Genomic DNA, 57671 nt, shown 5'->3' on the forward strand with positions numbered 1-57671 from the left:
TCATTCCGAACCCGGAAGCTAAGCCCTCCAGCGCCGATGGTACTGCACTCGGGAGGGTGTGGGAGAGTAGGACACCGCCGGACTCAACGTGACAGGCGAGGGCCTCCCCGACAGGGGACGGCCCTCGTCTGCTTTTGTATGTCTGCTCCGCTAGTAACTTTGTGTGTCGAGGCAAGGCCCCGCTAAGCGAGGGACCGCCGTACCGGAAGGATTGACCCGTGACTACAGGACCGCAGGACGGCGGCTCCCGCGACCGCGACGACGACAACCGGGCCGGTGGTCGAGACTCGCGCGCTGGCGGCGAGCGCTCCTCGGGCGATCGGGACCGGGGCGGCTACCGAGGCGGCGACCGCGACCGGGGTGGCTCCGGCGACCGTGGCGCCAATCGCGGCGGCTCCGGTGACCGGGGTGGCTTCCGGGGTGGTGACCGCGGCGGATACGCCGACCGCGGCGGCTCCCGGGGCGGCGACCGCCCGCAGGGCGGGTTCCGGGGCGGCGACCGCGACCGCGGCAGCTCCCAGGGCGGCGGCGACCGGGGTGGTTTCCGGGGCGGTGACCGTCCGTCGGGCGGTGGCTTCCGTGGTGGTGACCGCGACCGTGGTGGTTACCAGGGAGGCGGCGACCGTCCGCAGGGTGGCTTCCGCGGTGGTGACCGTGACCGTGGGGGCTCGGGCGACCGCGATCGGGGCGGATACGCCGGCGGCGACCGGGGCGGTTTCCGTGGTGGTGACCGTCCGCAGGGTGGCGGTTTCCGTGGCGGTGACCGTGACCGTGGCAGCTCCCAGGGCGGCGGCGACCGGGGTGGTTTCCGCGGCGGTGACCGTCCGTCGGGCGGTGGCTTCCGTGGTGGTGACCGTGACCGTGGTGGTTACCAGGGCGGTGGGGACCGCGGTGGCTCGGGTGATCGCGACCGGGGTGGATACGCCGGCGGCGACCGGGGCGGTTTCCGCGGCGGTGACCGTCCGCAGAGCGGTGGCTTCCGTGGCGGTGACCGTCCGCAGAGCGGCGGGTTCCGTGGTGGTGACCGTGACCGTGGTGGTTACCAGGGTGGCGGCGACCGGGGTGGTTTCCGGGGCGGCGATCGTCCGCAGGGCGGTGGCTTCCGGGGCGGTGACCGTGACCGTGGCGATTCACGGGGTGGTGACCGTCCGCAGGGCGGTGGCTTCCGCGAGGGTGGCGACCGGGGCGGGTTCCGTAGCGATCGTCCGCAGGGTGGCGGCTACCGGGGTGACCGCGAGGGCGGCGACCGGGGCGGCTTCCGCGGCGGTGACCGCGGAGATCGTCCACAGAGTGGTGGCTTCCGTGGTGGTGATCGTCCGCAGGGTGGCGGTTTCCGTGGTGGTGATCGTCCGCAGGGTGGCGGTTTCCGTGGTGGCGACCGCCCGCAGGGTGGTGGCTTCCGAGGCGGTGACCGGCCCCAGGGTGGGGGCTTCCGCGAGGGCGGCGACCGGGGCGGGTTCCGTAGCGATCGTCCGCAGAGCGGCGGCTACCGCGGTGACCGCGAGGGCGGCGACCGGGGTGGCTTCCGTGGCGGCGACCGGCCCCAGGGTGACCGGCCCCAGGGCGGCGGCTTCCGCGGCGACCGTCCGCAGAGTGGTGGCTTCCGTGGTGGTGACCGTCCGCAGGGTGGTGGTTTCCGCGGTGACCGCGAGGGCGGCGACCGGGGTGGTTTCCGCGGCGGTGACCGCGGTGACCGTCCGCAGGGTGGCTTCCGCGGTGGTGACCGCGAGTCCGGCGGTGCGCGGGGCAGCTTCCAGGGTGGTTCCGGTGGGTTCCGCGGGGACCGTGACCGTGGTGGCTCCGGCGACCGGGGTGGCTTCCGCGGTGGCGACCGGGACCGCGGTGCTGACCGTGACCGTGGCGGGTTCGGCTCCGACCGGCCCGGCAACCGGTCCGGCGGCGGCTTCCGGGGTGACCGCGAGCGGCCGTACGGTGACCGGCCGCAGGGTGACCGGCCCCAGAGTGACCGGCCCCAGAGTGACCGTCCGCAGAGCGGTGGGTTCCGGGGCGACCGCGAGCAGAGTGGCGGGTACCGGGGCGACCGCGACCGGGGTGGCTACGGGCGGGACGACCGCGACCGTGGCGGCTACCGTGACGAGGCCGGCACCGAGGAGAACGCGTACCGGGCGCCGGAGATCCCCGACGACATCGCCGCGGCCGACCTCGACCCGGAGGTGCGTGCGGAGCTGATCTCGTTGGCCCGCGACACTGCCGACCAGGTCTCGCGGCACCTCGTGGCGGCCGGCCAGATCATCGACGACGACTCTGAGCTTGCTCTCCAGCACGCGATCGCCGCGCGGCGGCTCGCGTCGCGGATTGCTGTGGTGCGCGAGGCGGTCGGTCTGGCGGCCTACGCGGCCGGGGACTGGACGACCGCGATCGCCGAACTGCGCACCTACCACCGGATGACCGGCAAGCAGACGCACCTGGCCGAACTGGCCGACTGCGAGCGGGCGCTGGGCCGGCCGGAGCGGGCGATCGACCTGTACCGGGGTGCCGACATCGAGGCGCTCGACAAGGGCGGCGCGATCGAGTTGCTGATCGTGGCGGCCGGTGCCCGGGGCGACCTCGGGCAGCACGACGCCGCGGTGGCGATGCTCCAGGTGCGCGAGCTGACCTCGGACGACAACGCCGAGTGGGCGGCGCGGCTGCGTTACGCGTACGCCGATGCGCTCCTCGCCGCCGACCGGCGCGAGGAGGCGCGGGAGTGGTTCGCCCGGGCCGCGGCCGTCGACGACGACCAGCTGACGAACGCCGCCGAGCGGCTGCTCGAGCTGGACGGCGTCACGATCGAGGGCGACGAGGAAGAGGACGAGGACGACGCCGATGCCGGACTCGATCGCGAGGTCGATGACCAGGCGGACGGCGACGGGGACCGCGACGGCGATGACGTCGCTGACGACTACGACGACGAGTACGACGAGGACGAGGACGAAGAGGACGACGACCGCGCCGACGTGGCCGGCACCGACCTCAACACCGACGGGCTCGACGACGGCGACGACGAGGACCGCGAGGACGACGACGAGCGGGCCTACGACGACGCGGACGGCAACGCGGACGACGACGAGGACGACGACGACTTCGACGAGGTCGAGGACGACGAGGACGGCGACGAGGACGAGGTCGAGCAGGACGACGACCTGGCCGAGGGCCCGGACGGTGGCGTCAGCACCGACCAGCACGGGGAGTTCGACGACGCGCCGGCGACCGGACGGGCGGACGGCGACGTGAGCACCCAGCAGCACGGCGAGTTCGACGACGCCCCGGCGGCGGACAAGGTGGTCGAGGGGCCGGGCGGCGGTGTGAGCACCGATCAGCACGGGCAGTTCGACGACCGCGTCGCGGGGCCGGGCGGCGGTGTGAGCACCGACCAGCACGGGCAGTTCGACGACGGGGTCAAGGGCGACCGGGTCCGGGACGAGGACGCGAAGGCGGCCGACGACACGTTCGTGGGCGAGGCCGACCCGAAGCGCCCGCAGGAGTGAGCGGGATGCTGGCCGACGAGCACGACCTTGTCATCTTCGACCTCGACGGCGTGATCTATCTGATCGACAAGCCGATCGACGGTGCGTCGGCGGCGGTCGAGAAGCTACGTGCGGCCGGCACCCCGGTGGCGTACGCGACGAACAACGCGTCCCGTCGCGCCGCCGACGTGGCTGCGTTGTTGACCGGCATGGGCGTACCGGCAGCGCCGGACGAGGTTCTCACCTCGGCCGGCGCCGCCGCCGCGGTTCTCGCCCAGCGTCTCCCGAGCGGCTCTCCCGTGCTGGTTGTCGGGGCCGAGGCCCTCCGGGCCGAGGTCCGCGACGCCGGCCTGCAGGTGGTCGACGGCGCCGACGACAAGCCGGCCGCGGTCGTGCAGGGCTACGGCCCCGACGTCGGCTGGCGCGTGCTCGCCGAGGCCGCCCTGTCGATCCGGGCCGGCGCGACCTGGGTCGCCACCAACACCGACCGCACCCTGCCCAGTCCGCGCGGTCCGCTGCCGGGCAACGGCTCGCTGGTCGCCGTCATCCGCACCGCGCTCGACCGCGAACCCGACCTGATCGTCGGCAAGCCCGAGCCGGCCCTTTTCACCACGGCCGCCTCACTGTCGAAATCGGAGAAGCCGTTGGCGGTCGGCGACCGCCTCGACACCGACATCCAGGGCGCGGTGGGCGCCGGCATGCCGTCGCTGCTCGTGCTGACCGGCGTGAGTGGCCCGGCCGACCTGCTGGCCGCGCCGCCCGAGCAGCGTCCGACCTACGTCGCGGCCGACCTCTCCGGCCTGTTCCGCCCGGCGGCCGAGTCGGCCCTGCCGGCCGAGGGCGACGACGTCGACGGCTGGCACCTCGACCGCCACGACGGCTCGGCCATCCTCACAGGCAGCGGCGACCCGGTCGCGGCTCTGCGCCTGCTGTGCGGTGCGACCTGGAACGGCGTACGCGTGCAGGCTGCCTCCCCGGAAGCGGAAGCTTTGTTCGAGACCTGGGGTTGGAAAGCGGCCTGAACGAGATGTCCGAAAGCCGCCAGCCTGGGGGAGGCGGGGCGGCGAGCATGGAGTCATGCACATCGTTCCGGGGCTCAAGGTCCTCTACTTCGGTACGCCCGTCGTCCTGATCAGCACCGTCAACCCGGACGGGAGCGCGAACCTGGCGCCGATGTCGTCGGCCTGGTGGCTCGGTGAGTCGGCGATGCTCGGGATGGGCAACAGCAGCCAGACCGCGGCCAACCTGCAGCGGCACGGCGAGTGCGTGCTCAACCTCGCGTCGTCGGATATGGCCGACGCGGTCGACCGGATCGCCATGACCACCGGGAACCCGGAGATCAAGCCGTACCGCCGGACGCAGGGGTACGTGCACGTCAAAGACAAGTTTGCGCTCGGTGGATTCACGCGGCAGCAGTCCGATCTGGTGGAACCTCCACGGGTGAAGGAGTGCCCGATCCAGCTCGAGTGCCGGGTGGTCGAGGGGCGCGCGTTCGATGAGAGCGCGACCGGCTTCCAGGTGCGGGTGCTGCGGGCGCACATCGAGGACGAACTGGTGGTGCCGGGGACGCACTACGTCGACGCGCGGCGGTGGGACCCGTTGATCATGAAGTTCTGCGAGTTCTTCGGCGGCGGCGTGAACGTCCGGCCGTCGCGTCTGGCCGAAGGCTGGCAAATGCCGGTGCTGCAACCGCAATGAGCCGCGGGCTTGGCGGCGTCGCGGGCGGTAGATCGCATTCGAGTTTGGCGGCCGGCCCCCGCCGCGGCCTCGCCCGCCGCGGCCTCGCCCGATGCGCATCGTCCGCTGCGCATCGTCCGCAACGCCGCCGGCATCGCCGCCGTTGCAGGGGGCGAAGACGTTCAGCAGCAGGCGGCAGCCGATTTCTACACGGTGACGTCGAACCGGCTGTTGCGGCGGCGGGTGAACTCCTCCCGGTCGGAGTCCATCTGGGCGCGGTCGGCGGCCACGATCGCCGGCTCGGCGTGGGTGGCGATGTCGCTGAGGACCTGGGCCCGCTGCGCCTGCATCTGGGCCCAGGCGGCGTACGCGTTCCAGCGCGCCGATTCGGCGGCCGCGGCGATCTCCTCGACCATCATGGCGGTGACTCCTGCCGTCTGCGGGACGTTGCGGGTGACCCCATCGGCCCGGGTCCGGCAGGCATGAGCCGTTTCTTAGAGAAGTTTGCGGAGCTTCAGCAGATCAAACGGGTTAGCGCTGAGGGACACCTGCCGGGAGGCGATCGCGCGGGCCAGGTCGAGGCGGCCGGCCACCAGCGCGACCAGGTTGTCGCTCGAGGTGCTCAGCGCGATCTTGGCCTTGGGGTTGTCGCCGTCGGCGATGTCGAGCAGACGGCCGCCGCTGAGCCGGGCGCTGAACGCGGCCGCCAAGTCGGTGATGCGGCAGGCCAGGGTGCGCTCCAGGTCGAGCCGGCCCTGGGCGTCGACCGCCGAGTCGAGCTTGGCAGCAAGGTCGTGCAACGCCTGACGGCACTCGTCCACGGTCGCCATGGGACACCCTCTCTCCGCGACACCCGCTGTGCGTACCGCACGGTACCTCACGAAGTCTCATGAACCGCCCGGTAGCGTGGCACCCGACGAGTTGCCCCGAGAGGAGCGGATTCATGCCGGACGCATGGCGGGCGTATCTTGAGATGGCGCTCGGATTGACCGAAGCGCCCCGTAAACGAGCCCAGAAGGTCGCCGGAGATCTGGTCAACCGCGGTGGTGCGACGGCGGTCCAGCTGCAGGGCCTGGTCGAGGATCTGCTGCAGACCAGCATGGCCAACCGCGAGGCGCTGACCAACATCGTGCGATACGAGGTCGATCGGGCGCTCGGCGTGGTCGGCCTGGCCACCGCGGAAGAGGTTTCCGAGCTGACCACCCGGGTGCGCGACCTGGAGAAGCAGTTGCGCGAGGCCGAGTCGCGCGCCGCGACCGCCGAGGGCGGCCCGGCCCAGGTGAAGGCCGCACCCGGCAAGGCTGCACCCGGCAAGGCTGCACCCGGCAAGGCTGCACCCGGCAAGGCCGCACCCGGCAAGGCTGCACCCGGCAAGGCCGCACCGGTGAAGGCTGCGCCGAGCAAGGTGGCACCGGTGAAGGCTGCCCCGAGCGACGCGGCACCGGTGAAGGCTGCCCCCAGCAAGGCAGCACCGGTCAACGCCGACCCGCGCAAGGTCGCCAAGAAGGCGGTGGCGAAGAAGGCCGTCGCCAAGAAGGCGCCGGCGAGGAACGCGGCGGCCGAGCCGTCGGCACCCGTCGGCACGGCGGCATCGCCGGTTGCGCCGGTCAAGGCGGCGGCTGCCGCCACGGAGCTGCCGCCCACCACGTCCGCCGAGACCGCGGCGGCGGATGCTGATGTGCTGACCGAGTCGATCGGTGACGAGCTGTCGGCTTCCCAGCGCGAGGCGCTGCGGGCCGCGGCGGCACCGGCTCCGGCCAAGAATGCGGCTCCGGCCAAGAAGGCGGCGCCGGCCAAGAATGCGGCTCCGGCCAAGAAGGCGGCGCCGGGCAGGAAAGCGGCGGCCAAGAAGGCGGCCCCGGACAAGAACACGACCGCAGCGAAGAGGGCGCCGGCGAAGAAGTCCGGGCCGACGAACACGACGCCGACGGAGGCGTGACACCGTGACCTTCCCGCACAGCCCGCAACTTCCCAAGCCGGGGCCACCCCCCGGTGGGTTCCGGCCCGGGCCTCCGCTTGCGCAGCAGCAGGCGTACGCCGCCCCGGCCGCCCCCGCCGAAGACCCGGTCGTCCCGGCCGACGACGAGGCCGGGACCGAGACAGAAGCCGGGACCGGGACCGGGCACCCCGCGGTCGACGCCGTGCTGCGGTCTCTGGAGAACGCGTCCCGCCTGCCGCCGGGCGCTCAGATCGCCGAGTACGAGGCGGCTCACCAGGTGCTGCAGGAAACTCTGGCGAGCATCGACGGCTGATGTCGCGTACGGAAAAGGGGTTTGCCTGATGGCGCGCCGTGCGCGCCTGGACGCCGAGCTGGTCCGGCGCAAGCTGGCCCGGTCGCGTGAGCAGGCCGCCCAGCTGGTGGAGGCCGGCCGGGTGCAGGTGCACGGCACCGTGGCCCGCAAGGTGGCCGCGATGATCGATCCGGCCGACCCGGTGCTGGTGACCGGGGAGGATCCGGCGGACGACTATGTCTCGCGGGGTGGCCACAAGCTGGCCGGAGCGCTCGCCGCCTTCGGGCCGAGGGGTCTGACCGTGACCGGTCGGCGCTGTCTCGACGCGGGCGCTTCGACCGGCGGCTTCACCGATGTGCTGTTGCGCGCGGGCGCGGAACGGGTCGTCGCCGTCGACGTCGGCTACGGGCAGCTGGCCTGGCCGATCCGCACGAACGAGCGGGTCGACGTCTTCGAGCGGACGAACGTGCGTGCGCTGACGCCGGAACAGATCGGCGGTGTGGTCGATCTCACGGTCGCCGATCTGTCGTTCATCTCGCTGCGGCTGGTGCTGCCCGCGCTGACCGCTTGCACGGCGCCCGGCGGTGACCTCGCGCTGATGGTGAAGCCGCAGTTCGAGGTGGGCAAGGAGCGGGTCGGGGCGGGTGGCGTGGTGCGGGACTGGCCGCTGCGGGCCGAGGCGGTGTTCGACGTGGCGACCGCCGCCGCCGGGCTGGGCCTGGGCGTGGCCGGGGTGACCGCGAGCCCGTTGCCGGGGCCGAGCGGGAACGTCGAGTTCTTCGTCTGGTTCCGCCGGGATGCGCCGCCCGCCGATCGGGGGGAGATCGACCGAGTTGTCGCCGCCGGGCCGTCCGGGGAGGTAACTTCTGCCGGGCCGTCGCCGTCATCTTCTGTGGAGGACTCATGAGCCGCTCGGCGCTGCTGGTCACGCACACCGGGCGCCGGCAGAGCACGCAGCACGCCGAGGCGGTCGCCCGTGATCTGCTCGCGGCCGGCTTCGAGGTGCGGGTGATCGCCGAGGAGGTGCGCGACCTCGAACTGCCCGCCGGCGTGACCCCGGTCGACGACCCGGCCGCGGCCGAGGGCGCCGAGATCGTGCTCGCGCTGGGTGGTGACGGCACGTTCCTGCGGGCGGCCGAGCTGGCCCGGCCGGTCAAGGCGCCGCTGCTCGGCATCAACCTGGGCAAGGTCGGGTTCCTGGCCGAAGTGGAGATCGACCACCTCGACGACGTGGTCAAGGACATCATCGCCGGCACCTACCGGGTGGACGAGCGCCTGACGCTCGACGTCCGCGCCGAATACGAGGGCCGGCTGATCGCCGAGTCGTGGGCGCTCAACGAGGTCAGCGTCGAGAAGGGCCAGCGGGCCCAGATGCTCGAGCTGATGGTCGACGTCGACGGGCGGCCGCTGTCCCGCTACGGCTGCGACGGCGTGGTGTGCGCAACCCCGACCGGCTCGACCGCCTACGCGTTCTCCGGTGGCGGCCCGGTGGTCTGGCCCGAGGTGGAGGCGTTGCTGCTGGTGCCGATCAGTGCGCACGCGTTGTTCAGCCGGCCGCTGGTGACCGCGCCGACGTCCACCTTCGTGCTGACCGTCGACCCTTACACCTCGTTCGCCGTGCTCTGCTGTGACGGTCGCCGCACCTGGGATCTTCCGCCGGGTGCGAAGGTCACGGTCGAGCGGGGCCGGCTTCCCGTACGCCTGGTGCGTCTGGGCCCGCGGCCGTTCACCGACACCCTGGTGGCGAAGTTCGCTCTTCCCGTTGAGGGCTGGCGCGGGAATAGACGCTGATCAAGCCGGGCCCGTTGGGCAAATGTCAGGGGGCCCCGATACTGTCTGCCGTGTGCTGGAGGAACTGCGGATCACCGGGCTCGGTGTCATCGACGACACCACCCTGCGTCTGACCACGGGCATGAATGTGATCACCGGCGAGACCGGTGCCGGTAAGACGATGGTGGTCACCGGGCTGGGCCTGCTGTTCGGCGGCCGGGCCGACGCCGGGCGGGTGCGGGCCGACCCGGGCCGGGCGGTGGTCGAGGGCCGTCTGCGGCTCGGCGGCAAGCTCGCCGACACCGTGCTGGCCCGCATCACCGAGGCCGGCGGCGAGCCCGACGACGACGGGTCGCTGCTGCTCAGCCGCACCGTCACGATCGAGGGCCGGTCGCGCGCCCACGTCGGCGGGCGGAGCATGCCGGTGTCGATGCTGAGCGAGGTCGGCGACCAGGTTCTGGCCGTGCACGGTCAGTCCGACCAGTTGCGGTTGCTGCGCCCGTCCGAGCAGCGGGGTTCGCTCGACCGGTTCGCCGGCCCCGACCACGAGAAGCTGCTGCAGACCTACCGCGAGACCTACACCCGCTGGCGCTCGGTGGTCGACGACCTGGCCGACCGGCGGCGCAACGCGCGCGCCCGCTCTCAGGAGTCCGACCTGCTCAAGCTGGGCCTCGACGAGATCAGCCGGGTCGATCCCCAGCCGGGGGAGGACGACGAGTTGCGCACCGAGGCGCAGCGGCTCGAGCACGCCGAGGGGCTGCGGCTGGCCGCCGCCCAGGCCGCGCAGGCGCTGGCCAGCGGGGTCGAGGTGGCCGACGACGCGCCCGACGCGACCGAGCTGCTCGGGCTCGCCCGCCGCACCCTCGAGGCTGAGTCGGGCACCGATCCCAAGCTCGGTGAGCTGGCCGCCCGCCTCGAGGAGGCGGCCACCCTGATCGGTGACGTCTCGTCCGAGCTCTCGGCCTACCTGGGCGAGCTCGACGCCGACCCGGCCCGGCTGGAGCAGATCTACGAGCGCCGGGCCGCGCTGCGCGCCCTCACCCGCAAATATGCCGACGACGTCGAGGGCGTGATCGCCTGGGCGGAAAATGCGCGCACCCGCCTGGCCGCGCTCGACAGCTCCGACGAACTGCTCGACGAGCTCGACAAGGAGCGTCAGCGCCTGGCCGTGCAGGTCGGCGAGCTCGCCGGCAAGCTGACCGCGGCCCGCGCCGAGGCGGCGGTCCGGTTCTCCGAGGCGGTCAGCGTCGAGCTGGCCGGCCTCGCGATGCCGCACGCGCGGGTCGAGGTCGCGGTGCTGTCCCGGCCGGTCGGCCGCGACGAGCCGACGGTGACGGTCGACGGCGACGAGGTGGCGGCCGGCCCCGACGGGGCCGATGAGGTCGAGTTGCGGCTGGTGGCCCATCCGGGTGCACCGTCGCTGCCCCTGCAGAAGGGTGCCTCGGGCGGTGAGCTGTCCCGGGTGATGCTCGCCATCGAGGTGGTCTTCGCCGGCGCGGGCGGTCCCGAGACTCTGGTCTTCGACGAGGTCGACGCCGGTGTCGGCGGTCAGGCCGCGGTCGAGATCGGCAAGCGGCTGGCCCGGCTCGCCCGCACCCATCAGGTGCTGGTCGTGACCCATCTGCCGCAGGTGGCCGCGTTCGCCGACCGCCACCTGGTGGTGGCGAAGGACACCGGCGGCGCGATCACGACCAGCGGGGTGCGCGTCGTGGAGGAGACGGAACGGGCACGTGAGCTGGCTCGCATGCTGGCCGGCCTGCCCGACTCCGACCTGGGCATCGCGCACGCCGAGGAGCTGCTCGCGGTGGCGGCCAAGGAGAAGCGACGCTGACGCCTTCCCAGCCATCACGCTGACCTGGGAGAATTGCGGGCCACGGCGGGGGAGAGGCGGCTTTATGCCCGATTTGTGGGTGAGATCGCGCATGTCGCGTACGGGGCGCGTGATGCGTCGTGTCAGGATGGCCGTGATGCGACTTCCCACCCTACGACGAGCCCGCAGCGCCGATCCGGATGCCGTCACCGGCACCGCGCGCCTCGACCGCCGGACCAAGCGTCTGACCGGTCGGCTGCGCCCCGGCGACATCGCGGTGATCGACCACGTCGACATCGACCGGGTGGCCGCCGACTCGCTGGTTGCCGTCGGCGTCGCGGCGGTGCTCAACGCCAAGCCGTCGATCTCGGGCCGCTACCCCAATCTGGGCCCCGAGGTGCTCATCAAGAACGGCGTGGTGCTGGTCGACAACCTGGGTGAGGAACTGTTCGAGCGCCTGCACGAGGGCGACCTGGTCAGCATCGACGGCGACGCCGTGCTGCTCGGCGGCGAGCCGGTCGCGACCGGGGTCCGGCAGGACGCCGACACGGTTGCCGCCTCGATGGCCGACGCCCGCGAGGGCCTGTCGGTGCAGCTCGAGGCGTTCGCGGCCAACACCATGGAATATCTGAAGCAGGAGCGCGACCTGCTGCTGGACGGCGTCGGCGTGCCCGAGGTGCAGACCCGCATCGCCGGCCGGCACGTGCTGATCGTGGTGCGGGGTTACGACTACAAGGAAGACCTCGACGTCCTCCGGCCGTACATCCACGAATACAAGCCGGTGCTGATCGGCGTCGACGGCGGGGCCGACGCGCTGGTCGAGTCCGGCTACACGCCCGATCTGATCATCGGCGACATGGATTCGGTCACCGACGACGTGCTGCGCTGTGGTGCCGAGGTGGTCGTTCACGCCTATCCGGACGGCCGCGCTCCCGGTCTCGAGCGGGTCCGCAAGCTCGACGTCCCGGCGCTGACCTTCCCGGCCGCCGCGACCAGCGAAGACCTGGCCATGCTGCTGGCCGACGACAAGGGCGCCACGCTGATCGTCGCGGTGGGCACGCACGCCAACCTGGTCGAGTTCCTCGACAAGGGCCGCGGCGGCATGGCCTCGACCTTCCTCACGCGGCTCAAGGTCGGCGGCAAGCTGGTCGACGCCAAGGGCGTCAGCCGGCTCTATCGGCAGAACATCTCCGGGTCCGCCCTGCTGCTGCTCATCCTCTCGGCGATCGCCGCGATGGCGTCCGCGGTGGCGGTGTCGACCGTCGGAAAGGCGTACCTCACCGTGGTTTCCGAGTGGTGGGACAATCTCGTCTTCCAGCTGGGACACCTTTTCTAACAACGTCGGGGCTTTCGTCGTGATCAACTTTCGGTACCACGTGGTTTCGCTCACCGCGGTCTTCCTCGCCCTGGCCATCGGCCTGGTCGTGGGCACCGCCGCGCTCAACGGGCCGGTGTCCGACAGCTTGCGCTACCAGCTCGACGCGCTGAAGAAGGACAACAGCAACAAGCGCGATCAGGTCGACCAGTACCGCGACCAGATCAACCGCAGCCAGGACTTCGCCACCCAGATCGCCCCGACGCTGCTCAACGGCAAGCTGACCGGCCGTCGCATCGTGGTGGTGGCGCTGCCCGACACCGGCGACTACATGGCCGGCGTGGTCTCGATGCTGCAGATCGCCGGGGCGACGGTCACCGCCAAGGTGACGGTGCAGGACAAGTTCTTCGACCCCAACGTCGGCACCGAGCTGCTCGACCTGGCCAGCCAGTCGTCGCAGGGCACGATCCCGTTCGAGTGGCTGCCGGTCAACAGCGACGGCGTCGAGACGGCCAGCGCGCAGCTCGCCCTCGCCCTGATGCAGCGGATCGGCGGCGCGCAGCCGGCCGCCGACGACGTGACCGCGGTGCTGACCGCCTACACGAAGGCCGGCTACATCTCGGTCGACGAGAAGCAGGCCAAGGCGGTCGGGGGCGCCGAGGGCACGGTGATCGTCTCCGGGCCGCCCGCGGTCGACAAGGACGCGGCCAAGAAGAGCCAGTCGGCGGTCACGCTGGCCACCCAGTTCAGCAAGGGCCGGCCGGTGGGCGCGACGGCCGCGCCCGCCCGCCCCCTGGTGATCGCCGGCGACGGGGTCGGTGACGGCAACCTGATCTCGGCCGTGCGGGGCGACCCGACGCTGGTCAAGGGAATCTCCACGGTGGACAACGCGAGCACCGTGCAGGGCCAGCTCGTGGCCGGTATGGCCACGGTCGAGCGCATGGTGCAAAACAAGGTCGGCCAGTACGGGCTGGCGGCCGGCGCCTCATCGCTGGTGCCGAAGGCCGCCGGTTAGCGCGCGGTCCGTAGACTTCCCTGCCATGGCCATTGGAGTCCTCCGGGCGTTCGGCGTCGGCGCAACCGTCGCCCGCGGTGCCCTCAACTGGATCCTCAGCGACCAGAAGTCGTCCGGCCTGGTCCGGACCAACTTCCGAGGCCGCCAGGTGACGCTGGCCGGCGGCCCGGCCCTCGCCATCGGTGCGACGGCCGGCGCGGTCGTCGGGGCGCCCGGCATGCGAGCCAAGGCGGCCGCCCTGACGGCGGGCGCGGTCTCGGGCGCGGTCGGCTTCTACGACGACGTGGCCGGCAACCGGCCCGAGCAGCAGGGTGTCAGGGGCTTCGCCGGGCACCTGGGTGCGCTGCGCGACGGCCAGGTCACGACCGGCCTGGTGAAGATCGCCGGGGTCGGCGCGGCCGGGCTGGTCGCCTCGTCGCTGCTCGGCAGCGGCCACACCGGGTTCCGCCGCGGCGTCGACGTGCTGCTCGGCGCGGGCGTGATCGCCGGCATGGCCAACCTGGTCAACCTGCTCGACCTGCGGCCCGGCCGGGCGATCAAGGCCGGTCTGGTGACGGGCGTGCCGCTGGCCGTCGGCCCGGGTGGCGGCATCGCGGCGGGCACGCTCGGTGCGGCGGGCGCCCTGCTGCCGGCCGACCTGGGCGAAGACGTCATGCTCGGCGACTCGGGGGCCAACGCCCTTGGCGCCCTCCTCGGCGTGGCGCTGGCCGCCCGTACGGGCACCGCCGGCCGCCTCCTCGCGCTGACCGTGCTGGCGTCGCTCACCGCGGCCAGCGAGAAGGTCAGCTTCACCAAGGTCATCGCGGAGACGCCGTGGCTCCGCGCGGCCGACGAACTCGGCCGCCAGCCCGTCGCGTGACCGACCCCCTCGAGACCGACGCCGCGACCCCCGCTTCAGCCCCCACGGTCAAGGTCGCCGGGGCGGCGGCGCTGATCGCCGCGCTGACCGTGCTCGCGCGGATCGCCGGGTTCGCCCGGACGACCGTGTTCTCCTACGCGGTCGGCGATCGCGGGCTGGCCGACATCTACTACGCGGCCAACACCATCCCCAACATCGTGTTCGAGCTGGTCGCCGGGGGTGCGCTGGCCAGCCTGATCGTGCCGCTGCTGGCCCAGCACGTGGCGGCGGGCGACCGGGCGCGGGTCAACGCGGTCACGTCGGCCCTGCTCACCTGGGTGCTGTCGCTGACCGTGCCGCTCGCCGTCGTGATCGCGCTGGCCGCCGGCCCGATCGCCGGGCTGCTGCACAAGGTGCCGCCGGGGGAGCAGGACCTGGCCGCGAGCATGCTCCGGGTCTTCGCGCCGCAGCTGCCGCTCTACGGCGTCGGCATCGTGCTGACCGGGGTGCTGCAGGCCCATCACCGCTTCGCCTGGCCGGTGATCGCGCCGCTGCTGTCGAGCCTCACCGTGCTGTCGTCCTATCTGACCTACGCCGCGATCGACGGCGCCCGGTCGGGGTTCGAACACCTCACCAGGGCGGGTGAATACTCCCTCTCGGTCGGCACCACCCTCGGCGTCGTCGTGCTCGCCCTCTGCCTGCTGATCCCGCTGAGCCGGCTGCGCCTGCGGTTGCGGCCCAGCTATCGGTTCCCGGGCGACGAGGGGCGGCAGGCGGTGCGGCTCGGCTGGGCCGGCGCGGTCACGGTCGGCTCCCAGCAGGTGGTGATCCTGCTGATCGTCGGGCTCGGGACGCAGGTGCTGGCCCAGTACAACTACGCACAGACGATGTTCCTGCTGCCCTGGGCAGTGCTGGCGGTGCCGCTGGCCACCGCGGTCTACCCGCGGCTCTCGGCCGCCGCGGCCCGGCACGACGAGCCGGCGTACGCCGAGCAGCTGGCCGGCACGACCCGCTCGGTCATGCTGCTGGCCTGCCTCGGTGCGGGTGCGCTGGCGGCGCTGGCCGGTCCGGGCGCCCGCCTGATCGGCAGCCCCGGCTCGGCGCCCGGCATCGTCGGGTTCGCGCCCGGGCTGATCGGGTGGAGCCTGTTCGCGATCCTGTCCCGCGCGCTTTACGCCCGGGGTGCCACCGTCGCCGCGGCCGTCGCCTCGGCGGCCGGGTGGGCGGTCGCCGGCGTGGTGGTCGTCGTGATCAGCGCCACCGCCGGCGGTACGGCCCAGCTGGTCGGGCTGGGTGCGGCGAACGCGGCCGGGATGAGTGTCATCGGGGCGTTGCTGGTTCACGCCGTACGGAAAAATGCCGGACCCGACGCACTGGCCGGACTCGCCCGGGTAACCGTGGTCGGTATCGTGGCGGCGGCTGTCGCCGCGCTCGCCGGATGGGCGACGGTGGCCGGTGTCGGACATCTGATCGGCGGCACCCCGACCGTGGTCGGCAGCCTGGTTCAGGGCATGCTGGGCGGTGCCGTGGTCGTGGTGGTGTTCGTGGCGGTGGCCTTCCCGCTCGACCGGCGCGACATGGCCCCGCTGGCGATGACGCTGCGGCGCCGCATCCGCCGCTGAAAGGGAGAGTTCGTGGGCGACGACGGATGGCGCGGCTCGGTTGCGCTCGTGCTCGGCTCCGCCACCGGCGGCGTCGGCCGGCACGTCGCCTCGATCGCCCGGGGTCTGCTCGCCGCCGGGTGCGAGGTGCTGGTCTGCGGGCCGGCCGCGACCGACGAGCTGTTCGGCTTCGGCGCGCTCGGCGCCGCGTTCGTGCCGGTGGAGATCCCGGCCAACCCGGGCGCGCAGGACGCGGGCACCATCCGCCGGATGCGGGCCGCCCTGGCCAGCCGGCCGATCGACGTGGTGCACGCGCACGGCCTGCGGGCCGGTTTCGTCGTCGGGCTGGCCCGGCCGGGTGTGCCGCTGATCGTCACCCTGCACAACACCGTGCTGGCCAAGGGGTTGCGCGGGCAGGCCGGTGCGCTGGTCGAGCGGATCGTCGCACGCAACGCCTCGCTGGTGCTCGGCGCTTCCGAAGACCTGGTCGAGCGGGCCAGGCTGGTCGGTGCCCGGCACGTCCGGCTGGGTGCGGTCGCCGCGCCGGAACTGGCCGCGCCCAGGCGCAGCCGGGCCGCGGTGCGGGCCGAGTTCCGGCTGCGGCCCGAGACACCGCTGATCCTGTCGGTCGGCCGGCTGCACCCGCAGAAGCGGTACGACCTGCTCGTGACCGCGTCGGCCCGGTGGAGGTCGCTGACCCCGGCCCCGGTAGTCGTGATCGCCGGGTCCGGCCCGAGCTACATGTCGCTGGCCCAGCAGGCGTCCGAGCAGCATGCGCCGTTCCAGCTGCTCGGTCGCCGGTCCGACGTGCCCGACCTGCTGCTCGGCGCCGATCTGGCGGTGGTGACGAGCGACTGGGAGGCCCGGCAACTGTTCGCACAGGAGGCGCTGGCCGCGGGCGTACCGCTGGTGGCGACCGCGGTGGGCGGGCTGCCCGGCCTGGTCGACGACGCGGCCGTCCTGATCCCGCCGGACGATGTCGACGCGCTCGACCTGGCGGTCCGCCAGATGCTGGCCGATCCGGCGGCGCGGGCCGACTATGCGGCCCGCGGTCCCCGGCAGGCGGCGACCTGGCCGAGCGAGAAGGACACGGTCTCCGACGTACGCGCGGCATATGCCGAAGTGACAAGCCGTTGAGGCGCATGCCCTGGGGGCCGCCGGTCCTGGTGGTGCTCGCGGTGATCGCGAGCCTGGCCGGTCTGACGATCAACCCGAAGACCGTCGCGGCCCCGCCGACCGTCGACTACGTGATCGTGGCCGGGGCGGCCGGGCTGCGCTGGGAGGACATCGACCCGCAGCGCACCCCCAACCTGTGGCGCGAGGCCACCCAGGGTTCGATCGGCTGGCTGTCGGTCAAGTCGGCGCAGCGGGTGACCTGCCCGGACGACGGCTGGGTCACGGCCGGCGCGGGCAACTACGCGGCCTGGCCGCCGCTCAACCCGCTCGGGCCGTGCTCCCTCGACCCGCCCGCGATCACCCAGCCCGACCAGATCGGCGCCGACCTGACCGACCAGGCGCTGGCGGTGCGCGAAAACCAGGACCGGCTCTCGTTCGGGGCGGTGCCGGGCGCGCTGGCCGAGTCGGTGCGGTGCACGACCGCGTTCGGCCCGGGGGCGGCGCTCGCCGCGGCCCGGCCGTTCGGGCGCGTCGACAAATACCAGCCGGCGCTGACCGGCGACGTGAAGACCCTGCTCAGTTCGTGCCCGATCAGCATGGTCGACCTGGGCACGATCACCGGCTCGGGCGCCGACCGGCAGGCCGCGGTCGAGCAGGCCGACGCGGCCCTGGCCAAGGTGCTGGCGGCCCGGCCCGACCGGTCGCTGATGCTGATCGCCGGGGTCTCCGACACCGACCGCACCACCCGGCTGCACGTGGCGATCGCCGAGGGCGCCGGCTGGGACGGCGGCTGGCTGACCTCGGCCGGCACGGGCCGCGACGGCTACCTGCAACTGGTCGACCTGGCCCCGACCGTGTTGTCGGCGCTCGGCAAGGCGGCGCCGGAGAAGCTGTTCGCCGGGCGGACGGCCACTATCGTCGACGGCAAGCCGGCCGACCTGACCAAGGCGGTGCAGGGCAGCCACAACGCCGATCAGCGGGCGGGCGCCCAGCATGCGGTAGCCGAGATCTTCTTCAAGGTCCTGTCGATCGTCCAGTTGCTCTTGTTCCTGCTGATCGTGCCGGTGATGGGCCGGGCCCGGCGGCATGCCGGGCCGACCGGACCGGCGTTGCCGCCGCCGCGCCTGGTGGCGGCGTTCGAGGTGGCGCTGATCGCGGCCGCGCTGGCCATCCCGGCCGCGCTGCTGGCCGACGCGTCGCCGTGGTGGCAGGCGAAGCATCCGGCGTGGTGGTTCGGGCTGGTGACCTTCGCGCTGGTCGCCGTCGGCACGGCGGCGGTCCGGTCCGCCCCGCGCTTCCGCCGCACGCTCTGGCCGATCGGCGCGGTCGCCGTGATCGGCACCGTGGTCGTCGGCGTCGACCTGCTCACCGGCGCCCAGTTGCAGCTCAACGGCGTCGCCGGCTATTCGGCGATCCACGGTGCGCGCTACGCGGGGGTGGGCGGGGTCGGCCTCGGCGTCTTCGTCAGCGGCCTGCTCGTGGTCTCCGGCTGGGCCGCCCAGTGGGTGCGCAAACCGTGGCGGCCGCTGGTCTTCGTGCTGCTCGGCGGGGTCGGTGTGGTCATGGTCGGCAGTCCCTTCCTGGGCGCCGACCCGGTCGGCGCGATCGCGGTGACCGCCGGGGTCTGCGTGGCCGCGGCGATCAGCACCGGCGGCTGGCTGACCTTCCCGCGCATCGCGTGGGCTGCGCTGGCCGGCCTGGCCGTCACGATCGGGTTCGCGGTGGTCGACCTGCGCCGGCCCGCACTCGAGCAGGGCAGCCTCGGCCGGTTCCTCTCCGCGATCGCCGGCGGCACCGGCGGTCCGGCCGTGCAGCGGGCCGCCTCCTCCAACGGTCAGACCCTGCTGGAAAGCCCGCTGACGGTCCTGGCGGTCATCGGCGTCCTGATGCTGGCCTTCTGCCAGTTCTCCCCGTGGGGTGGACTGCAGCGGGTTTTCGGGCTGCATCCGGCGCTGCGGGCGGCCGGCGCCGGCACGACGGTGGCGACGCTGATCGCCGGGGCCCTCGGCGGGTCGGCGCTCACCGTGGCCGGTGCGGCGGCGGCCGCGACGGTGCCGACCGCGGTGCTGACCGCGCTGCGGGTGCTGCTGCACGCGGCGGACCGTACGCGTGCGTTCCCGGTTTTGTCCGAACCGGACAAAACCGGTGTGGTCTCGAAGACACGCGCTCCGAGCAGCCCGAACGCAGGTCCGGCGAGGTAGGTGTTACGGTGAACTCCCGTGGATGGGGTGTTGCCCCGGCCGCATTCCTGACAACGGCGACCACGGGAGCACGGCGTTGGCCTCATCAGTGCGCGAGACGCGGCACATTTTCGTCACCGGGGGCGTCGCCTCCTCGCTGGGCAAGGGGCTCACGGCCTCCAGCCTCGGCAATCTACTGACCGCGCGCGGACTGCGGGTCGTCATGCAGAAGCTCGACCCCTATCTCAACGTCGATCCGGGAACGATGAACCCGTTCCAGCACGGTGAGGTGTTCGTCACCGAAGACGGCGCCGAGACCGACCTGGATGTCGGGCACTACGAGCGGTTCCTCGACCGGGCGCTGTCCGGCAAGGCGAACGTCACCACCGGGCAGGTCTACTCGGCGGTCATCGCCAAGGAGCGGCGCGGCGAATACCTCGGCGACACGGTGCAGGTGATCCCGCACGTGACGAACGAGATCAAGGAACGCATCTTCGCGATGGCCGACGTGGACGAGTCCGGCCGGACCCCGGACGTCGTCATCACCGAGGTCGGCGGCACGGTCGGCGACATGGAGTCGCTGCCGTTCCTCGAGGCGATCCGCCAGGTGCGGCACGAGGTCGGCCGCGACCGGGTGTTCTACCTGCACGTCTCGCTGGTGCCCTACCTGGCGCCGTCGGGCGAGCTCAAGACCAAGCCGACCCAGCACTCGGTGGCGGCGCTGCGCAACATCGGCATCCAGCCCGACGCGCTGGTCTGCCGCAGCGACCGCGAGATCCCCGAGAAGCTCAAGCACAAGCTCGCGCTCTACTGCGACGTCGACCGCGAGGCCGTGGTGGCCTGCCCGGACGCGCCGAGCATCTACGACATCCCGAAGGTGCTGCACCGCGAGGGCCTCGACGCGTACGTGGTGCGCCGCCTCGGCCTCTCGTTCCGCGACGTCGACTGGGCCACGTGGGACGACCTGCTCCAGCGGGTGCACCACCCGAAGCGCACGATCACGATCGCGCTGGTCGGCAAATATGTTGACCTCCCCGACGCGTACCTCTCGGTGAGCGAGGCGATCCGCGCCGCCGGCTTCGGCAACAACGTCAAGGTCCAGCTGCGCTGGGTTCCCAGCGACGACTGCGAGACCATGGCGGGCGCGGCCGCCGCCCTGAAGGGCGTCGACGGCATCGTCATTCCGGGCGGGTTCGGCGTACGCGGCATCGAAGGCAAGATCAACACCTCCCGGTACGCCCGCGAGAACCAGATCCCGATCCTCGGCATCTGCCTCGGACTGCAGTGCATGACCATCGACGTGGCGCGCGACCTGGCCGGCCTGAGCGGAGCCAACTCGCTCGAGTTCGACGAGCAGGCGCCCTACCCGGTGATCTCCACGATGGCCGACCAGGAAGACATCGTGGCCGGCAAGGGCGACCTCGGCGGCACCATGCGGCTGGGCGCCTACCCGGCCGTGCTGCAGCCCGGCTCGGTGATCGCCGAGGTCTACGGCGACACCGAGATCTCCGAACGGCACCGCCACCGCTACGAGGTCAACAACGACTACCGCCGCAAGCTCGCCGACGCCGGTCTGGTCTTCTCCGGCACCTCCCCGGACGGCCGGCTGGTCGAGTTCATCGAACTCGACCGCGAGACCCACCCCTACTTCGTGGCCACCCAGGCCCACCCCGAGCTCAAGAGCCGGCCGACCCGGCCGCACCCGCTCTTCGACGGCCTGGTGCGGGCCGCGGTCGCGTACGCGGCGGCCGACGAACTCCCGGTGGTGGCCTCGTGACCGCGTTCACCCACGAGACGACCGGGCGCACCAGCCGCTACGAGGGGCCGATCTTCCAGGTCTACAGCGATCAGGTGACCATGCCCGGCGGGCACACGGTGACCCGGGACGTGGTGGAGAACCTGGGCGCGGTCGGCGTCGTCGCGCTCGACGACATGGGCCGGGTCGCGCTGATCCGGCAATACCGGCACGCGGTCGGCCAGCGGCTGTGGGAGCTGCCGGCCGGCCTGCGTGACGTCGACGGCGAGGGGCTGGTGCACGGGGCGGCCCGCGAACTGGCCGAGGAGGCCGACCTCGTCGCCGGCCGCTACGACCTGCTGATCGACCTGCACACCTCGCCCGGGTTCAGCAACGAGGTCATCCGGCTGTTCCTGGCCCGGTCGCTCTCGCCGGTCCCCGACTCCGACCGCTTCCACCGCACGGACGAGGAGGCCGAACTCGAGGTCGCCTGGGTCGACCTGGATGAGGCGGTCGCGATGGTCTTCCGCGGCGAGATCACCAACGCGGCGGCAGTCGGCGGCCTGCTGGCAACCGCCCGGGCCCGCGACGAGGGATGGGCGACGCTGCGACCGGTCGACTGACGCACGTCACGACCTGGGACGGCCCGCCGGAAGCCACGCCGGCGGTCCTGGTTCACGGGACGTTCTCGTGGGGGACGCTGACCTTTTCGGGTCAGCGTCCCCTCGCCGCTTCCCGCCGGCTGCTGGTGCCGGATCGGCGCGGGTTCGGGGCCAGCCCGGGGTCCTACAGCGACTACGCGGTCGACGCGACCGACGTGATCTCACTGGTCGGCGAGGACGACGGAGCTCATCTGGTCGGCCACTCGTACGGCGGGACCGTGGCGATGCTGGCCGCGGCGACCCGGCCCGACCTGGTGCGTTCGCTGACGTTGATCGAGCCGTGTGCGCACCAGGTGGCCGCCGATGTGCCGGTCGTCGCCCAGGCCATCGAGGACGGCCGGCGCTTCATGGAGTCGGCCCGGCGCGGGACGGCCGAGGAATACATTGCCGCGGCGTACGGGGAAAGGCCGCGGCCGTCGCCAGCCGCCTGGCTCACCCGGGCCGCCGAGACCGCGCTGGGGGAGCGGCCGTGCTGGCTGGCCTCGCTGGCGACGGCACCGATCCTCGAGGCGTCGTTCCCGAAGCTGGTGATCGTGGGCGGGTGGGAGGTCGTGCCGCCCGGCTACCTTCCGGGGATGGCCGGGCTCATGCAGGCGGTCTGCTCGCGGGTTGCGGAGCGGATCGGTGCCCGGTTGGTGCGGGTGCCGGGGGCCGCCCACGAGGTGCAACGTGAGCAGGCCGGCGTGGTCAACTCGCTGCTCGGCTCGTTGTGGACGGCCGCAGATAGGCCAGCATCGCCGCGATGAGCTCCGGGCTGCCCGCGACTGTGCCGTGGTTGCCGGGGATCTCCGCGTAGCTGCCGTGCGGCAGGGCGGCGGCCAGGTCCGGCCCAGAGGCCGCCCGCTCGTCCTCGGCGCCGATCACCACCAGGGTCGGCGTCGGTACGGCCGTCAGCGCTTCGGCCGGCGTGGCGACCAGCGAATCGAGGACGTGGATCAGCGGCGAAGGGCCCCCGGCCTGCTTGCGGAAGGCCGCACCGGCGCCGCCGCCGAGGCCTCGCACCTCCCGCAGCCCCTGCCCGCCGACGATCGCCCGCCGCGGCCGGGCGCCTTTCACCAGCATCCGTACGACGATGCGCGCACCGAGCGAATAGCCGGCCAGGTCGTAGTCGTCGAGACCGAGGTGTTCGACCAGCGCGAGCCCGTCGTCGGCCAGCACATCGGGCGGATAGAACCGCTTGTCGTCCGGATGGGCACTGCGGCCGTGGCCGCGGAAGTCGGGCCGGATCACGCGGAAGCCGGGAAACTGCTCGGGCCGCCAAAACGATCCGTCGCCCATGAAGCCGTGCAGAAGAACCAATGGGCGACCCTCGCCGGCGTCCTGATAGGAGAGACCGGGGCCGAATTCGGGCACGGAGCGGAGCGTATATGACCCCTATGAGCCGGGACTGTCCTGCCGGCTCAGGAACTCGTCGATCCGGCCGGTCCACCCGCGTACGTCCTCGGCCGTTCCCGAGACGTGCAGCGTCGCGTGCGGCATGGTGGCCGTCAGGTATTCCGCCGTCGAGACCGGATGCACCGGGTCGGTTTCCCAGGCCAGGATCAGCGTCGGGTGCTCCACCGCCGCCAGCGCCTCGGCCGGCGGCAGATCGGTGGTCGCCGCCCCGCGCAACACCCACGGCAGCAGTTCCTCGGTGACGTCCGCATCGATGCGGTAACTGTCCACCGACTCGAAGATGGCCGGCTTGGGGAACTGGGCCATCCCGGCCGCCCACGCCGCCTTGCCGTCCGCCTCGATCGTCTTGGCCCACGTCTCGTACATGCCGGCCGCCCCGGCCCGCGTCTCCCCGGTGGTCGGCGGGATCGTCAGCACCAGCCGCCGGAATTTGCCCGGCCGCCGCACCGCCGCCCACAGCAGCGTGCCCGTGCCCATCGACCCGCCGGCCCAGTCGACCGGTCCGGGCCCGGCGACCTCCGCCATCGCGAGAAGGTCGTCGGCCAGGCTCGGCCAGGTGTAGTCCTGCGCCAGCCGGCGGCCGGTGGACTGACCGTGACCGCGGGCGTCGTAGCGCAGCAGGTGCCTGGTCGCCGCCAGCGCGCCCGGGTCGAGCAGCCCGAGCGAGTCCTCGGCGGCCCGGCTCAGCAGCACCCCGTGCGAATATCCGAGCGGCGGCCCGTCTCCTTGGACCTGATAGGCAAGCTCGGCCCCGTCCCGACTCAAAATCAGATCGACCATCTGCCCAACGCTAGTCGGGGCGGGGGCGGCGCTGCTCCGCGAGGCGGCCCAGCGCGGCGGCCAGCTGGGTCAGCTCGGCGGGCGACAGGCCGGCCAGCACGGCCGGCGGTTCGTCCATGATGTCGCGGGCGATGACCACGGCGGAGCGGCCGGCCTGGGTCAGCGCGACCATCTTGCGGCGGCGGTCGTCGGGGTCCGAGGTGCGGGTGGCCAGGCCGAGCTGTTCGAGCTGGTCGACGATGGCGGTGGCGTACGGCTTGTCGATGCGCTGGGCCTCGGCGATGTCGCTCAGGGAGTGCGGGCCGTCGCCGAGCATGAGCAGCACCTGCACCTTGCTGCGCCCCTTGGCCAGGCCGTCGCCGAGGGCCTGGCGGAGCCGGTGGCGGGGGGAGTGGCGCTCGACGAAGTCGCGCATCAGCGCCCACACCTGGGCGGCGTCGTCGGTGGTCATCGTCGGGTGATCGTCCTTCAGTCGCGCCGGCCGGTCGGAGCAGACTATCGCTACTGGTCACGGCGACGGGGACTCCGGGCCGATCGGCCCGGCGCCGGGCGGCGACATCGATGGATGTTGCTCGATGAGGCGGGCGGGGCTTACCGTCTGGGAGCGCTCCCAAAGCCCGCCCGCCCCCACCTCGGAGGAAACGCCATGAAGAGATGGCTCATCGCCGCCGCCGCCGGATTCGCACTCCTGGTCATGCCGCTGCCGGCCGGCGCACAGACGACCGCCGATCCGACCACGCCGGTCACCGGCAACGCGACCTACTTCGACGGCCTCGGCTCCCCGTACGGCGGATGCGGCCTCCCCCAGGGGCAGCTGGACTCGCAGAACTTCGTGGCCCTCAACGTGTACGACACCCCGGGCGACTACTCCTTCTATCCCCGGCCGCTCGCCGGAGCCGACCTCAGCAAGATGGGCATGTGGAACAACGGCCTCAACTGCGGCCGCTGGGTGCAGGTCAGCGTCGCCGACTACTGCACCGGGGTGAACGACGGCGCGCCCGGCCAGGCCTTCTGCCGTAACGGGTCGTGGACCGCCGACCAGTACAACGGGGCCACGCTCAACATGCTGGTCGCCGACAGCTGCGGCGACTCCAACGGCTGGTGCCGCGACGATCCGTACCACCTCGACCTGTCCAAGGGGTCGCTCAACCAGTTCGTGAAGGACGGTGCCCCGGTCGGCAACATGTACCCGGACCACTGGAACAACCGGCACATCAGCTGGAAGTTCATCCCGGCGCCGGGCTACACCGGCGACATCCGGATCGGGTTCATGCAGGGTGCACAGGCCTACTGGCCGGCGATCGCGGTCAACCATCTCGCCAACGGCATCCACAGTGTCGAGTACCTGAACGGCGGCACCTGGCACACCGCCAAGATGAACAGCGACATGGGTCAGTCGTACATCATCGACGGGACGACCTCCGGGTCGACGCAATTCCAGATTCGCGTACGCGACGTCACCGACCAACTCATCAACGGCGGCCGGGTGTACTCGTTCTCGCTGCCTGCCGGGTGCTCGTCGACGTGCTCGCAGGCGTACACCGACGCCGCTTACACGACGAGCGATGGCGGAAGCGGCCCGACGACCCCGCCCACCACCCCGCCCACCACGCCACCTGCCACGCCACCCACCACCGGGCCGACGACGCCGCCCAGCGGCGGCGGCGCGTGCAGTGCCACGGTCGCGGTCGCCAGCCAGTGGAGCGGCGGCTTCCAGGACAACGTGACCGTCACCGCGGGCAGTGCGGCGATCAAAGGCTGGTCGGTGAAGTGGACCTTCGCCAACGGCGAGACGGTCGGTCAGATGTGGAGCGCCTCCTATGCGGCCAGCGGTTCCACGGTCACCGCGACCAACGTCTCGTGGAACGGGGCGCTCGCGGCCAAGGCCTCGACGACCTTCGGCTTCACCGGCTCGGGCAGCCCGGCCGCCGTCACGGCCACCTGTACCGCGTCGTAGGCCGCCGCTGATCCGGGCCGGGCGACCGTCGTCCGGCCCGACGTCGTCCCGACACTTGACAACGATGTCGTGAGGACCGAACCTGGGAGCGCTCCCACTCTCATCCCCGTCGATTGGTTACCGATGAGACTACGTACGTTATCCCTGGCCGCGGCCGGTCTGCTGGCCACCGCCGGAACGATGGCCGCGACGTTGTCCCCGGCGTCCGCGGCCGCCGCCGGATGTTCCGTCACCTACAAGGTCACCGGCAGCTGGCAGGGCGGCTTCCAGGGGGACATCGCGATCACCAACCTAGGTGACGCGGTCAGCACCTGGTCGCTCGGCTTCGACTTCCCCGACTCAGCCCAGAAGGTCACGCAGGGCTGGGGCGCCACCTTCAGCCAGTCCGGCGCGCACGTCACCGCGGCCAACTCGAGCTGGAACGGGACGCTGGCCACCGGCGCCTCCACGTCGGTCGGCTTCATCGGCTCGTGGTCGGGCAGCAACCCGGTGCCGACGGCCTTCACGGTCAACGGCGTCGCCTGCAACGGGGCCACAACGACCACCCCGCCGACGACCCCGCCGACGACCCCACCGACCACGCCGCCGACCACCGGCCCGACCACGCCTCCTCCCGCCAACGGTCCCGCCCCGGCGCTGCACGTGAGCGGCAACAAGCTGGTCGACGCCGGCGGCGCCCAGCACAAGCTGTACGGCGTGAACCGCTCCGGCGGCGAGTTCGCCTGCATCCAGGGCAACGGATTCTGGGACGGCCCGATGGACCAGGCGTCCATCACCGCGATGCGCAGCTGGAAGATCCGCGCGGTCCGCGTGCCGCTGAACGAGGAGTGCTGGCTCGGCACCGCCGACGTCCCGGCGGCCTACGGCGGCACGGCCTATCAGAACCAGGTCAAGACGTACGTGAACCTGCTGGTGCAGAACGGCATCACGCCGATCGTCGAGATGCACTGGAACTACGGCCTCTACACCGGGAACTCGGCCGGCTGCAGCGACGTCAAGGCGACCTGCCAGAAGCCGATGCCCGACGCACAGTACGGCCCGAGCTTCTGGACCGGCGTCGCGAACGCGTTCAAGGGCAACGACGCGGTCGTCTTCGACCTGTTCAACGAGCCGTACCCGGAGCGTGCCACCGGCGACGAAACGTCGGGCTGGAAGTGCTGGCGCGACGGCGGCACCTGCAACGGCATCGGCTACCAGGTGGCCGGCTTCCAGACGCTTGTCAACTCGGTCCGCGCGACCGGCGCCACCAACGTCATCTTCATCGGCGGCCTGGCCTACTCCAACGACCTGACGCAGTGGCTGACCTACAAGCCGACCGACCCGAAGAACAACATCGCGGCGTTCGCGCACATCTACAACTTCAACACCTGCTCGAACACCTCGTGCTACGACAGCCAGCTGGCACCGGTCGCCCAGCAGGTCCCGCTGACACTCACCGAGATCGGCGAGAACGACTGCGCCCACGGTTTCGTCGACACCCTGATGAATTGGGCCGACCAGCACGGCGTCGGCTATCTGGGCTGGACCTGGAACACCTGGGACTGCAGCACCGGCCCGTCGCTCATCTCCAATTTCGACGGCACCGCCACGGCGTACGGCCAGGGGCTGAAGACGCACCTGGCGTTGGTCTCCAACTGACCGCCCGGTGAGGGCGGGCTCGCCCGCCCTCACCGGTCTAGGCCCTCACGCTGGTTTCTGAACCGGTCGAGGCCGTACGCGGTGAGCACCGCGCCCGCTGCTCCGTTTGCTGTGACGGTCGTCAACGCTGGGAAAAGTGTCGGCCGGCGGCGGTAGTCTGCGCCCGAGAAGGTTCTTACTCAGCGTTGAGAAAGGACGGTGCCGGTGGTGCGCGTCGGCATTCCGAGCGAGATCAAGAACAACGAGTTCCGGGTCGCCATCACCCCGGCCGGGGTCTACGAGTTCCGGCGGGCCGGGCACGAGGTCTTCGTGCAGTCGGGCGCCGGAACGGGGTCGTCGATCACCGACGGTGACTATCAGGTGGCCGGGGCGACCATCCTGGCCGAGGCCGACGACGTGTGGGCTACCGGCGAGCTCATCCTCAAGGTCAAGGAGCCGATCGCGGAGGAATACCCGCGCATGCGGCCCGGTCAGGTTCTCTTCACCTACCTGCACCTCGCCGCGTCCAAGGAGTGCACCGACGCGCTGATCGACCGCAAGGTCACCGGCATCGCGTACGAGACGGTCGAACTCACCGACCGGTCGCTGCCGCTGCTCGCCCCGATGTCCGAGGTCGCGGGCCGGCTCGCCCCGCAGGTCGGGGCCTACCACCTGATGCGCTCGGGCGGTGGCCGCGGCGTGCTCATGGGCGGCGTCCCCGGTGTCTACGCGGCCAAGGTCGTGGTGATCGGCGCCGGTGTCTCGGGCATGAACGCGGCCGCGATCGCGCTCGGCATGCAGGGCGAGGTGCTGGTGCTCGACCGCAACATCGCCAAGCTGCGCGCGGCCGACGCCGACTACCGCGGCCACCTGCAGACGGTCGCCTCCAACGCGTACGAGATCGAGAAGGCGGTGCTCGACGCCGACCTGGTCATCGGTGCGGTCCTGGTGCCCGGCGCGAAGGCGCCCAACCTGATCTCCAACGAGCTGGTCAGCCGCATGAAACCGGGCAGCGTGCTCGTCGACATCGCGATCGACCAGGGCGGCTGCTTCGAGGACTCGCGGCCCACCACGCACGCCGACCCGGTCTACCGGGTGCACGAGTCGATGTTCTACTGCGTGGCCAACATGCCCGGCGCGGTCCCGCACACCAGCACGTACGCGCTGACCAACGTCACCCTGCCGTACGCTCTCGAGCTGGCCAACCTGGGCTGGCCGGCTGCGCTGCGGGCTGACCCGGCGCTCGCCCTCGGGCTCAACACGTTCGACGGCCACGTCGTCTACGGCCCGGTCGCCGACGCGCACGGCATGTCCACCCTGCCCTTGAGCGAGGTCCTGAGCTGATTGTCGAGCGCGCCATCGCCTCCTACCTCGACCACCTGAGCGTCGAGCGGGGGCTGTCCCGTAACACCCTCGAGTCGTACCGCCGTGACCTCGAGAGATATGCGGAGGCGCTGACCGCAGCCGGGACAACCGACCTGGCCGCGGTGCGCTCCGCCGACGTCACCGCCCACCTGGCCGGGCTGCGGGCCGGCGGCCTCGCGTCGGCGTCGGCCGCCCGGGCGATCAGCGCGGTCCGCGGCCTGCACCGGTTCGCGGCCCGGGAAGGCCTCGTCGCGGCCGACGTGGCGGCCGACGTCAAACCGCCCGCGCCGCCCAAGCGGCTGCCCAAGGCGCTCGACGTCGACCAGGTCACCCGGCTGCTCGACGTCGGCGACGACACCCCGCTCGGGCTGCGCGACAAGGCGTTGCTCGAATTCCTGTACGGCACCGGCGCGCGCATCTCGGAGGCGGTCGGCGCGGCCATCGACGACCTCGACCTGACCGGCGAACCGGCCGCGATCCTGCACGGCAAGGGCGGCCGCAGCCGTCTCGTGCCGGTGGGCGGTTACGCCAAGGCAGCGCTGGACGCGTACCTCGTACGGGGAAGGCCTGCACTGGCGGCCAAAGGCCGCGGCACCCCGGCCGTGTTCCTCAATGCCCGCGGCGGGTCTCTGTCAAGGCAGAGCGCCTGGACGATCCTGCATCGGGCGGCCGCCGCGGCCGGGCTGCCGGTCGACGGTCCGCACGCGGTCAGCCCGCACACGCTACGCCATTCCTACGCCACCCACCTGCTCGACGGAGGTGCCGACGTGCGCGTCGTCCAGGAGCTTCTCGGTCACGCCTCGGTCACGACCACGCAGGTGTACACCTTGGTCACGGTTGATCGGCTGCGCGAGGTCTACGCGACCGCGCACCCGCGCGCTCGTTGATTGCTGCGCACCCATAGATGACGACACGCCGACGGCTGACCCCGGTCGAGTGCTTGGCGTGGCGTAGAGTCGGGCATCGGCTCCGGCTTCGAGCCGGAAAGGGGGCGAGGGCCGTGTCAGACAACAATTCGCGTGCTGAGGCCTGGACCTCGACGCTGCGTGAGCAGCAGGGCTCACTCGACCTCGGCGCCGACCTCGGTCCCGCCGACCCGACGGCCTACACGATGCGCCGTCCGATCCCCGAGCCGATGCCGACCGACCGGCACGGGCCCGCCCGCATCATCGCCCTGGCCAACCAGAAGGGCGGGGTCGGCAAGACCACCACCACGATCAACCTGGGCGCCGCCCTGGCGGAATACGGGCGCAAGGTCCTCCTGGTCGACTTCGACCCGCAGGGCGCCTGCTCGGTGGGCCTCGGCGTCAACCCGCACAACCTCGACCTGAGCATCTACAACCTGCTCATGCAGGACGACGTCGTCGCCGAAGACGTGATCATCAAGACCGACGTGGCCGGCCTTCACCTGCTCCCGGCCAACATCGACCTCTCGGCGGCCGAGATCCAGCTGGTCAACGAGGTCGCCCGCGAGATGGCGCTGGCCCGGGTGCTGCGCACGGTCCGCAAGGAATACGACTTCATCCTGATCGACTGCCAGCCCTCGCTGGGCCTGCTGGCGATCAACGCACTGACCATCGCGCACGGCGTGCTCATCCCGCTGGAATGCGAATTCTTCTCGCTGCGCGGCGTCGCCCTGCTGCTCGACACCATCGACAAGGTGCGCGAACGGCTCAACTTCGACCTCGAACTCGAAGGCATCCTCGCCACCATGTACGACTCGCGCACGACGCACTGCCGTCAGGTGCTGCAGCGGGTGGTCGAGGCGTTCGGCGACAAGGTCTACCAGACCGTCATCACCAAGACCGTGAAGTTCCCCGAGTCCACCGTGGCCGGGGCGCCCATCACCTCGCTCGACCCGGCCTCCTCGGGCGCGCGCAACTATCGGCAGCTGGCCCGCGAAGTGATCGCGGCCAAGGAAGAACGCGGCTGACCCTCCGGTGCTCTACTCCCTCGGCCACCCCGTGGCCTTCGCTGCACTGGTCGTTTCCTTCGTCCTCGGACTCGTGTTGCGCGCCATCGCCGTACGCCTGTCCGCCCGCACCCTGGGCATGGCCGGCCGCAACGAGTCGATCATGCCGAGGCTGCGCGAAGACGTCGACCCGTTCGGCGCGGTCGCCGCGGCCATCGGCGGCATGGGCTGGGGCAAGGCGCTGTCGGTCGACGACATCCCCCGCTGGCGCGGCCGCGGCCGCGCCGCCATCGTGTTCGCATCCGGCCCCCTGACCTGCATCGTCATCGCTCAGCTGTTCCTCGCCGCGGCGGTCGTCTCCTACCCCGACGGCCTGCTGCAGTACGCCAACCCGTCCAGCATCCTGCTCGGCGGCTACGCCGGCACGGTGAGCTTCGGCGAGCAGATCCTGCTGTCGTTGGGTGTCGGATTGCTGACGTTCGGTCTGCTGGAGCTGATCCCGATCCCGCCGCTCGACGGCTTCGGCATCCTCTACAGCGCGCTGCCCCGGCCCGGCGCCGGCATGCAGTGGATGCGGCTCTGGTTCGAGCAGAAGAACGTCGGCGTCGTCCTGCTGCTGGCGCTGTGCCTGTTCCCGTTTGGCGCGCCCTTCCTGCTCATCATCCTGAACGTCCTGGGCCTGCCCTTCCTGCTGGCCTGGTCGTAACTTCCGATCTTGGCAACCGTTGACACCTGCGCGCGCAGAAGCCGTCGGAGGTGCCAGTGTTGAGCCCGGAGCAGCTTGTCGGACCCGTGGTCTACGGTCAGCAGGTGCCTGAAGAAGTCGTACCTGTCGTCGGCGCCGAACTCGAACCCGTCGAGGCCGGCGGATTCCAGGTGCGGCTCGCCAACTTCGAAGGCCCGTTCGACCTGCTGCTGCAGCTGATCGGCAAACACAAGCTCGACGTCACCGAAGTGGCGCTCCACCAGGTCACCGACGACTTCATCGCGTACATCCGGGCCATGGGCGACGAATGGGACCTCGGCGAGGCGAGCGAGTTCCTGCTCGTCGCGGCCACCCTGCTCGACCTCAAAGCGGCCCGGCTGCTGCCCGCCGCCGAAGTCGAAGACGAAGAAGACCTGGCCCTGCTCGAAGCCCGCGACCTGCTGTTCGCCCGGCTCCTGCAATACAAGGCGTTCAAAGAGGCGGCGGCCTTCATCGCCGACCTCGAAGGCACCGGCGCCAAACGCTGGCCGCGGTCGGTGTCGATGGAAGCCCGCTACGCCGAAGCCCTGCCCGACCTGGTGCTCGGCATCGGCCCCGAGCGGCTGTTCAAGCTGGCGCTCAAACAGTTCACGCCCAAACCCGGGCCGCCCGAAGTGTCGATCACGCACATCCACCAGATGCGGGTCAGCGTCCCCGAACACGCCAAATTGCTGCGCGAACGCCTCCGCCGGGCCGGCAGCGCCACGTTCTCGCTGCTGATCGCCGACTGCGAAAACACGCTCGAGGTGGTAGCCCGCTTCCTGGCGTTGCTCGAGCTCTACCGCCAAAACCTGATCGACTTCGAGCAGCCGGTCTCCCTCGACGAGCTGACGGTCCGCTGGATCGGCGGCGACGGCGCAGCCGACGAACTCGACATCGACGACTACGAGGGCACCCGCCCCGACCCCGACGCCCCGCCGGCCGAGTCAGTCACCGAAGCCGACCTGGCCGACGGCGAACTCGTCATCGACGACGACTTCGACGAGCTGGACGCCGGTTCGGACGGCGAGCTGAGCGCCGGGTCGGGCCGAGCGTTGTACGGCCGTTCGGACGGCGAGCTGGAGGACGAGTTTGACAACGGTCCAGACGGTGAGCTGGACGGCCGTTCGGACGGTTCGCTTGAGGCTGGCTCGGACGGTTCGCTAGACGGCGGATGGGGCGGTGAGCTGGGCGCGGGCTCGGGTGGTGAGTTTGACGGCCGCTCCGACGGCGAGTTGGACGGCCGTCGAGACGTTGGGCTGGGTGCGGGTCCGGACGGCGAGCCGGTTAGGGACGAGCCGGACGAGGACGACGATCGCGAGAGCGATGGAGAGCCGGCGGCCGTTGCCGGCTCGGACGAGATTGATGCTGTGTCGGCCGGCGAGGCCGTGGTGGAGGAACAACCGTGAGCAACGACGAGCGCCCTGATTCCCTTGCCGCGCAGGCGGCCGCCTGGGTGCCGCCGTGGGAGAGGCCGAGGGCCGAGCCCGACCGGGCCTATGAGGCTGCCCACCGCGCCGCGGACGAAGCCAACGCCTCGTCGGACGACCCTGACGCCTCGCCGGGCGATGCCGACGCCTCGCTGGACGAGGACAATTCGCCCCGCGGCGTGGACGTCTCGCCCCGCGGCGCGGACCTCTCGGCGGACGGTACCGACGTCGCGGCGGACGACGCTGACGACGATGGCGCCCCGGTGGACGGCGTGGACGACGCGGATGGCTCGGCGGTCGCAGCTCGGGTTGGGGCTTCGGTTCGGGCTGAGCAGGTTGCTGCGGTCGAGGACGCGGCTGACGAGCTCGGGGCTGAGGCTGAGCGGGAGGTTGCGCGGGAGCGGGCTTCGGAGTTGGCGCAGCTTGACGGTGTCGACGGTCGGGACGGTGGGGCGAGCAGGCCGGACGACGACGAGGACCGGTCGGATGCCGGGTTGTCGGATGACGATGATGACTTCGATACGGCGTTCGAGGGAGGAAATCCGCCGGGCTACGGGGTTTCTGAGCCGGAGGGGCCGGGACGGGCGGTCGTTGACGAGCCGCGGGAACTGCCGGCCGAAGACGAGCCGGAGCCGACCGACGTGCGGCTGGGTGAGGAGGTGCCGCTGCCTGGGCCGATCGAGGAAGCGGCCGAGGCGGGCGAGGACGAGGGCGGCTCGCCCATCGACGCACCGCTGGCGCCCGACGGCGACGACGCGGGGGACGTCTTTGACGCGGCGGCCGATGACGATGTGACCGACGACGGTGAGGTCGACCTGCCGTTCGTCGAGGTGGTGCCGGCCGGCGACGAGGACGAAGAGGCCGCCTTCGAGGCTGATGAGGCGGAGTTCCGGGCGGGGGCCGACTTCGGGGTTCCGGCTGGGGGCGCTCGGTTCGATGGCGACGGGGCCGACAACCACGGGACGGACGCTGGTGGGGCCGGCTTTGACGGTGACGACTCCGACTCGGTCGGGGTCCGCGGTCGCGCCGAGGACGGCGACTGGGACACCGCTGGACAGGATGATCGTGCTGGGGCTGACGGACGGGACGCGGCTGGGCTGGATGATCGCGCTGGGGCTGACGGCCGGGCGGGGGCTGGGCTTGACGCGGAGGCGGCGGCCTATGTGGCTGGGGCGGCTGACGTCAGTGCGGCGCTTGGGGTTGGGGGTGGGCAGCAGCCGGCGGACGATGCGGAGCTGGCTGGGGCTCGGCCGGCGGCCGGGGACGGCCCTGGGGTTCCCGTGCAGGGCCGGCGGCGGCGGGGCGGGGATGTTGCTTCTGGGGGAGAGGCCGCCCGTACGTCTGAAGCTGATGATGCCGAGAGCGTGACCGACTCGATGCCGGCCTTGGAGGATGAGGCCGAGCTGGGGGCAGCGCTCGAAGCGATCATGCTGGTGGTTGATGAGCCGGTGGCCGAGATGCAGCTGGCGCAGATTTTGGAGCAGCCGACCGAGCGGATCGCTACGGCGTTGGAGGATTTGTCGGCTCGCTATACGGCGGCGGGGCACGGGTTTGACCTGCGGCGGGCGGCCGGGGGGTGGCGGTTCTACACGAGGCCGGAATATGCGGCATATGTGGAGCGATTCGTGCTTGACGGGCAGTCGGTGCGGTTGACTCAGGCTGCGCTGGAGACGCTCGCTGTGGTTGCTTACAAGCAGCCGGTGACGCGGTCGCGGATCTCGGCTATCCGCGGTGTGAACTGTGACGGGGTCATGCGTACGCTTGCTACGCGCGGCCTCATCGAGGAGTGCGGCACGGAAGGCGAAACCGGGGCACACCTGTATCGCACGACCGCGCTCTTCCTCGAGAAGCTCGGCCTCAACTCGGTCGAACAGCTGCCGCCGCTTGCTCCGTTCCTGCCCGACGACGTGGAAGAAGTGCTCGATGCCACAGGCTGACACCGCCGAACGCCTCCAGAAAGTGCTGGCGGCCGCCGGTGTTGGATCGCGCCGTGCTTGCGAAGATCTGATCTTCCGGCGGCGCGTGACCGTGAACGGCAAGGTCGCCAAGCTCGGCGACAAGGCCGACCCCGCCACCGACGAGATCCGGGTCGACGGGGCGCGTGTGGTGACCGACACCAAGCTCGCCTACATCGCCCTCAACAAGCCGCGCGGCGTCGTGTCGTCGCTCGACGACGAGAAGGGCCGCAGCGAACTCGCCGACTTCCTCGCCCAGTTCCCGATGCGGCTGCACCACGTCGGCCGGCTCGACGCCGAGAGTGAGGGGCTGCTGCTGCTCACCAACGATGGGGAGCTGACCAACAAGCTGACCCACCCGTCGTACGGCGTGCCCAAGACCTACCTGGCCGAAGTCACCAACGGGCCGCTGCCCCGCAACGTCGGCCGCCAACTGCTCGCCGGCGTCGAACTCGAGGACGGTCCGGCCAAGGTCGACACGTTCCGGCTGGTCGACGCCATCGGCAAGACCGCCCAGATCGAGATCACCCTGCACGAGGGCCGCAAGCACATCGTGCGCCGGATGCTCGACGCCGTCGGCCACCCGGTGACCCGGCTGATCCGCACCTCGGTCGGCCCGATCAAGCTCGGAAACCTGCGCACCGGCGGGTTCCGGCACCTGTCCAACGCGGAAGTCGCCGCCCTGTTCAAGGCCGTCGGCGACTAGGTGATCACGGCCGCCCGCACGGAACGGCTCGGCGAGGACCGGGTGCGGGCGTTGCTGCGTCTGCAGCATCCCGATCTGGCGGGGCTGCCGCTGGCTTCCGTGAAAGTGGGCGGCGGTTCGAAGCTGTGGCGGCTCGGGGACGACCTCGCGGTTCGCCTGCCGCACACCCTGGACGCGGCCGACCGGCTGTGCCGGCAGGATCGCTGGTTGCCTTTGCTGGCGCCCGGTCTGCCGCTGGCCGTGCCGGAACCGGTGCGGATCGGTGCGCCGTCGGTGCTGTTCCGCTGGCATTGGTCCGTGGTGCGGTGGGTGCCGGGCGAAACCGGTCTGTCGCTGCCGACCGACGACAAGTCGATGGACGTGCTGGCGGCGTTCCTGAAGGCGTTGCATGTGGAGGCCCACATCGAGGCGCCCGGCTTCCGGATCCCGGGGGTGGCCGGCGGGCCCCGGGTGCCGCGGTGGATCCATGGGGATCTGGGGCCCTCGAACGTCGTGCAGGCCGGGGGGATGCTGGCCGGTGTCGTGGGGTTCGGGGAGTTGTGCGGGGGAGACCCGGCGGTTGATCTCGCTTCGTTGCGGTGGTGGCTGCCCTCGGGGGCGGGGGAGCGGCTGCTCGCGGCCTACGGGGGCGGCGACGACCTGGTTACGCGGGTTGAGCTGTGGGCGGCGGCGCTGTTCGCCTGAGTCGGGTCACGCCTCGTTGAGGGCGGCCAGGACCGGGGCGTACATGCGGGTCTTGATGGTTTCCAGCGTCGGGCCGGCCTTGCCGACGTTGGCGTGCGCGAGGGCGACCGCGGCCGGCACCACCTCGGCTTCGCTCACTGCCTGGTCTACGATCTGCCGCGCGTACGCCTCCTGGCCGCCGAATCGGCGGGCGGTGACCATCGCCTCGTGGGCGGTCTGCGGCGTCAGCCGCGCCTGGATGAGCGCCGACATGCCCGGCGTGAACGGGATGTTGATGTCGGCCTCGGGCAGGCACCAGAAGCCACGGTCGGCCCTCATCACGCGCAGATCGTGACAGAGGGAAAGCATCGCGCCGGCCGCGAAGGTGTGGCCCTGCAGGGCGGCCACCGTCACGATGGGCAGGCTCAGCATCCGAGCGAGCAGAGCGTGCACCTTCTTCGAGTACGCTACGTATTCGTCCGGGTGAGCGAAGAGCCACTCCAGGTCGAGGCCGTTCGACCAGAACTTCCCGGTCGCCTTGGTGACCAGCGCGCGCGGCTCGTCGTTCTTGCCGATCTCGTCGAGCAGCGCGTCGACCTGGACGAGCCAGTCGGGGTGGAAGCGGTTCTCCGTGTCGCCGAGATCGAGAAGGTAGACGTCGTCCTGCCGATCAAGACTGGGCATGGCTCTCTCCTCCGTCGCTACTGGCGGGTAACTTAGCGCAAGTCACCCGGGTTAGTCGATGGCCGATGCGGCGGGCACAATAGCAGGGTTGGTCGGCGGGGCAATGGCAGTGCAATCGAGGAGGAACGGTGGCTGAAGGCGTACGCCCGGAGAAGTGCGTGGTGGCCGTCGATGGCCCGTCCGGTTCCGGCAAATCCACCGTCTCCCGGCGCCTGGCCGCCGCGGTCGACGGTGTCTACCTCGACACCGGCGCCATGTACCGGGCCGTGACCTGGGCGGTTCTCCAGGCCGGGGCCGACCTGGCCGACCCCGATTCGATCGCGAAGATCGCGCTCGAGACCGAACTGTCGATCGGCACCGACCCGGCCGCCCCCCACTTCGCGGCCAACGGGATCAACGTCGACGCACCCATCCGGGGGGCCGAGGTCACTGCGGCCGTTTCGGCCGTCGCGGCGGTTCCTTCCGTACGCAAGCACCTCGTGGCCCTACAGCAAGCGATCATCGTCGGGCACCCCCGCATCGTCGTCGAGGGCCGCGACATCGCCTCGGTGGTCGCCCCCGACGCCGACCTGAAGATCTATCTGACCGCTTCCTCGGCCGCGCGCGCCCAGCGCCGCAGCGCCGAGAACGCCTCCGACGTCGCCGCCACCGAAGCCGACCTGACCCGCCGCGACACGCTCGACTCGTCGCGCGCCGCCGACCCGCTGCGTCAGGCCACCGACGCCGTCGAGGTCGACACGACTGGCATGGGCATCGACGAGGTCGTGGCGTACGTCTTGAGGCTTTTGAACAGCAAGGTGAGTTCGTGAGCTCGATGGTCTCTGTCTCTGATTCCGTGCCTGAGGTAGCCGAAGGGCCGGCGCCGGTCGTCGCGGTCGTCGGACGCCCCAACGTGGGCAAGTCGACCCTGGTCAACCGCATCATCGGCCGTCGCCAAGCGGTCGTCGAGGACGTCCCCGGCGTGACCCGCGACCGGGTGCCCTACGACGCCCAGTGGAACGGCCGCCGCTTCACCGTGGTCGACACCGGCGGCTGGGAACCCGACGCGAAGGACCGCGCCGCGGCGATCGCCGCCCAGGCGGAAATCGCCGTGCAGACCGCCGACGTGGTCGTGTTCGTGGTCGACGTGACCGTCGGCGCGACCGACGTCGACGAGGCCGCGGTCAAGATGCTCCGCCGGTCGCACAAGCCGGTGATCCTGGTAGCCAACAAGGCCGACAACCAGAACCTGGAACTCGAAGCCGTCTCGCTGTGGTCGCTCGGCCTCGGCGAACCGCACCCGATCTCGGCACTGCACGGGCGAGGCTCCGGCGACCTGCTCGACGACATCCTCTCCGCCCTGCCCACCCCGCCCCCGATCATCGAGGACGGCCCGCGCGGCCCCCGCCGGGTCGCGCTGGTCGGCCGGCCCAACGTCGGCAAGTCGTCGCTGCTCAACCGGGTGTCCAACGAGGAACGCGCGGTCGTCGACTCCGCCGCCGGCACCACCGTCGACCCCGTCGACAGCCTCGTGCAGATGGACGGCGAAGTCTGGCAGTTCGTCGACACGGCCGGGCTCCGCAAGCGGGTCCACCAGGCGTCGGGCACCGAATATTACGCGTCGCTGCGCACCGCCGGCGCCGTGGAAGCGGCCGAGGTCGGCGTGGTCCTGCTGGACGCCTCGGAGACGATCTCGGAGCAGGACCAGCGGGTCCTGAGCCAGGTCGTGGAGGCCGGGCGGGCACTGGTGATCGCCTTCAACAAGTGGGACCTGGTCGACGCCGACCGACGGATCTTCCTCGACAAGGAGATCGACCGCGAACTGAAGCGCATCCCGTGGGCCGTACGCGTCAACATTTCAGCCAAGACCGGCCGGGCAGTCGACAAGCTGGCGCCGGCTCTGCGTAAGGCGTTGGCTTCGTGGGAGCAGCGGGTGCCTACCGGAACCTTGAACCAGTGGCTGACCGCGTTGACGGCCGCAACGCCGCACCCGGTGCGCGGGGGACGGGCGCCGCGCGTCCTGTTCGCCACGCAGGCCGGCGTGGCGCCGCCGCGGTTCGTGCTGTTCACCACCGGGCCGCTGGACGCCGGATATCAGCGGTTCGTGGAGCGGAAGCTGCGCGAAGAGTTCGGGTTCGAGGGGTCGCCGATCGAGGTTTCGGTGAAACCGCGGAAGAAGACTGGGCCGGGGGGTCGCGGGAAGGCGCACGGGTAGGGTTGGTAGGCTGTTGAGGTTGCCGCGGTGTGGGTTTGCTGGGGCGGCGGGCTGTAGCGCAGCTTGGTAGCGCACTTGACTGGGGGTCAAGGGGTCGCAGGTTCAAATCCTGTCAGCCCGACAAAACAAGCCGGTGACCTGCGAAAACGCAGGTCACCGTTTTGCTCTTCAAGATCGCACCCCCACTTAACCCCCGCTTTTGCCGTCCACCGTGAGCCGTCGTCGCCCGCGAAAATCCCCGGCGTCCCTAACGCGCGGCTCGCGCCACCGGGTTCCCATCTACCTGGTGCTGTCGCTAGAAGACGCGTCCCGACCCGGACCGGGGGAGACGGGCGCGGCGACGAGGCGACCACGGCAGGGTCGGCAATGGAAGCTGTTGCCGCGTTCCTCGCCACGGGCGAAACCCGACCGCCCAAAACCCGGCCTGGCGACTTTCGTCAACCACGCCGACGGCGGATGCCTGACCTGCGCCCTTCGTTGCCTTCGCCGTGATCGCCGCGTTGAGCGGTCAGCGACGGCTGGTCCTGGTCGTACGGGGTCCGCAAAACGCTCTGACCAGTGACTTCGCGACGACCAGCACAAACGCCGGTGCCGTTGAGAGCCGTTGATGCGCGTTCAACGCGGTTCGACGCCGTTCAGAGCACCCCGCTGCTCCCAATCTGCTTCCACCGAACCTGGCCCAGCGGTACTACAGCCAACAGTCCCGACCCGCTGATTCATTGCCTCGTCCGCTATGGAGCCGGCCGCCAGCGTCAGATGACCTTGGCCAACGGGATGTCAGCGTGGTGGATGCCGCGCCTTATCTGCGGCAGATCCGTGCAGGCTCCTCGCAGACGTCGGCTCGGGATTTCCGCCCGGGGGTCCGCGTCGGAGATCCGTTCGACGATCAGGGCTAACATCGGCCGCTGTGACGGGCGGAGGCGGGTTACGGCTGCGGCCGGTTGTGGAGTCGGACCTGGAGATGTTTCGGCGGTTTGCGACCGAGCCGTACCTGGTAGGGCTGGATTGGTCCGGGTTCAAGGACGCGCAGCAGCCGGCCCGCCGGTTCGCCCAGGATGGATACCTCGGCGAACGGGACGGCCGGCTCATCGTCGATGTGCGAGGGCAGGCGTGTGGGCTGGTGAGCTACAGGCAGGGCGTCTACAGCGGCATGGCACCGTACTGGGAGATCGGCATCGCGCTGTTGCCGCAATGGCGTGGCATGGGCATCGGCTGGCGAGCCCAGGCGTTGCTTGCCGACTACCTGTTCAGCCACAGCCCGGCGCAGCGTATCCAGGCCGGGACGCACTCCGAGAACGCCGCCGAGCAGAAGTCCCTGGTGAAGGCCGGCTTTCAGCTCGAGGGCGTGGTCCGGGCGTGTGAGTTCCGTGACGGGGCATGGCGCGACGGATACCTGTACAGCCGGCTGCGTGACGACCCGGAGCCCACGATCACGCCCGTGCCTCATCCGCCGGCAACCTGACCGGGGCGAAACGTCCTACCGGCGACGCCAGGCCCACCCGGACACCGAACGAACGAATGACGGTTCCGGTGACAGCCATTGGTGGCCTGGGCCGCTTCCAACGAGGAGTGACTTCACGGGACGCCAGTCGCCAGGCCTATGACGGTCATCGTCCGTCACGAAGGAGGGACCGCCGTCCGCTCATCGGCAAATCCGTGCACCTGCGATGGCTGATGTCGCCCACAGATTCGCGCATGTCGCTCGTCGAGCCCGTCGCTAACTTGCCTCACCGCGCAGCGGCTTGGCCGAGGCGCGTCCGTATCGTGCACTGAATACCGTGCCCGAAGGGGTGTCGTCGGCCGGGCTGGGCAAGTGCTGCGGTCGTGTCCGCAGCGTCTGCCGGCCGCCGGCTCGTCTGCTCGCTGATGTGTTGATGGGTTCCTCGGTCCGGTGTCAGCCGGGCGGTCGCGGCCGTGGCCGGTCGCTCGCGTGCCGGGAACCCGAGCAGAACCGTTGGTGCGTGCCGGGCGGCGCTACGTCGGGGGCGCCAGCTGGCGGCTCTGGCCCGACAGCCGATTGGACCAACCTGGACGCGCAGACATCGGCCGGTACGGAACCGGATCTGACGCCGCGGAATCGGAAGAGCACCATCGGAGCACCCCGCTCCTACCATCCGGGAAATCGCGGGCCGAAATGGGATACGAAAAGGCCGTGATCAACGTTTCCGCTAGCCACGGCCTTGATCCCGTTGTGCGCCCGAAGGGACTCGAACCCCTAACCTTCTGATCCGTAGATCGGCCTCCGGATGGGCGGCGCCGGCTCGCGGTCTGAAGTACCGCTTCGGACCCCGTCCGCTGGCCGCCAGGGTGGACCTGGTCGGTCAGGCCAGGGATGAGGCTGCATCTGGCCCGGCGGATCGTCCGCGCATCTGCTTGACCTCGCGTCGGCGGGCGGCCGTGGCCCGTTTGGTGGTGTCGAGGCTGGCCGAGTTCGCCATCACCAATCTGGCGGGAAGGTTGGCTTGTGGAGAGATGTCGGCCGATGATTCACAAGCGAGGGCTGCGTCGGGGTCAGGGGAGTCACTCGTGGGGGGCTTGTGATCACCTGTTTTGGTGGGTGAGAGTGCTTGCGGGGTGAGTCGACCTCTTTAGACGTTGTAGGGCAGCGAGCCCGAACCCGACAGCTAACCTGGTAGGCGCCGCAGGATTCGTGTCCTGGCCGAAACGGCGCCGAGTCGTTTTTTGAGCCGGGGACCCACGAACGGGGGTCCCCGGCTTGCTTATCTTCAGTTCCGCATGCTGGCTGCCTCAGGCGTGGGTTCAGCGAGGATCCGTTGCGGTCGGGATGTCCTCGCCGACGGCTTTTTTAGAGCGCGACTGTTTTGTGCGGGCCATTGTCGGCGGTTTTCCATCGGTGGGGCGGCCGGCGCTGCTGCCGAGGGCGCCGCGAGCGCTGGCCCCGCCGACCGGTGCGCTGGGCGCCTTTGCTTACCTCGGGCTGATATGTCTGCGCGGCGTGCCGAATGCGCCTTTCGGTTCGGTCTGCCCGGCGTATGGCCTCTCTCGTCGATCATGTTGCCGTCACGAGTCTGCCGTGGATCCGAACGTGTGGTCAGCACTCACAGTGAGGTCTGTCAATTGATCAGCACTGTGCAGTCTGCACTGACCCTGTTTGCGATAATCTGCACAAGCGCACCGCCGTGCGCTTCGCTCCTGCTAAACGCCACCCTATGTGACTCGAGTCACAGACATGCACCGACCGGAATGCACAGTGCAGTCAGCACTGTTCGGGATGGCATAGTGCAGCAGGTGCGTCAGTGACCTTATGTGAGGGGTAGTCCATGGTCGACATCGACCCCGTCGTCGGACGACGGCACCTCCGCCTGCGGCTGAAGCAACTTCGCCTCGACAAAGGCGACAGCCTGTTGCAGGTGGCAACCGTACTCGACTGGTCGCATTCCAAACTGGTTCGCATCGAGCAGGGCAAGGTGGGCATCTCGCAGACCGATCTGCGGGCGCTGCTGGCCTACTACGGAGTGACCGATCCGGAAGAGATCAAGACTGCTGTCGAACAGGCCCGGGCCAGTAGCAGCAGGCGCCAGCCTTACAGCAAGTACGCGTCCGTGCTGAACGAGGAGTCCCGCAACTTCTTCCTCCTGCAGGAACGTTCGATCTCGTTCATGCAGTTCGATCCTCTACTCATCCCGGGCCTGTTCCAGACGCCCGAGTACGCCGGCGAGGTGGTCCGGGCGCTACGAGCTCAGGACGAGTTAGCCGACGATCCGGAGATCACTCAGATCGTGGAGGCCCGTATCGAACGTCAGGAGCGGCTCCTGGAACGCGCGGACGGGCCGATCATGAGCGTCATTCTCGACGAGTCGGCGTTGCGCCGGTGGGTGGGATCATCGCCTGGCAAGAACGACATCATGATCGGCCAGCTCGAACGGCTCAAGGAACTGACTGGCCACCCGCAGGTCCACATGCAGATCGCCCCGTTCCGGGCCGGGATCTACGCGGGCATCCGAGATCCGTTCGTCGTTCTCGAGCTCCCCGGGGCCTCGCCAGGGCAAACCGAGAGCGCCTTGTATTTGGAGACCAGAGGAGACCTGGTGTTGCGCGAGGAGAACGACGAGGTCGTCGAGCGGACCTCCTACTTCTACGGCCTGCAGAAGCTGTCGCTGCCCGAGAGCGAGACCGACAGGTTCATCGACGGCGTCATCGAAGACCTACGCGCCGTCGATTGACCGACGCCGCGTAGCCGCCTTCCGCGGGGCCCGGCCCGGCGGACGGTGTAGAGCCCGAACACGGGATCCGAGCAGTCGCCGAGGGGGTGCACAGGTGGCGAAGGAGCCATGGCCCAAGCGCAACACAGTAGAGGCTCCACCGCGCGGATCACGTCCGACCGATCTTGTCGCGCAGCTCATGTGGTACCTGGCACGCAGCGCCGCCACCGACACCGCAACCGCGGTCCGGACCGTGTTCGTCTTCACGGCCGTCTTCGTTGCAGTGACAGTGCTCTGCTGTATAGGAGGCTGGGCCGTGCACCTGCTCGCGAACGATCACCTCAACCTGAAACCCATTGTGGGCTGGGCCGTCTCGGTCTTTGGCAGCGGCCTCGGTGTCATCGGCACTGGCTTCGCCTACCGGCGCGTGAAGGGCCGGATGATTCGCCGCAAACAGGCCAAACAACTCGAGGTCAAACGACTCGAGGCCGCCGCAGCTAGACAGGCCCGGCGCGAGGCCGCCAAGCAGACCCGGCCGCAAGTGGGCTCAAGAGCCCGGCCGCAGGCGAAATCGAGGGCCCAGCCGGGATCGGGGAAGAAGAAAACGACAGCTGACAAGAAGGGTCGCAGAAAGAAGTCTTAGATGGACGGCGGCGCGGGAGGTGTGTTAGCCACGCCCGCGCCGCAGCTTGCCGAGTACGTATCCGGAGGCGCAGCCCGCGATAATCGTCAGCAGGATCGCCGTCGAGATCCCAGTGGCAACACCCCAGCGCGAAGACACGTCCGCCGACGAAGCGAGCTTCGCCGCGCCCCTGGCCGCCGCCGTGATCAGAATCCCGGCGACCATGGCGTAAACCGCGCCGCGGATGGGTGGCTGGCCGGTGTCGACGTCCACATCAGCGCCGGCGTCCGCTTCGGGCGGATCTTCGTCGACGCCTTGCACGCGATCATCCAAAGCACTCTGGCTCATGCAACCCCCTCAGGGACCTTGGTTCGCGTCACCTCTGGCGCGGCGCAAATGTCATGCCGACTCTAAGGCCGACACCCGGCTGCCGGTATCGCCCTCCGAGCTCTTCACCCGGTCTGACCATTCATGCTCAACGCACGAACAGGCGACAAGGTTCAACCTCACCGTGGGGTGACAGCCCCTTCGCGCAGGGTGACATCGACCGCTATCATACGTCTGACTGCACGCGTCGTGCAGCCCTCAATGCTTCGAAATGCCCCGCATTCATGCTGGCGCCGCCACGCCTCACATAGCGCGGGGTCACGGACCAGTGGTACGCCGCCGGGCGACTTCAGCGGCCTGACCGAGGAGACGTATGGCGAGGCCAGAGCAGCCCCTGAACTGGCGAAAGAGCTCGTATTGCAGTGACAACGGATGCGTCGAGGTTGCTCACACCACCAGCCACATACTTATGCGTGACTCCACCGACCCCGCCGGCACCACCCTGGCGTTCGACCCGCAGGCGTGGCAGCACTTCATCACCGCGATCAAAGGCGACGAACTCGCCGGTAACTCCGAGGCGTAGGCTCGCTGGGCAAACGCTCGCCATCGGCGACTTCGTTTAAAAACGGTCGACTGAGTACAGGCCCTCAGACCCGGGCGGGGATTCATGTCATCTTCAGTCACGAACGAGGGTCCTACTGCTGCCTCGCAGGGTGACATCAGGGCGAAGATGGTCTGCGGACCCGTCCAGAGCGGTCCCAGGCACAACAATCGCCAAGGGTCCGATGCGACTGTCGTAAGGTCTGGCTGTGTCGGTCGCCTGTGGGCCGCGAATCATCTGCCGGCATATGGGCTGCGGTGGATGCGTGCCATGCCGTAAAGGAAGCAGGTACCTGGTTCTCTTCGACAGAGAGACGCCGGTGACCGGCCGGCGATGATCGGGCTCGTTGGTGGCCGTGCAACCCGCGACGGGGGCCGGCAATTGCCGACTTTGTGCGCGTGAGCCCCAGTCGGCGGCCAGCTGAACGGCTGGGGCGATTCCACTGTGTCCTCTGGCAGGATCGGCGGGCATGGAGAGTGCTGGGCGTGGTCGCCTGCTGGCCGGTATCGGGTTTTGTTGGTGATGTTTGTCCTGGCTGGGATTTCGATTGCTGCTCATCATCATTGGCGGGCAGTCATCGCAACTGAGGATATTCCGATCATCACGGGCTGGTTCTCGGTAGCTTCGACCACGCTCGCCTACCTGTCAGCGAAGGCGTCGAAGGCCGCGGCGGACGACAGCCGGCGGGCGCTGCTGCTGCACTTCCGGCCCGAGAGTGTGCGGGCCGCGTTCAGTGTGCGAGATCCGCGGAGCCCGGAGGCGCAGATGCCGTACATGAAGGTGTCGTCGCCGGCACCATTATGGCTGACCCTTACGCCTCGAGGTCAGAATCCTGCAGAGACGTACACGGTGGTGTGGGTGGGCGACGACAACGTGCCGTCGGCGCGGCGGGAGGTTGTTCTCGAGCCGGGACGGGACGAGTACCTCCAGCTTGTTGGTGTGGCGGCGGAGGAGGACACGAGCGGGGCGATTCGTCAGACGGTGGCTGCGTTGTCGCGGTTGACGATTGAGTGCCGGGACAACCAGATGAAGGCCAAGTGGGTGAAGACGAGGCGTTGGCCGGAGCGTGGGGCGCTCGGCTCTTACCTGTTCGAGTCCGAGCTGGACGAGTAGCCGACCTGGCGCTCCCACGGGGGTGTCGGTTTCCTGACCGTCTTCTATCTGTAGGAGTCGTGAGCTTTTTCATGCGGAAGAGCGCCGTGCGTCGGCGCGCCCGCGTGAAAGTCACCAGCGCGCGCCCGGAGGTCATTAGGCCTCCCTTGCCGTGCGCTTTTCCGAGTTCTATGAGGTCGAGAAGACCGAGGTCGACGACTGGTTCGACCCGTTCCTGCCGGCCGACACTCCGCTGTGTGTCGACCCGTTCCTGATCTACCCCGACGCGAAGGCGCCGTGGGCGGGCGCGCACGACCACATCCTCGACTTCTTCGCGATGGTCTTCGACCTGGTGCGGGCCTCCGGCGGTAACACGGCCTCCCTGGCTTGGAAAAAGGCCGAGGCGCTGCTGATGTTTCCCGAGCCGTCCGAGTTCTGCCTCGGCGTCGCCAATGGCTCCCCGCACGGCTCGGGCTCTGGCCGGGGCTTGCAGGCCGGCATGCTGGAAGGCGTGCGGACCGCCTAGGGGCTCGGCATCGACAACGTCGAGCACATGGAGATGCTCGTGTTGTTCCAGGGCGGCATGGGTCTGGACCGGATGAGCGACGCGGTCTGCAACATCGCCAAGAGCTACTTCATCCGCTACACCCAGGAGGTCGCACGCCGACACGGGATCGCGATGCGGCCCTTCCGGGTTCGCAACGCCGCCTGGAGTGCTGAGCTGGCGATGTGGCAGGACCAGACCGTCGAGCTGCCGCTCAACCCGTTCGTCAAGCGGCCCGCCCCGGTCTTGCTCGTGCCGGACCGGTTCCTCAAGGACATGCCGGTCGTCACCCAGGACGGCTTCTGGGACTGGGCGTGGACCAACCACGCCGAGACCTGCGCATGCACTTCAACTGGGCCGTCGCCCGGCGCCTCTCCAGCGTCGAGAAGGCCCGGCTCGCCCGACAGAATCCCGACATCGTCGCCGAGTACCTGGGCGACCTGGAGCAGAAGGACCACCGTCTGTACCACCTGGCGGACGATCCCAAGCTCCGCTCCCGCACGTGGGAGCTGGGCGGCGAGATCGCGGCGATGGCCAAGCGCATCTTCGTGCCCGACGAGCCGGAGCAGTTCCCCGAATTCGTCGCCGGCCTCATCGACAACTTCCGCCACGCCGTCGAGCGCCAGGGGACTGGCAGCTGTTCTGGAACGGCGGCGTCTCGGTGGCCGAGAAGAAGGTTCAGGCGATCTTTCGCAGCTGCGTGCGCCACTACTGCCAGGCCAACAACGTGTCGTTCGCCGGCGAAGCGGACTCCGGCCGCGGCCCGGTCGACCTCGAGTTCGCCCAGGGTTGGACGGCCCGTGCGCAGATCGAGCTGAAGTTGGTCTCGAGCTCGAAGTTCTGGGACGGCGTCCTCTCCCAGGCGCCTCATTATGCCGTCGCCGCGGACGCCCGCGTCGTCTACTACGTCGGGATCGCCTACACCGACGACGAGATGGCCGAGAGCATCACCAACAAGGTCAAGCTGGGCGCCGAGATCGCGTCGAAGGCGTACGGCGTCGAGGTCCGTGCGGTGATCATCGATACCCGGCAGCAGAAGTCCGCTTCGCACACCAAGCCGGAGCAGGAGTTGCGCGACCAGCTGCACCGAGGGGGATCGTCGTCGGTGACGCCCATCGACGGCGAAGCCTGTGAACCCGGTGGGGAGGATCCGGCCGCGCCGGAGGACGGCACCGCCGCCTAGCTCGACATGGCGGACCAACGTGATGCCGGGAGCCGACCCGGTTCTCGGCATCATGCTAGGCGCCGCCAAGCCTGCTGCGTGCGACAGCGCGCGATATCTGACTCGCCGACCGTCACACCTCCAGTTCGCGGCGGATGTGCGCGGCTCTGGCTCGGGCGCTGTCGGCGCCGGCGTTGTCGCCGCGCGCGGCGCGCAGCGATGCGATCTTCTCGAGAATCATCGCCTCGTTGGGGCGATCACCGGCTCGCTGACACAGCGTGGCCGACTCCTCGAGGTTCTGCAGCGCCTCATCGTGGTCGCCTAGCTTTTCCTGCGCGAGGCCGAGGGTGTGCCGCGCGGCGGCTTCGCCGTGCGGGAATCCTGCGGCGCGGTGCAACGCGATGGCCTGCTCGCAGCACGGAAGGGCCTCGGAGTAGCGCTCGAGGCGCACCAGACACCAGGCCATGCCGCCGAGGGCGTTCGCCTTTTCCTGGGTGATGCCGTGGGTGTCCGCCAGGTCGCAGCATCGAGTGGCCTCGCCCAGCGCAGCTTCGATCCGGCCCTGTTGGTCGTAGAGATAGCCGAGGTCGTGGTGAAGACGAAGCTGGCCGTCGACATCGGCCATGGCTTGATAGCGAGCCAGGGCCGCTTGAAGGTGCTCCTCGGCTTCCTCGAACCGGCTGACCTGCACCAGCGCGCGGCCGAGACTGCGCAGGCAGCGCGGCATGCCAGCCTTGTCGTTGATTTCCTCGCAGGCCCGCAGTGCGGCTTCGCTCAGCTCGATCCAGTCGCTCCAGTGACCGCGCCAGTCCAGGTAGTCGATCATGGTGGTGAGCAGTTGCCAGCCGCGCTTGGGCTGCCCGAGCTGCGCGCAGCGCAGCACCAGCCGGCGCAGCACCGGAAGCTCGACGTCGAACCAGGCGATTGCCGCCGCCTCCGAAGCGACGGTGATCGGCTCGGCGCCGTCCACGGGTGGGTCAAGAGGGAGCGGCTGACGATGCGGGCGCATCCGCGTCGCGCACCGATCGGCCGTGTGCAGATAGTGGTCGAACACGCGAGCTACGCCCGCGATCCGTTGCTCCGCGTCGTCGTCGCGCGCGAGGTCGATGGCGAGCTTCCGGATCAGATCCAGGAAGGTGTATCGCCCGGCGGTTGCCTCCTCGAGCAGGCGCATCTCGCTCAGCTCGGCGAGCGACCGCTCGGCGTCGGAGACCTGCCGGCCGGCCGCGGCGGCGACCGCACCGATGGTCAGCTCGGGGCCCGGGTGCCGGTTTAGGGCGCGGAAGAGGTCCTGGCTGATCGGCGACAACCGCGCGTATGACCAGCGCAGCACCACCGGCAGGCTGGTCGTCTCGTCGCCGGTGTCGAACCCTTCGAGCTCGGCGAGGCTGCGGACGGTCGAGTCGATGTCGCGGCCGGACCGTCTGATCCGCGCGCCGGCGATGGCCAGCGCGAGCGGAAGCCGGCCACAGGCGGCCACGATCGTGTCGGCGACGCTCGCATCGAGCTCCACGCCGCCGAGATGGCCCCGCAGCATGTCGGCCGCCCCGTCCGAATCCGGCCGCTCGACCGGCACGAACCGGGCGCCGCGCAGGACCGCCAGCCCGTCCAGCCGGCGCCGGCTGGTGACCACTGCCAGCGAGGTCGACGAGACCTGGACAAGCGCCTTGACCTGCTCAAGGTTGGCGGCGTTGTCGAGCACCAGCAGCACGCTGCGCCCGGCGAGCTCGGCGCGGTATCTATCCAGCAGGTCTTCCGGGTCCGGCGTAAGACCGCGCTCGTCCACGCCCAGCTTGACCAGCAGCCGCCGTGCGATGGTCTCCGGTTTGAGCGGGGTGCCGGTCGGGTCGAAGCCGCGAAGGTTCAGTGAGATCTGACCATCGGGGTAGTTGCCCGCGACACGAGCACCCCACTGCAGAGCCAGGGCGGTCTTGCCCACTCCGGCCTGGCCGTCGATGACGATGACGCGGGTCGCGCCGCCTGGGCCGGCGGGGTCGACGTGGCGGTCGAGTTCGGCCAGTTCCCGCGTCCGGCCGGCAAAGTTGGGTGGCGGCTCGTCGAGCCGCGGAACGGATCGCGGGCTCTGACCGGGCGCGTTCCCGGCCTCCGCCTCGAGCCGATCGACTAACTCCTGGGCTGCCCTGCGGTCTGCCCGCGGGTCCCAGTTCGTCAACAGGTCGACGGGCGGATCGCCGGTCCAGAGCTCGAGGGCCTCTCGTAGCAACTCCAGCGCACGCCGTGGCTCTCGATCGGCGAGGGCCCGGCCATCCTTCACGAGCCGGGCGAACCGGAACAGGTCGACGGTGTCGCGGTCAACCTCGATGCGGTAGCCCGAGCCGCGGCGGTGCTCGAGGAGATGACCGTCCGGGCGGAGGTCCTTGCGCAGGTCGCTGACGTACTCCTGCAAGGTCGACATCAGCGGCGGGTTGTCCTTCCACAGCCGCTCGAGCAGTTCCTCGACGGTGATGAACCGGCGCTCCAACAACAGGAGCAACAACACTCGGCGTGCTTTGGGCTTGCTCCTCATCTCGATTGGGACGCCGTTGCGTCGTATCTCGAAGGGCCCGAGCAGCCGGAACGTGAGCTCGGAAGGGACGCCGGCCTCATCCATCGAAATTCCCAGTGATCGGCCCAGCGGACGGCCCAGTGATCGGCCCAGCGCGCCGCGGAGGGTCGAAGGTGACGCCCAGATCAGTTGTCGTCACGGATCAACCGTATCCAGGCGCGGTTGACGCCAAACCCCGGCGTCATCTGTCCGACAAGGAGAACCGGCATGAAGGCAAGCATGTCGAGCAAGACACTGAGGTGGACCGTCGTCGGGTCCATTGGCACCGTGCTCGCGATCGTGGTGAGCGTGGTGCTGTGGGCCGTCTCGGCCAGCAGTAGCCGCCCGGGCCAGAACCCGAGCGGACAGACAGTCAACCAGGGCGGCCAGAACAACAACCAGTACGTCAACAACGGCAGCGGCAGCATCACCGTCACGGCCAGCCAGTTCACACAGCAGACGACCGGCAAGACCCGGGCCGAGGCCGAGGCGCTCGCACAGAAGTATGCGGACGTTCCGCCGCCGGTCCACGGCCCGGCCCCGTTCACCATCGTCGATGCCCCCCACGGCGTCTTCATCCGCTCCTCCGGCCGCGCCGACGGCTGGCACGTCGGAGCCGTCACGAACAACGTGACGGTCTGGGCGGACTGCCGGGCGAAGACGGACTTCGACCCCGATCCGACGGACGACACCGGGCCGGAATGGCTCCGCATCCGCTGGCACACCAACAAGACCAACGACTCCCTCGCCGCGCCCCAGCCGTCCGGCCCGTACGCCGCCTGGGTCTACGCCGGCCTGACGGTGCCCGCCGGTCACAACGGCCAGATCCCCACCTGCGATCGAATGGAGTAACAATGCGTCCACGTCTCATCGGCGCCCTGACAGCAGTCCTGACCACCGCTGCTGTCGGCGCGCTCGCCGTGACACCCGCGTCGGCGGACTCGTCCGACTTCACGGACTGTGCCTACCCGTACGTCTGCCTTTACAAGGTTGGCGACGACTCGCTGTGGCACAAGACGGGCCAGTTCCGCGACGTCACTGCCGAATGGCAGAACCTGACCGTCAGCCGGGGCGCCCAGACCCTGGTCAACACCCGACACGACGACGTCGTCTACGTCAAGCACGTTGACGGCTCGGTCGGCTGCTTCCCGCCCGAGAACGACCGCGGTGGTGAGATCGCACCGATCATCGCGATCCGAATCAGCTGGTCCGGAAACTGCTGGTCATAGCGGGACGCTGGTGCGCGAGCCCTGGAAGGATCGCCCATCCGCTCAAGCGGCCTGAAGGGCCGACCGGTCGGAGGTGTACCGCACGCCATGGCCCGGGGCGGCGAAGGATCACCGCAAGGTCCGGGATCGGAAACGCTGCCGCAGAACGGAAGCGCGCACCGGAGCGTTGCTCCCACCATGCGGGAACGCGGGAAAGACATGGGGAACGAGAAGCCGTGACCAAAGCTTCTGCTGGTCACGGCTTGTTCACCCTCCGCGCTCGAAGGGAGTCGCACCCCTAACGTTCTGATCGGTAACTAGTGTCCGGTTCCGATCGCGCAGAGCCCTGCCCAGTCAAACGGGCCTAGATCGGGCTGCGCATCACGTAGCCCACACTGCGCCAGACGCAGCGCGGCTGCCGGCGGCAGCCCGTCCCGAACGAGGTTCACGAAGTCGGTGCCTACCCTCGCGGACGGCTCGCTTCCGACCTGGCCGATACCCGCGATCACCGTGTCGGCGCCTCCCAGCAGCGCGCCGACCGCGAGGCTCAATGGATCCTGACCGAACCTGCTGGCCGCCGTACCGCTCCAGCAGCCGTTGAGAACGACCAGCCGCGGAAGGCCACCGGCGGAAAGGGCGTCGAGGGAGACGGTCGCCACCCCGAATTGCGACGTCGCACCGGCTCCGGTTCCGTGACCGGATACGTACAGGAGGGCGCCGCGCGGGTCGGCTGCGGCGGGATTCGCCAGGTCGTGATGGCCCCCTGGCCACGCGTCGAGAGCCGTCCGCTCAGCGAGAAAGCCGGGCAACGTGGCGTCGAGGTGGCTGAAGGCCGGATGTTCTGCGGCTCGCGCCGCTTCGGCCGTTGCACGGCGCAACAGTAGTTGCAGCGTCCGCAGGCTGGGCGTGAGAACTACCTCGGCCACGTCGGCCAGATGGACACCCGCTCGGATGAATGCCCCGTAGGGGATCTGCCAGAGCCGTGAGTCCGGCACGATCACCACGGACTGGGGCGATTGCGGTGTGCCCGCCCAGATCTGCGGGTCTGGCAGAAGGAACGCGCCCAGTTTCTCCTGCAGGTTCACGGTGACGCCCCGGGGCGGTAGCTGACTGCCCGAAGCCAGCTGTCCCGCCAGCATCGAGGATGGACTTGTCGGCGTCGACATTGCCGACCTCACCGGACTTCTGCAGCACCATGGACTCACTGACCGTGCCGAAGTGAATCATCTGGTCGAAGCCGCGCAGTACGGCCTGGCCAGCACCCTCGCCGAGACTTACGCCTCGGCGCTATCGCCGCCCTTCGGCGAATTCCTGGCGCATGAGGAGGCAGCCCGGGTTATCCGTCAGTACGAACCACAACTGATCCCCGGTCCCCTGCAAACCGAGAACTATGCCCGCGCTGTACTGCAGGCATACGCTGGCGCGACCTGCTCCGCCGAGATCATCGAGCAGCGCGTCGCCGCCCGCCAAGCCCGCCGTGACCTGATTCTTTAGCCGGACGGCCCCGAAGCCCTGTTCGTGATCGACGAGGCGGCGCTGTGCCGGCCGGCCGTGGCGGAGTCCACGAACGGGTCGCTTATGGCGCGACAGCTCGAGGAACTGCTGGCGCAGGCGGCTGAACTGCCTAACGTCACTATCCAGATCATGCCGCTGCGTTCCGGGTTTTACCCCGCCATGAGAGGGCCTTTCGTGATCCTGGAGTTCGAGGATGCCGCCGACGGGCATGTGGTCTATCAGGAGAACCCCGAGGGGAGTGTCTTCTACAAGTACGACATTCAACGGTCCCTCTACTTCTGCCAAGCCTTCACAGCGCTGGAGATCACCGCCATCGCACTGGATCAATTACCGCCTCGATGACCCACGCCTCGATGACCCACCGCAACACCCGCGGGCAAGTACGTCCTCCGGCATCAGTTCCCGGCAAGGACATTTGCGGGGACAACGCCGAGCTGTAGCGCCGCTCGCACTGAGACGGCCCTGCGCTTGAGTGCCGCGCCGTCTCGTGTCGTCCCTCAGCTGCCAGCCCTGGGGCTGCTTAGCCTGCAGCAGCCACTGCCTGTATGCCGTCTGAAGGCACGCAGGCACGGCTTTTCGACTCGCCGAGGCGTCATCGGCGGAGGACCGCATCGTTGAGTGTATTCGGCCGAGGATGTGCCGTCAGCCAGCAGGTTGCCTTGCGTGCCTGCGTGATTACGCAAGCATGGACTGTGTAGAACATCTGTACTAGAGTATCGCTAGGTGGTCAGTCGGGTCATCGACGAAGTGAATGTTTGGGATCAGATCCCATAGACCCGACGGCAGCGTCGTAGGCTGGCACGAAGTTGGGGCTGGGAGGCACCGAGCGTGAACGCCGGCAGACCGGGGGATCAATGGCACGCCGCTCTGAGTAGTGCCTTGTCCTCGGCGCGGTGGACCAGCGAGTCGTTAAAGGCCCGAGCTGTAGACGCCTTAGGGGAGTCCCCAGGCTGGCTGATGAATGCACTCGAGGGCGAGAAGGCGCCGTCGGCCGCGCAGTACCTGGTGATCTCAACGCTCACGCAGGTGCCTGTTCCCGTCCTGGTGGGTGCCGTCGATCCTGCCACCAGTGTCGGGGTTGCGTTACGAGCTGGCATTCTGGCCGATCCGGCGACCGATGCGGGCGTAGTCCAGCAGCGGGGAGTGCAACTGGTGGAGGCCGCTCGCTTAGTGACGTCGTGGCTCGGCGCGGATGCGCTGGGCAGGGCCGATCTGCTGGCACGGCTTCGGAGAATGGTCTCGCGGCATGCCTATGCTCCACGGGCGGGACAGCGCACGGCGGAGCAGGTCCGCGCGATGATGGCCAGACTCGGTCTCGGCGATCCCGACGCGCCGATCGAAGACATCGCGGGGCTTATCGAGTCCTTAGGGGTCCCAGTGGAACTCAGTGATCGCCTGCCCGAGGGCTTGCACGGTGTCACCGTGCACGATCAGTCCCGGGGCAGCTGGGAAGCCGCCGTGGTGATCCGGGTTCACGACCGGTGGGCCCGTCAGCGTTACACCCTGGCGCACGAGCTGTGCCACGTGTTGTACCAGGACTCGGCGATGGTGTTCATCAACGACCGCGACACTGAGCAGAGCCAGGTCGACGTCGAGCGGCGCGCTGAACACTTCGCCCGGCACTTCCTGGTTCCGTCCAGCCAAGCCCGCCGCATCTGGAACTCGTACCGGGGGCGCGGTGAGAGCCGGGCGCTGTGTGAGTTCATGCTCTATTTCGGGATCAGCCGCCAAGCAGCGGTGATCACGCTGCGCGATCTCGGCTTGGTGGACCAGGAGCAGGCAGAACGTCTGCATGCGGCAAACGTCGCCGCCATGATGAACGAGGCCGGGCTAGGGCATATCTGGAGCGAACTGAACGAAGCGCAGCATGAGCCGAGCGCCTCGGTATGGCTTCTGCAGGCTTCACTAGAGTTGTTCGAACAGGGCCTTGTCCCGGTAGCGGCGGTGGCCTCGATTCTTGACGCCGACGAGGCAGAGACCGCCGCTAGTCTGGCCGACCGGGGCTGGCTCGCGACGCAGCACGCCAGCGCGGCTCAGGCGCAGCGCGAGCAGACAGAGCCAGGCTCGCCGCTCTGACCGCAGGCGAAGAACGTGGCAGGGTCGCGCGGCTTCGCGGTGGCCGTGATGTTGGAGATGGTGCACGCGTGCTCGAATGTGACCGTGGCGGTGGCCGCATCGATCTCGCCGGCAGAGGCGCAGGTCAACTCCATAAGGACGTCGGCGAAGTTCAGGGCGCGAATCGCTGGGTGCTGGCTGGCGGCGACCACACTGGCCCCGGCGTCGTTGGTCAGCAACGTACCGATGTGCTCGGTTTGTGCCAGGACGATCAGTTCGGCTTCACCGGAATGTTTCTCCATGCTGCCGATGTCGCTGGTCCCGTGCTGGGCCCGGTCGAGCTGGACGAGCTGCTGATGCACGCTTTCCAGCAAGGCCGCCGACGCGTACGGGTCCAGCTCTTTCCTCTGCACGCGGCCGCCGGCCAATAGGTACCGCTGGGAACTGCGGGCCGCGGTCATGATCGGCCGCTGGCTGACGTCGGTCGAGTTGGCCTTACGGGTGACCTCATCCCACACCACCTCCGATGTAGCCGCCCGCCCCCGGTAGTGGTCGCCGAAACGCACGACACCGTTGATGTTCTGCGCCGATCCAACGGCGAAGAAGATGCCAGCGTCGACCGCGATGTGCTCGGAGGGGTCGTCGCCGCTCGGCTTCTTGTTGCCGCCGAAGGAGTGGCGCGGGCCGATGGAGGTGACTGCCGACCGGTCCGGCACGGCGCGCACGCGCCGGCCGAGGAACATCTGGGGGCTCGGTACCGGAGGCCGGGTCATCAGAACGGCGTTCCGGCCGCGGCCACGCGGGTGGCGTATTGGTCGCGGTCGGGGCACCAGACCGCTACCGGGCACCTGGTGCACAATGGGTTCGACCGGCTCGCCCAGGTCGTGTCCGCGTGCCAGTCGGCGACCAGGTGACGCACCCGGGTTTCGGCGATGATCTCCAGATCTTCGTCGTCGGTGGGGTAGCTGTGGCAGATCGACTCGTCGGGCCCGAGGATCTCCAATTCGACCCGGCCGCTTGTTGCCCCGAAATGTTGCAGGTAGCCAGCCTGCATCATCCTCAGCCACCAATACACGATGCCATCGAAGCCGTCCCGGGCGTCGTCCGGATCTTTCGCGACCGGTCCTTCGGTGGACTTGGTCTCCCGTAGCACAAGGATCCCGTCGCGCCGGTACAGCAGGTCGGGGCGGCCGGCGATCACCGTGTCGGCGGTGGCGTCCCAGCCGTAGAGGGTTTCGTCGGCGACCAGAACCTCCCCGCCGCCGGCGAGCGGGCACTGCTCCAGGTGGGTCAGCAGGAACGGGAACGCCGCTGCGTACTGCTGATCATCGAGAGCGGTGAAACCGACATGCTGCGGGCTCCGATCGGCCGGCAGCGGGAGGTCGTCTGCGGTGCAGGGCCGGCCGCGGCGGTGCGCCACCTTCAACCAGTCGTGCACGCCGCGGCCCCGGCTGGTGGCGGCGTTGTCCGCCCGATCGGTCACCAACGGCAGTCGGGTCTTCTTCTCCAGAAACCATTGCGCGGGGCACCGTTCGTAGACGAACAGTTCGTTCGCGGAGATCGACCGCAGGTAGGGGCCGGGCCCGGTTTGCATCAATGCCCTGTCCATCGGGATCAGAGCGTCGCAGACACCGGCTACCAGGCAATCCCCGCAACCGTGTCCGGTCGACGGCGGGCCGCCTTGAACGGTCGCCATGACGTGAGGCCGGACATCGGCCAGATAGATCGCCTCGGCCTCGCCGGCCGAGATCCGGTCCACCAGCACGGACTCGTGCCGGGCCACAGCGGGATCGTGATAAAGGCTGACGTCCACGACGGACACCGACGCCGCCCCGTGCGCCTGACTCACGGCGTAGGCCGCCAGCTGCGCCCACCCGGTGAGCTCCGGGTGGGTTCTTCTGATCCGCAGCCGGTGGACCTCGACGTGCCCCGGGCCGATCTCGTAGACCGGCGCCCACACTGCCAGAGCGCCACCTCTCGCGACTCGGAACTCGGTGTCGAACCCGAGATAGCGGGCACGGATCCCCGGCCGCTCCCGGCTGCCCAGGAAGTCCAGGTAGTTGTCCAGCGCGTGATCCAGGAACGTCCGCACTCCAGGATGAGCTCGGGCATAGGTGCGGCGACTGCGTGACATCCGATCCCGCTCGGGAAGAGAGCCGCTGTACAGGTAGGCACCGAGGGCGGTGAGGAAGTGCTTCAGCGGGATCGGATCGGCGTCCCACCTCTTCTCCCAGGCGAGCGGACCGACGATCCGAGAGGGCTTGCGGGATTTCACGTACCCCTGCTGCGGGCATCGCTCGGCGCTGTCGACATCTGACGCGGTGATCTTCACGAGGGTGCAGGGTGCGAGGCCGAACGTTTTTGGACGCCAAGAATCCATGCTCGCCTCCGATCCACAGTCGACCATGCCATATTTGGCCGCTGCGGGTAAGTCGCCGAAGGGCGGATGCGTTCCGGCTATTGGGCCCTTGGCACATGCCGTCCGGGGCGCTGGCCACGGAGGAGAATCGTCCCGACACAGGCAGGTGCGGAAATTGGGCACGTGTCAGTGGCCAGGCCGTAACACGCGGGAGGACCGGCCCGGGAGTTTCTCTGGCGTACGTGTTCAGGATGGCTCTTGGCCTGCTGGATTGGTTCGCCAGATACCAGCCTCGCTGGCTCCTCCCGGGCGACGCGGTAATGGCCGCCGAGTCACGACGGCCGCCGCTATTAGCGTGGCCACAGCGCTCGCGCAGATGGCGCCGAGCGCGCAGAGGGTCACGGGGTCGCTGAGCCGGTATTGCCCGCGAAGCCGAGGATGGTTGCGACGGTCGTCGCGAACCCGCCGCCGGCGGTCAGGACGGCTTTCACCTGCTGCCCGCTGACATCGTTTCGATGGCGTTCAGCGTGTCTTGGAGGGTGGCGGGTGTGTCGGCCGGGGGTTTGGCCGCCAAGGCGAGGGTGGTCATCACCTCCAGGTAGCGGTCGGCGCGTTTGGGATCGTCCAGGAAGTAGGCGTCGCCGAACTGTTCTAGGTAGACAACGCCGGGCAGGTGCTC

General features: G+C 69.9%; 50 protein-coding genes, 1 tRNA gene, 4 pseudogenes and 1 riboswitch (1 of these 56 running past the window's edge). Of the genes and pseudogenes, 41 read left to right on the forward strand and 14 right to left on the reverse strand.

The window, feature by feature from the left end; all coding sequences use genetic code 11:
- Positions 1-1130: 1130 nt before the first annotated feature.
- Positions 1131-2285: a hypothetical protein gene (locus ACIA5C_RS45715; RefSeq protein WP_396067207.1), complete on the reverse strand. Its 1155-nt coding sequence runs from the start codon at positions 2283-2285 to the stop codon at positions 1131-1133.
- Between ACIA5C_RS45715 and ACIA5C_RS45720 the strand changes: the two are divergent.
- From ACIA5C_RS45720 to ACIA5C_RS45730, 3 genes and pseudogenes are all read left to right on the forward strand, one after another.
- Positions 2190-3029 (forward strand): annotated as a pseudogene (locus tag ACIA5C_RS45720) (hypothetical protein); the annotation flags it as partial. The gene ACIA5C_RS45715 and the pseudogene ACIA5C_RS45720 sit on opposite strands and share 96 nt — an antisense overlap.
- Positions 3030-3493: 464 nt before the next feature.
- Positions 3494-4489 carry an HAD-IIA family hydrolase gene (locus tag ACIA5C_RS45725; protein ID WP_396067048.1) on the forward strand — a complete coding sequence of 332 codons (996 nt, stop codon included), beginning with the start codon at positions 3494-3496 and terminating at the stop codon, positions 4487-4489.
- 55 nt (positions 4490-4544) lie between these two features.
- Positions 4545-5165 (forward strand): flavin reductase family protein, encoded by a 621-nt coding sequence (locus ACIA5C_RS45730; protein ID WP_396067050.1) that lies wholly within the window; start codon positions 4545-4547, stop codon positions 5163-5165.
- Positions 5166-5350: 185 nt separating this feature from the next.
- Here the strand turns inward: ACIA5C_RS45730 and ACIA5C_RS45735 are convergent, their stop codons facing one another.
- Both ACIA5C_RS45735 and ACIA5C_RS45740 read right to left on the reverse strand, forming a co-directional pair.
- Positions 5351-5563 carry a hypothetical protein gene (locus ACIA5C_RS45735; RefSeq protein WP_396067054.1) on the reverse strand — a complete coding sequence of 71 codons (213 nt, stop codon included), beginning with the start codon at positions 5561-5563 and terminating at the stop codon, positions 5351-5353.
- Between the two features lie 75 nt (positions 5564-5638).
- Positions 5639-5974 carry an alkyl sulfatase C-terminal domain-containing protein gene (locus ACIA5C_RS45740; protein ID WP_396067056.1) on the reverse strand — a complete coding sequence of 112 codons (336 nt, stop codon included), beginning with the start codon at positions 5972-5974 and terminating at the stop codon, positions 5639-5641.
- 113 nt (positions 5975-6087) lie between these two features.
- Between ACIA5C_RS45740 and ACIA5C_RS45745 the strand changes: the two genes are divergently transcribed.
- The 14 genes from ACIA5C_RS45745 to ACIA5C_RS45810 all read left to right on the forward strand — a co-directional run bounded on the left by ACIA5C_RS45745 (position 6088) and on the right by ACIA5C_RS45810 (position 22163).
- A complete protein-coding gene (locus ACIA5C_RS45745; RefSeq protein WP_396067058.1) occupies positions 6088-7083 on the forward strand; it encodes a hypothetical protein in 996 nt (331 codons plus the stop codon).
- Positions 7084-7087: 4 nt separating this feature from the next.
- Positions 7088-7396 (forward strand): hypothetical protein, encoded by a 309-nt coding sequence (locus ACIA5C_RS45750; RefSeq protein WP_396067060.1) that lies wholly within the window; start codon positions 7088-7090, stop codon positions 7394-7396.
- A gap of 28 nt (positions 7397-7424) precedes the next feature.
- A complete protein-coding gene (locus ACIA5C_RS45755; RefSeq protein ID WP_396067062.1) occupies positions 7425-8282 on the forward strand; it encodes a TlyA family RNA methyltransferase in 858 nt (285 codons plus the stop codon).
- Positions 8279-9166 carry an NAD kinase gene (locus tag ACIA5C_RS45760; RefSeq protein ID WP_396067064.1) on the forward strand — a complete coding sequence of 296 codons (888 nt, stop codon included), beginning with the start codon at positions 8279-8281 and terminating at the stop codon, positions 9164-9166. Before ACIA5C_RS45755 ends, ACIA5C_RS45760 begins: the two co-directional genes overlap by 4 nt.
- 52 nt (positions 9167-9218) lie before the next feature.
- Positions 9219-10976, forward strand: a complete 1758-nt coding sequence (gene recN, locus ACIA5C_RS45765; protein WP_396067066.1) for a DNA repair protein RecN — start codon at positions 9219-9221, stop codon at positions 10974-10976.
- A 136-nt stretch (positions 10977-11112) separates the two neighbouring features.
- Positions 11113-12291: a putative cytokinetic ring protein SteA gene (gene steA / locus ACIA5C_RS45770; protein ID WP_396067069.1), complete on the forward strand. Its 1179-nt coding sequence runs from the start codon at positions 11113-11115 to the stop codon at positions 12289-12291.
- A 19-nt stretch (positions 12292-12310) separates the two neighbouring features.
- Positions 12311-13285: a copper transporter gene (locus tag ACIA5C_RS45775; RefSeq protein WP_396067071.1), complete on the forward strand. Its 975-nt coding sequence runs from the start codon at positions 12311-12313 to the stop codon at positions 13283-13285.
- Positions 13286-13310: 25 nt separating this feature from the next.
- Positions 13311-14144 carry a hypothetical protein gene (locus ACIA5C_RS45780; protein WP_396067073.1) on the forward strand — a complete coding sequence of 278 codons (834 nt, stop codon included), beginning with the start codon at positions 13311-13313 and terminating at the stop codon, positions 14142-14144.
- Entirely contained in the window at positions 14141-15745 is a 1605-nt protein-coding gene (gene murJ, locus ACIA5C_RS45785; protein ID WP_396067075.1) for a murein biosynthesis integral membrane protein MurJ, read from the forward strand. Before ACIA5C_RS45780 ends, murJ begins: the two co-directional genes overlap by 4 nt.
- A gap of 12 nt (positions 15746-15757) precedes the next feature.
- A complete protein-coding gene (locus ACIA5C_RS45790) occupies positions 15758-16861 on the forward strand; it encodes a glycosyltransferase family 4 protein (protein ID WP_396067077.1) in 1104 nt (367 codons plus the stop codon).
- Positions 16862-16866: 5 nt separating this feature from the next.
- Positions 16867-19041, forward strand: coding sequence for a hypothetical protein (locus ACIA5C_RS45795; protein ID WP_396067079.1), 2175 nt, complete (start codon positions 16867-16869; stop codon positions 19039-19041).
- Between the two features lie 76 nt (positions 19042-19117).
- Entirely contained in the window at positions 19118-20797 is a 1680-nt protein-coding gene (locus ACIA5C_RS45800) for a CTP synthase (protein WP_396067081.1), read from the forward strand.
- Complete coding sequence (locus ACIA5C_RS45805) at positions 20794-21378, forward strand: NUDIX domain-containing protein (protein WP_396067083.1); 585 nt, start codon at positions 20794-20796, stop codon at positions 21376-21378. The genes ACIA5C_RS45800 and ACIA5C_RS45805 overlap by 4 nt, the downstream gene beginning before the upstream one ends.
- The gene (locus ACIA5C_RS45810) at positions 21351-22163 is read left to right on the forward strand and encodes an alpha/beta fold hydrolase (protein ID WP_396067086.1); all 813 of its coding nucleotides are present in this window, start codon (positions 21351-21353) and stop codon (positions 22161-22163) included. Before ACIA5C_RS45805 ends, ACIA5C_RS45810 begins: the two co-directional genes overlap by 28 nt.
- On the opposite strand, the gene ACIA5C_RS45815 is transcribed toward ACIA5C_RS45810, so the two are convergent.
- The 3 genes from ACIA5C_RS45815 to ACIA5C_RS45825 are packed head-to-tail and all read right to left on the reverse strand — an operon-like array spanning position 22105 to position 24043.
- Positions 22105-22770, reverse strand: a complete 666-nt coding sequence (locus tag ACIA5C_RS45815) for an alpha/beta fold hydrolase (protein WP_396067089.1) — start codon at positions 22768-22770, stop codon at positions 22105-22107. The genes ACIA5C_RS45810 and ACIA5C_RS45815 overlap by 59 nt on opposite strands.
- Before the next feature lie 21 nt (positions 22771-22791).
- Positions 22792-23592 carry an alpha/beta fold hydrolase gene (locus ACIA5C_RS45820; RefSeq protein WP_396067091.1) on the reverse strand — a complete coding sequence of 267 codons (801 nt, stop codon included), beginning with the start codon at positions 23590-23592 and terminating at the stop codon, positions 22792-22794.
- Between the two features lie 10 nt (positions 23593-23602).
- Positions 23603-24043 carry a MarR family winged helix-turn-helix transcriptional regulator gene (locus ACIA5C_RS45825; RefSeq protein WP_396067094.1) on the reverse strand — a complete coding sequence of 147 codons (441 nt, stop codon included), beginning with the start codon at positions 24041-24043 and terminating at the stop codon, positions 23603-23605.
- A gap of 195 nt (positions 24044-24238) precedes the next feature.
- Here ACIA5C_RS45825 and ACIA5C_RS45830 point away from each other — a divergent pair, with 195 nt between their 5' ends.
- The 10 genes and pseudogenes from ACIA5C_RS45830 (at position 24239) to ACIA5C_RS45875 (ending at position 35942) form a co-directional block, all read left to right on the forward strand.
- The gene (locus ACIA5C_RS45830; RefSeq protein WP_396067096.1) at positions 24239-25549 is read left to right on the forward strand and encodes a cellulose binding domain-containing protein; all 1311 of its coding nucleotides are present in this window, start codon (positions 24239-24241) and stop codon (positions 25547-25549) included.
- 123 nt (positions 25550-25672) lie between these two features.
- Positions 25673-27187: a cellulose binding domain-containing protein gene (locus ACIA5C_RS45835; protein ID WP_396067099.1), complete on the forward strand. Its 1515-nt coding sequence runs from the start codon at positions 25673-25675 to the stop codon at positions 27185-27187.
- A 207-nt stretch (positions 27188-27394) separates the two neighbouring features.
- Entirely contained in the window at positions 27395-28510 is a 1116-nt protein-coding gene (ald, locus tag ACIA5C_RS45840) for an alanine dehydrogenase (RefSeq protein WP_396067102.1), read from the forward strand.
- On the forward strand, positions 28507-29418 hold the full coding sequence (locus ACIA5C_RS45845; RefSeq protein WP_396067202.1) for a site-specific tyrosine recombinase XerD: 912 nt from the start codon (positions 28507-28509) through the stop codon (positions 29416-29418). The genes ald and ACIA5C_RS45845 overlap by 4 nt, the downstream gene beginning before the upstream one ends.
- A 113-nt stretch (positions 29419-29531) precedes the next feature.
- A complete protein-coding gene (locus ACIA5C_RS45850; RefSeq protein ID WP_396067104.1) occupies positions 29532-30464 on the forward strand; it encodes a ParA family protein in 933 nt (310 codons plus the stop codon).
- 7 nt (positions 30465-30471) lie between these two features.
- Positions 30472-31149 (forward strand): hypothetical protein, encoded by a 678-nt coding sequence (locus ACIA5C_RS45855; RefSeq protein WP_396067106.1) that lies wholly within the window; start codon positions 30472-30474, stop codon positions 31147-31149.
- 104 nt (positions 31150-31253) lie between these two features.
- A pseudogene (locus ACIA5C_RS45860) lies at positions 31254-32091 on the forward strand (segregation and condensation protein A); the annotation flags it as partial.
- Positions 32092-33694: 1603 nt separating this feature from the next.
- A complete protein-coding gene (gene scpB, locus ACIA5C_RS45865) occupies positions 33695-34534 on the forward strand; it encodes an SMC-Scp complex subunit ScpB (RefSeq protein WP_396067205.1) in 840 nt (279 codons plus the stop codon).
- On the forward strand, positions 34521-35258 hold the full coding sequence (locus ACIA5C_RS45870; protein WP_396067108.1) for a pseudouridine synthase: 738 nt from the start codon (positions 34521-34523) through the stop codon (positions 35256-35258). Before scpB ends, ACIA5C_RS45870 begins: the two co-directional genes overlap by 14 nt.
- Positions 35259-35942 (forward strand): phosphotransferase, encoded by a 684-nt coding sequence (locus tag ACIA5C_RS45875; protein ID WP_396067110.1) that lies wholly within the window; start codon positions 35259-35261, stop codon positions 35940-35942.
- A gap of 6 nt (positions 35943-35948) precedes the next feature.
- Here ACIA5C_RS45875 and ACIA5C_RS45880 read toward each other — a convergent pair whose 3' ends face one another.
- Complete coding sequence (locus ACIA5C_RS45880) at positions 35949-36605, reverse strand: enoyl-CoA hydratase-related protein (protein ID WP_396067113.1); 657 nt, start codon at positions 36603-36605, stop codon at positions 35949-35951.
- Between the two features lie 128 nt (positions 36606-36733).
- Between ACIA5C_RS45880 and cmk the strand changes: the two genes are divergently transcribed.
- The 6 genes from cmk to ACIA5C_RS45910 all read left to right on the forward strand — a co-directional run bounded on the left by cmk (position 36734) and on the right by ACIA5C_RS45910 (position 43605).
- Complete coding sequence (cmk, locus tag ACIA5C_RS45885) at positions 36734-37414, forward strand: (d)CMP kinase (RefSeq protein ID WP_396067116.1); 681 nt, start codon at positions 36734-36736, stop codon at positions 37412-37414.
- Positions 37415-37440: 26 nt separating this feature from the next.
- A complete protein-coding gene (gene der, locus ACIA5C_RS45890) occupies positions 37441-38799 on the forward strand; it encodes a ribosome biogenesis GTPase Der (protein ID WP_396067119.1) in 1359 nt (452 codons plus the stop codon).
- A gap of 47 nt (positions 38800-38846) precedes the next feature.
- Positions 38847-38920, forward strand: a tRNA-Pro gene (locus ACIA5C_RS45895).
- A gap of 786 nt (positions 38921-39706) precedes the next feature.
- Positions 39707-40261, forward strand: a complete 555-nt coding sequence (locus tag ACIA5C_RS45900; protein WP_396067122.1) for a GNAT family N-acetyltransferase — start codon at positions 39707-39709, stop codon at positions 40259-40261.
- A gap of 1005 nt (positions 40262-41266) precedes the next feature.
- Positions 41267-41453: riboswitch (cyclic di-AMP (ydaO/yuaA leader) on the forward strand.
- Positions 41454-42080: 627 nt separating this feature from the next.
- Positions 42081-42983 (forward strand): helix-turn-helix domain-containing protein, encoded by a 903-nt coding sequence (locus ACIA5C_RS45905; RefSeq protein WP_396067125.1) that lies wholly within the window; start codon positions 42081-42083, stop codon positions 42981-42983.
- 94 nt (positions 42984-43077) lie between these two features.
- Positions 43078-43605, forward strand: a complete 528-nt coding sequence (locus ACIA5C_RS45910) for a hypothetical protein (protein WP_396067128.1) — start codon at positions 43078-43080, stop codon at positions 43603-43605.
- 24 nt (positions 43606-43629) lie between these two features.
- Here the strand turns inward: ACIA5C_RS45910 and ACIA5C_RS45915 are convergent, their stop codons facing one another.
- A complete protein-coding gene (locus ACIA5C_RS45915; RefSeq protein WP_396067130.1) occupies positions 43630-43932 on the reverse strand; it encodes a hypothetical protein in 303 nt (100 codons plus the stop codon).
- 352 nt (positions 43933-44284) lie between these two features.
- On the opposite strand from ACIA5C_RS45915, the gene ACIA5C_RS45920 reads away from it, so the two are divergent.
- The 3 genes from ACIA5C_RS45920 (at position 44285) to ACIA5C_RS45930 (ending at position 46130) form a co-directional block, all read left to right on the forward strand.
- Complete coding sequence (locus ACIA5C_RS45920) at positions 44285-44494, forward strand: DUF397 domain-containing protein (protein WP_396067132.1); 210 nt, start codon at positions 44285-44287, stop codon at positions 44492-44494.
- A 537-nt stretch (positions 44495-45031) separates the two neighbouring features.
- Positions 45032-45625 carry a hypothetical protein gene (locus ACIA5C_RS45925; protein WP_396067134.1) on the forward strand — a complete coding sequence of 198 codons (594 nt, stop codon included), beginning with the start codon at positions 45032-45034 and terminating at the stop codon, positions 45623-45625.
- 151 nt (positions 45626-45776) lie between these two features.
- Positions 45777-46130, forward strand: coding sequence for a hypothetical protein (locus ACIA5C_RS45930; protein WP_396067136.1), 354 nt, complete (start codon positions 45777-45779; stop codon positions 46128-46130).
- A 116-nt stretch (positions 46131-46246) separates the two neighbouring features.
- On the opposite strand, the gene ACIA5C_RS45935 is transcribed toward ACIA5C_RS45930, so the two are convergent.
- Positions 46247-46759: a hypothetical protein gene (locus ACIA5C_RS45935; RefSeq protein ID WP_396067138.1), complete on the reverse strand. Its 513-nt coding sequence runs from the start codon at positions 46757-46759 to the stop codon at positions 46247-46249.
- A 50-nt stretch (positions 46760-46809) separates the two neighbouring features.
- Between ACIA5C_RS45935 and ACIA5C_RS45940 the strand changes: the two genes are divergently transcribed.
- Complete coding sequence (locus tag ACIA5C_RS45940; protein ID WP_396067141.1) at positions 46810-47331, forward strand: hypothetical protein; 522 nt, start codon at positions 46810-46812, stop codon at positions 47329-47331.
- Between the two features lie 112 nt (positions 47332-47443).
- On the opposite strand, the gene ACIA5C_RS45945 is transcribed toward ACIA5C_RS45940, so the two are convergent.
- A complete protein-coding gene (locus ACIA5C_RS45945; RefSeq protein WP_396067143.1) occupies positions 47444-49921 on the reverse strand; it encodes a tetratricopeptide repeat protein in 2478 nt (825 codons plus the stop codon).
- Positions 49922-50083: 162 nt separating this feature from the next.
- Between ACIA5C_RS45945 and ACIA5C_RS45950 the strand changes: the two genes are divergently transcribed.
- Both ACIA5C_RS45950 and ACIA5C_RS45955 read left to right on the forward strand, forming a co-directional pair.
- Positions 50084-50707 carry a hypothetical protein gene (locus ACIA5C_RS45950; protein ID WP_396067145.1) on the forward strand — a complete coding sequence of 208 codons (624 nt, stop codon included), beginning with the start codon at positions 50084-50086 and terminating at the stop codon, positions 50705-50707.
- A 2-nt stretch (positions 50708-50709) separates the two neighbouring features.
- Positions 50710-51084 carry a hypothetical protein gene (locus ACIA5C_RS45955; protein WP_396067147.1) on the forward strand — a complete coding sequence of 125 codons (375 nt, stop codon included), beginning with the start codon at positions 50710-50712 and terminating at the stop codon, positions 51082-51084.
- A 296-nt stretch (positions 51085-51380) separates the two neighbouring features.
- Here ACIA5C_RS45955 and ACIA5C_RS45960 read toward each other — a convergent pair whose 3' ends face one another.
- Complete coding sequence (locus tag ACIA5C_RS45960; RefSeq protein WP_396067149.1) at positions 51381-52148, reverse strand: CHAT domain-containing protein; 768 nt, start codon at positions 52146-52148, stop codon at positions 51381-51383.
- 133 nt (positions 52149-52281) lie between these two features.
- Between ACIA5C_RS45960 and ACIA5C_RS45965 the strand changes: the two are divergent.
- Positions 52282-52920: pseudogene (locus ACIA5C_RS45965) on the forward strand (DUF5753 domain-containing protein).
- 615 nt (positions 52921-53535) lie between these two features.
- Positions 53536-54654, forward strand: coding sequence for an ImmA/IrrE family metallo-endopeptidase (locus ACIA5C_RS45970; protein ID WP_396067151.1), 1119 nt, complete (start codon positions 53536-53538; stop codon positions 54652-54654).
- Here ACIA5C_RS45970 and ACIA5C_RS45975 read toward each other — a convergent pair.
- The 3 genes and pseudogenes from ACIA5C_RS45975 to ACIA5C_RS45985 all read right to left on the reverse strand — a co-directional run.
- A complete protein-coding gene (locus ACIA5C_RS45975; protein WP_396067153.1) occupies positions 54612-55376 on the reverse strand; it encodes a hypothetical protein in 765 nt (254 codons plus the stop codon). The genes ACIA5C_RS45970 and ACIA5C_RS45975 overlap by 43 nt on opposite strands.
- Positions 55377-55405: 29 nt before the next feature.
- A complete protein-coding gene (locus ACIA5C_RS45980; protein WP_396067155.1) occupies positions 55406-56965 on the reverse strand; it encodes a PD-(D/E)XK nuclease family protein in 1560 nt (519 codons plus the stop codon).
- Positions 56966-57479: 514 nt separating this feature from the next.
- Positions 57480-57671 (reverse strand): annotated as a pseudogene (locus tag ACIA5C_RS45985) (Scr1 family TA system antitoxin-like transcriptional regulator) (it continues 128 nt past the right edge of the window).

Source organism: Actinoplanes sp. NPDC051343 (genome assembly GCF_044455125.1).
In the GTDB taxonomy this organism is placed as follows: domain Bacteria; phylum Actinomycetota; class Actinomycetes; order Mycobacteriales; family Micromonosporaceae; genus Actinoplanes.

Bases quoted from the DNA above. Each gene is read 5' to 3' on its own strand.
- ACIA5C_RS45725 (WP_396067048.1), top strand. From the start codon at position 3,494: ATGCTGGCCGACGAGCACGACCTTGTCATCTTCGACCTCGACGGCGTG.
- ACIA5C_RS45730 (WP_396067050.1), top strand. From the start codon at position 4,545: ATGCACATCGTTCCGGGGCTCAAGGTCCTCTACTTCGGTACGCCCGTC.
- ACIA5C_RS45735 (WP_396067054.1), bottom strand. From the start codon at position 5,563: ATGATGGTCGAGGAGATCGCCGCGGCCGCCGAATCGGCGCGCTGGAAC.
- ACIA5C_RS45740 (WP_396067056.1), bottom strand. From the start codon at position 5,974: ATGGCGACCGTGGACGAGTGCCGTCAGGCGTTGCACGACCTTGCTGCC.
- ACIA5C_RS45745 (WP_396067058.1), top strand. From the start codon at position 6,088: ATGCCGGACGCATGGCGGGCGTATCTTGAGATGGCGCTCGGATTGACC.
- ACIA5C_RS45755 (WP_396067062.1), top strand. From the start codon at position 7,425: ATGGCGCGCCGTGCGCGCCTGGACGCCGAGCTGGTCCGGCGCAAGCTG.
- ACIA5C_RS45760 (WP_396067064.1), top strand. From the start codon at position 8,279: ATGAGCCGCTCGGCGCTGCTGGTCACGCACACCGGGCGCCGGCAGAGC.
- steA (WP_396067069.1), top strand. From the start codon at position 11,113: ATGCGACTTCCCACCCTACGACGAGCCCGCAGCGCCGATCCGGATGCC.
- ACIA5C_RS45780 (WP_396067073.1), top strand. From the start codon at position 13,311: ATGGCCATTGGAGTCCTCCGGGCGTTCGGCGTCGGCGCAACCGTCGCC.
- ACIA5C_RS45795 (WP_396067079.1), top strand. From the start codon at position 16,867: ATGCCCTGGGGGCCGCCGGTCCTGGTGGTGCTCGCGGTGATCGCGAGC.
- ACIA5C_RS45810 (WP_396067086.1), top strand. From the start codon at position 21,351: ATGGGCGACGCTGCGACCGGTCGACTGACGCACGTCACGACCTGGGAC.
- ACIA5C_RS45820 (WP_396067091.1), bottom strand. From the start codon at position 23,592: ATGGTCGATCTGATTTTGAGTCGGGACGGGGCCGAGCTTGCCTATCAG.
- ACIA5C_RS45825 (WP_396067094.1), bottom strand. From the start codon at position 24,043: ATGACCACCGACGACGCCGCCCAGGTGTGGGCGCTGATGCGCGACTTC.
- ACIA5C_RS45830 (WP_396067096.1), top strand. From the start codon at position 24,239: ATGAAGAGATGGCTCATCGCCGCCGCCGCCGGATTCGCACTCCTGGTC.
- ACIA5C_RS45835 (WP_396067099.1), top strand. From the start codon at position 25,673: ATGAGACTACGTACGTTATCCCTGGCCGCGGCCGGTCTGCTGGCCACC.
- ACIA5C_RS45870 (WP_396067108.1), top strand. From the start codon at position 34,521: ATGCCACAGGCTGACACCGCCGAACGCCTCCAGAAAGTGCTGGCGGCC.
- ACIA5C_RS45880 (WP_396067113.1), bottom strand. From the start codon at position 36,605: ATGCCCAGTCTTGATCGGCAGGACGACGTCTACCTTCTCGATCTCGGC.
- ACIA5C_RS45905 (WP_396067125.1), top strand. From the start codon at position 42,081: ATGGTCGACATCGACCCCGTCGTCGGACGACGGCACCTCCGCCTGCGG.
- ACIA5C_RS45915 (WP_396067130.1), bottom strand. From the start codon at position 43,932: ATGAGCCAGAGTGCTTTGGATGATCGCGTGCAAGGCGTCGACGAAGAT.
- ACIA5C_RS45920 (WP_396067132.1), top strand. From the start codon at position 44,285: ATGGCGAGGCCAGAGCAGCCCCTGAACTGGCGAAAGAGCTCGTATTGC.
- ACIA5C_RS45945 (WP_396067143.1), bottom strand. From the start codon at position 49,921: ATGGATGAGGCCGGCGTCCCTTCCGAGCTCACGTTCCGGCTGCTCGGG.
- ACIA5C_RS45950 (WP_396067145.1), top strand. From the start codon at position 50,084: ATGAAGGCAAGCATGTCGAGCAAGACACTGAGGTGGACCGTCGTCGGG.
- ACIA5C_RS45955 (WP_396067147.1), top strand. From the start codon at position 50,710: ATGCGTCCACGTCTCATCGGCGCCCTGACAGCAGTCCTGACCACCGCT.
- ACIA5C_RS45970 (WP_396067151.1), top strand. From the start codon at position 53,536: ATGAATGCACTCGAGGGCGAGAAGGCGCCGTCGGCCGCGCAGTACCTG.
- ACIA5C_RS45975 (WP_396067153.1), bottom strand. From the start codon at position 55,376: ATGTTCCTCGGCCGGCGCGTGCGCGCCGTGCCGGACCGGTCGGCAGTC.